Here is a 57,446-nt window from a genome sequence, read left to right as displayed (position 1 = left end):
GATGCACTCGCCAAGGCTCGGACATTTATTGCAATCATGCGACTGGTCAATAAATTCATATAGTTTGTGCATACCTCTGTCAACTATGCCTTTATCAATTTCAGTTGAATGTTCTTCTAAAAACTTTTGAACGCCCGGATGTTCAAGCACTTCTCTTCGCATTTCGCTATAGCGCTCTGAAAAAGCCGGGGCGTTCACCACGCGTTTCATCGTTTCACGGATCGGCTCCATTTACTCACCTTTACCTTTCTTCATCGCGAGTTTCGCGAGAAGTTTTTGTTTTTCTATTTCAAGATTGTCATTTGCGGACTGGGGTTTAGCAGCGGGCACTTCATCTTTCTGATAAAACCATTCTGGAAGCTTTTCTTCACGGACCGGCTTTCTGTTGGATGAAGCAGACGATTTGGCTGATGATGCAGGAGATCCTTCTGATTTCCATTTCATGTACTCAGCATGCTCGATACGCGCCAGTTCCATCGCTTCTTTTGCTGTCGTCACTTTCTTCCGGAGCCAGTGAGAAGCGATTTTTTCCACATACGCTTTGGTCAGTTTCATATCGGTTCGAAGCAAAACATATTGCAGCAGCACATTGACAACCGGTGGTTCCATCCCATGCTGCATAACCAACTGATTCGCCAACTGAACATCCGCCGGAAGCGGTTCTTTGCCATTGGCGATATCGCGCAGCACTTCAACCGGAGATGCCGATTCCAAATAAAGCAGCAATTCCTCTTGCTTCGTTTTTGGAGGCTCTGTCACTTTCGGCTCCGTTTTATGTACTTGCACAAGCTTTGGCGCAGTGGTGGCTACGGTCAACTTATAGTATTCCGATGCAGCCCGCTTCACACTTTCGGCTGTCAGTTTATAATCGTCGTCAATCGCCAACAATATAACCTTTTGCATTTCCAATGGTCCCCAGCCGTACAAAAATGCCAGTTTTGAAATTGTATCTTTTATAGAAGCTGTCAGCACTCGTTTGGGCACCAATTGTTCCGATAACCCTTGCCGGAGCAAATCAAAATCGAATTCTGCATCTGCATCAAATTCTGTCCGTTTGCGTTCATGCAGTTCCGGCTCTTCCGAAGGATATCCCGCTTTTGCATGGACCGGCTGATATATATCCGTAAACGTGCGGGACACTTCTTCGTATCCCGCCATGTCTTCTGCCTGGACGACAAAACGGTCCCGGGCACGGCGATATGCCGCTTCACCGATTTTGCTAAACAAAAACATCGACAGGAGCGGATCTGCAAAAAACGTTTTTGGATCAAGCGGCGGACATAGTTCGTAAACGAAAGACCGGTTTTCTGCGTCCTTGCGGAACGTTTTCAATAAGCCGATAGCTTCAAGCTGAATTCTCGCTTCAAAAATTTTAGCAATCGGCAGGCCCAATAAGTTCATTAGCGTGTAATGGGTAGCTTCTTCTTTTGCCGCTTCGCCTTCCGCCCAAAGCGTCAAGTAAAAAGCGACGGCTTCTGCACCGATCATCGGCTGGTACAAAATCGTCAACAACTGACGGTCATAATTCGAAAAAGGGTATGGCAACCGTATCTTAAACGAATCCGCAGGCTGTAGCTCTTTATAAAGTGCAGTCATAAGTCACCGCCTTACTCGGATTTCTTTTCTTCCGGACTTCTTTTCAATAAATCCTTCAATTCTTCAATAAATACACTGATGTCTTTGAATTGGCGATACACGGAGGCAAAGCGCACATATGCGACTTCATCGATTGCAGCAAGCCCTTCCATCACCATTTCGCCGACTTCCTCTGACTTTACTTCGGCGTTGCCGATCCGGCGAAGGTCTTTCTCAATTGTGAACACCAATTCTTCTAGGACTTCAAGAGGAACCGGACGCTTCTCGCATGCCCGTATCAGCCCCCGCAATACTTTTTCACGACTGAATTCTTCCCGGGAACCGTCTTTCTTGACTACAATTAACGGCATTTCTTCCACTTTTTCAAAAGTGGTATAGCGATAGCCGCACGCCTCGCACTCTCTGCGCCTTCTGATTGATTTGTTCTCATCTACTGGCCGCGAATCCACGACACGCGTTCCATTATGTTGGCAAGCCGGACACTTCATATTGACATCTCCCTAAACAGACTCTCTATTCTCTCTAGTATACCAAAATTTTATAACGATATAAATTGAACTTGAGAATTGTTGTTAACAATCGACAGAGAAATGCTGGTTTGCTGCTGCCACCCGGTTTTTCTATCGAATTCCAAAAATGAATTTTGAGAAATCGGCCTCGAGCCAAAAGTGCGTCTGAAAATCGAATCCATTAGAAAAAGCAGAGGAAAAGTTCCTCTGCTTTAGTGTTTTTTCATGTTAACGGATTATGCTGTTACTGAAACTTTGGTCTTACCAGCACCGACTGGACCCATTCCACGTGGAAGTTCTGTAACTTCGCTGTTTTTAGAGTCAAGTGCTTTAGCGATGTAATCCGCAGCAATTGTCGGATCAAGATCGCCACAAGTGTAAACATCTACACTTGCATAGCCATGCTCTGGAAAACTGTGGATCGTTAAGTGCGATTCAGAAATAATCACTACGCCGCTTACGCCTTGTGGTGCGAACTTGTGAAAAGCCACTTCGCGGACTTCCGCTCCTGATTTGAGTGCTGCATCAACAAAAGTTTTTTCGATATAATCCATATCGTTTAATTTGTCAAAATCACACTGCCAAAGTTCTGCAATAACGTGACGCCCCATTGTTTCCATGGTTCGTTTCCCCCTTTGATATCATTTTGTTTTCGTGCTCAAAATATTCAAAGTTGACTACCACGGGGGAAAGTTAGTCCAAAGAGGTCCTAACCCTTTAAGCAGTCATGTGAATAAAGATTCTTCCCTTGCTTCCGTGAAATACTGCTGAAAACTTAGAAGAAATGTAGTTGTTTTTTAACTACGATTGTTAGTATATGATGTATTGAAGTTAAATGCAACAAATTTATCTTCAATAACTCCTTATTTTCTTAAAAAAACTAAATAAACATTGAAAAAACGCCTCCCGATACGCTTGGGAGGCGTTTTAAACAAAATCTTTTTATACGAGCGATACAAGCGCATTCGCCACTTTTTTAGTCAGATCAATGACGCGGGCTGAATAACCCCATTCATTATCGTACCAAGCAAGAACTTTCACTTTTCGGTTATCAATGACCATAGTAGACAAGCCATCAATGATTGCGGATTTCGAATTTGTATTAAAGTCAACTGATACGAGCGGTTCCATTGTCAATGCAAGAATGCCTTCCATGCCTTCCTCAGAAGCCTTGATAAACGCTTCATTTACTTCCTCAGGGGTGACGTCTCTTTCAAGGTCCACCACAAGGTCAACCAGTGACACATTAGGCGTTGGAACGCGAAGCGCCATGCCATGCAGCTTGCCTTCAAGTTCAGGAAGAACCAATGATAACGCTTTCGCAGCACCTGTCGAAGTTGGGATGATCGACTGTCCAGCCGATCTTGCTCTCCGCAAATCTTTATGAGGATTATCAAGATTTTTTTGGTCATTTGTATAAGAGTGGACGGTAGTCATCAAGCCATTGACGATGCCGAAAGAATCGCTAAGCACTTTTGCAACGGGCGCCAAACAGTTTGTTGTGCAGCTGGCGTTTGAAATAACATGGTGTTTTTCAATGTCTAACTTCTCATCGTTGACACCTACTACAATGGTGACATCCGCATTTTTTCCTGGTGCAGATAAAATGACTTTTTTTGCTCCCGCTTCCAAATGAAGTGCGGCCAAATCACGCGTATTGAATTTGCCAGTCGCTTCAATGACGATATCGATGCCCAATTCTCTCCATGGCAATTCCAGAGGGTCTCGTTCACTGACGATTTGCACCCGTTTGCCATTAACAATTAAAGCATCTTCTTCAAAAGAAACATCACCGGCAAATATTCCGTGATTTGTGTCATACTTAATCAAATGAGCTAAAGTTTCCGGCGGATAGGTTGCATTGACCGCTTTAACTGTAATATCGTCCATTAGAATAGCTTGTCTGAATACCATACGGCCAATACGCCCAAATCCATTAATCGCAATCGAAATAGTCATTTATCCGTCCCCCATCAAATAAGTTATACTTTAATTTCCTAATTGATATATAGTATAACACATTATATGGATTAATGAACATTAATAACTAGAAACTGCATCAATCTTTTCCGCTCTTTAATCCCCAAATCTCTAATACACGCAATAACTGCCGCCTTGTTTCTTCTAATGTTCCATTATTAAAGATGACAGCATCTGCTCCAGCTTCTTTGACTGCCATCGGCAACTGGGATCCAATGCGAGCCAGCGCCTCTTGCTCCGTCAAACCATTTCGTTCCATCAGCCGATTCAATTGATTTTCTTCGGTCACACTCACAACAAGAATTTTTTCGGCAAAATTCAAAAGTTTGCTTTCGAACAGCAATGGAATATCCAAAACAACTGTTTCATGGCCTTCAGCTAAAAAAGCATCCCGTTGCCGCAAAAGTTCTTTGCGGATAGCGGGATGGATAACTGCATTTAATTGTTGGCGGCTTGCTGGATCATTAAAAATCATCTGGCCAAGCTTTGAGCGATGAAGCGTTCCATCCGGCAAAATTACTTGAGTACCGAAAATGGCTTCAATTTCTTTTAATGTCTGTGTCCCCGGTTCAACCACTTGGCGTGCCACGACATCAGCATCAACTATCGGATAGCCCAAATCGGCCAACATTTTCGAGACGGTGCTTTTTCCACTGGCAATACTACCTGTTAATCCAATAATCATGAATGGCCCTCACTTTTCACTTTTGGCATGTTGGACAATAGACCGACGCTCGTCCGCCGATTTTCAGCGTCTTCGTCGCATTGCCGCATTCGGTGCACTGTTTTTTCCCATACATTCCAAAGCGGTTTTGCATGCTTCCCGATTCGCCATTAACGTTTCGGTAATCGGAAATGGTGCTGCCTCCCGCTTCGATGCTTTCGAGCAAGATTGCTACAATGGTCTCAAACAATTCGATTTTCCGTTGCCTGCTGATTCTGCCCGCCGCCCGGTTTGGATGCAGTTTCATTTTATATAGCGCTTCAGTGGCGTAAATGTTTCCACATCCCGAGATAATTTGTCCATCCATTATGACTTCTTTTATCGGTTTTGCCTTGTATTTTGGGCTTTCCGACATTCTCAGGAAATGTGCGAGCGCCCCTTCTTCAAAGGGTTCAGGCGCCATGAGCAGAAGCGGAGGAAAATCCCCCTCTTCCTGTAAGACGCGCATTTCGCCGAACCTCCGGATATCCGAGTACGCCAGCAAATTGCCGTCGCTCAATGTAAGCACCACGTGGACATGCCGGCGAAATTTTTCTTCTGCAATCGACATGAGGTGATCAACATAAAACCAAGCTCCTGACATCCCTAAATGATTGACAAGCAGAAATTCGTTTTCTGGTGTTTTCATGGTGAAATAAATATATTTGCTTCGGCGTTCGACGCTCATAATCTGAGCGCCAATCAAGCTTTCGATAAATCCATCGGCTTCCATTCGTTTGATGATTGCTTCTTTGCCATTCCGTTTGGAAACGCGAATAATGTCTGACACATAAACATCCTGGATTTTTTTGCCGATGGCTGCCGGCCGTATTTGCCGGACAACGCCTTCCACTTCTGGAAGTTCAGGCATTTTAATTGGCTCCTCTCACTTCGTATCGTACCAAGTGTCCCCGAATGCAAAATCGACTTTTAACGGCACATCTAACTCCATTGCCGATTCCATCGCTTCAGGCACCAAGGTTTTCAGTTTTTCAAGTTCATTCGGCGGCGCTTCAAAAATCAATTCATCATGCACTTGCAGCAGCATGCGTGTTTGCATGCCTTCCCGCTCCAGCGCCTCCGCCATATTGATCATCGCTTTCTTAATGACATCTGCAGCACTTCCTTGGATCGGCGTGTTCATCGCGGTCCGTTCCGCAAAGCTGCGCAAATTAAAATTGGAACTGTTGATGTCCGTCAAGTATCTCCTGCGGTTCATCAATGTTGTAACAAAACCATCTTTGCGCGCTTTTGCCACAATGTCGGTCATATACCTTTTGACGCCAGGGAAACTTGCCAAATAACGGTCAATAAATTCCTGAGCCGCTTTACGCGTAATTGACAAGCTTTGAGACAAGCCGTAATCGCTAATGCCGTATACAATGCCAAAGTTGACGGCTTTTGCCGCGCGGCGCATATCTCCTGTCACTTCTTCTAACGGAACATGGAACACATCCGCTGCTGTTGCCGTGTGAATATCCTGATCGTTTCGGAACGCTTCAATCAAGCGCTCATCTCCCGACATATGCGCAAGTACACGCAACTCGATTTGGGAATAGTCAGCAGCGACCATCACCCAATCCGGTTCTGAAGGTACAAACGCTTTACGGATTTTCCGCCCTTCTTCTAGCCGAACAGGAATATTTTGAAGGTTGGGATTGGTCGAACTCAGACGCCCTGTCGTTGTCAGTGCCTGCTGGAATCTTGTATGGATTTTTCCGTCTTCATGAATTTCCTTTAGCAAACCTTCAATATACGTCGACAGCAATTTCCCGAGCTGGCGGTAGATCAAAATCTGGGCAATGATTTCATGCTGCCCCTCGAGTTTCTCCAACACATCTGCAGCAGTCGAATAACCGGTCTTTGTCTTTTTCAGTACCGGCAAGCCAAGCTTCTCAAAAAGGACTACACCCAATTGCTTTGGTGAATTGATATTAAACTTTTCGCCAGCAATCCAGTAAATATTTTTTTCGATTTCGGCAAGCTTTTCCGATAATTCTTTGCCCATGGCCGTCAACTGCTCTTTATCGACTTTTACGCCAAACGATTCCATAGTTCCTAAAATAGCAGCAAGTGGCAATTCCAATTTGTCGTAAAGATCGAATTGGTCGTTTTCCCGTAACTTCCCGACCACTTCCGGACGGACTGCCCAAATGGCTCGCGCTTTTCTTGCCAAGTGTTCATGTAAAACGGAATCGGCTGGAACCGTTTTTTTAGCGCCTTTTCCATAAACTTGCTCATTTGTTGAAACTTCCGTATAGCCATATTCCTGGACTATGCTCGCCAAATCGGTATACGTCAATGAAGGATTGACAATATACGCACCGAGCATCATATCGAAATCAACTCCATTCAATTCAATGCCACAGCGATAAAAGGCAGCTGTCGCCGCTTTCGAATCTGCCATAAATTTCTTTTTCTCCGGATCGCTGAGCCATGTCTTGAATTCATCCGAATTCTGGGCCATCTCCATTGAAATCACATAAGTGGAAGTTTCAGTCGCTAGTGAAACACCAAGCAAATCACATGTATGGTATTGCTCATCATAGAGTTCCAAGTGAACTGCCATTTCATCTTCCAAAATTGACGGATCAAATGCTTCGATCACTTTGAACTCCAATTCTTTCTTCTCGGTCTCTTCCGATGTATACTCCATTTTTTCCAGCAATGATTTAAAGGCCAGTTCGTTCCATATTCTGATTAACTCTTCATTGTCCGGACCGGAATAGGCCAGTTCATCAATCGATATCTCGACAGGCGCATGGCGCTCGATTGTCGCAAGCTTTTTGCTGATGTAAGCAAGCTCTTCGTTTTCGACAAGCTTCTCTTTCATCTTGCCTTTTTGTTCTTCAATCGCCGCATAGACGCCTTCAACAGTCCCATGGGCGGCCAGCAATTTCAATGCCGTTTTCTCGCCGACTCCGGGTACACCTGGGATATTATCTGAAGCGTCGCCCATGAGGCCTTTCATATCGATGATTTGTTCCGGGCTTAATCCGTATTTTTCACGAATATGGTCGACGGTGTATTTTTCAATATCCGTAATGCCTTTCCGCGTAATGTAAACAGTTGTCGACGGTGAAGCAAGCTGCGTCAAATCCTTGTCTCCTGAAATGACAATCACTTCATCGCCCGCATTTTCCGCCTCTAAGCTTAATGTCCCGATAATATCATCCGCTTCGTAATTCGGCAGCTCATAGCTTTTAATCTGATATGCTTCAATCAATTTTCGCAAATAAGGAAATTGCTCCGAAAGCTCCGGCGGCGTCTTTTGCCGGCCGCCTTTATATTCGCTGAATGTCTCGTGGCGGAAAGTAGTTTTCCCCGCATCAAATGCAACGACCATATGCGTCGGCTGTTCTTCCTCCAATATTTTTTGAAGCATCATCGTAAAGCCATAGACGGCATTTGTATGAACACCGCTTTCATTGGTTAGCAATGGCAACGCAAAAAATGCGCGGTACGCTAAACTGTTTCCGTCTAATAATAAAATTTTCTTCGCCACAAAATTACCCCTTTCACTAAAAAAGCCCTCATTCCCTCTATTTTACCATGCAGGCAAAAAGAAAAGAAATGAAGGGCTGTCCGTATTTGAATTATCTCCTGTTTTAAGGCAAAAGAAAAAGCCCATGCCTGGGCTTTTTCTTTTATTGCGGTTGAAGGGGGGTTCTATTACACCTTAACAACCGAATGTGAAGCTAGTATTAATAGAATGTAAAGTTTACCACTGATTGTTTTTATATTTTTTGTAATAATTGACTTGGCGGGCAAACAAATAAAATTTCCGCTTCAAGTGCTTATCTTTTTTATAAAATAGCGGATTGCCGTATCTGCCTTTTTTAATCAGGCGGTTGATATCTCTTTGAACTGCTTTGTTGTCTACGAACTTGCGGAGCACGATTTTCGGCACCACTGTAAATAAGAATTCCTCATTTAAATACGTAACCGGTTTTTCAACATCGTAGATCAAGTCGTCCACAAACAGCGAAGCCATATTGTGGCCAAGGGCAGTTATGTAATAACTTGAACGCCCTTGGCGGATGTTCACTTCAAATACTTTGAATTTGCCGTCTCGAGCATCGTACTTCAAATCGAAATTGGCAAACCCCGTATAGCCGACTGCTTCAAGGAACCGCTGCAATTTTTTCATCACTGCTTCATCATAGCGCGTAATCAGCGCTGTGTAGTTGCCGATGGCCGTCTCGGTATGCTCCTGGAGCACCACTTGCGCAAATGTCACCAATTGCGTTTTTCCTTTGGAGCTTGCATAAATTACGGAATCCCACATATACGTATCATCTCCAGGAATAAAATCCTGGATAATCAATTCGTCGCGGTAGCCGCTCGCCGTGATGGTCTGGATCACTTCTTGCAATTCTTCCTCATTTTCCACTTTATAGACTTTTTTCTGTCCAGCAAATTTATTTTGATTGTATGCGATTCCGTTGCTCGGTTTGATGATGACCGGATACAACATTTTCTCATTGAAAGGAACTTCTGTGCTGCAATCATAGAAAAATGTTGTTGGTGTATCAATGCCATGCTCTTTGCACAGTTTATAAAAATTCGCTTTAACTTGCAGCTGATTCATCAACTCTTCATTTATATAATTGAAAATAAAATGAGCTTTTAAAGTTTCAGTATTCTCAATAATCAAGCGTACATATAAATCATTTGTCCCGATTAAAAGAAGCTTTTTTTCTGGCGCTTTGTATTTCTTTGCAATGTCTGTCAAAATGCCGGCAAATTGATTTGAATCCGCTAACCCTAATCGGTATTCAATGTTCTCTGTTATCGTGCTCAATGTCGTAAAGGACAACGGTTCTTTCCCTACTAAAATGGGTTTGATTCCGTAAGCTTCATGAAATGATATTGCCATATTGTAAGCGTTCATATCGGTGCCTACAATGATTGGCAAAAAGGGTAAGTTTTTCATTTTTCCCTCCTAAATTAACCTGCTAAAGGCAAATAGACTGTAAAAGTAGTGCCAACGCCGACCTCGCTGTCCACTTTCAATTTCCCATGATGTGCTTCCACTAGATGTTTTACAATCGATAAGCCAAGGCCTGTTCCTCCAGAATTGCGGCTTCTAGCCCGGTCCACCCGGTAAAAGCGTTCAAACAATCTGCCGATCTCAGAAGCTTCAATGCCGATTCCTTGATCTTTCACTTGAATGACGGCTTCTTCCTGTTCTTTATAAAGCCTAACTTCAACTGTTGTTTTAGAGGCAGAGTATGTAAGTGCATTAGCCAGTAAATTCATCATTACTTGGATCAAGCGATTCGGGTCTCCAAAAACTTTAACGGGTTCCAGCTCGAGTTGCAAACGAATCGACTTTTCTTCCATTCTAGGTTGAATCATGCCTGCTGCCCGTTCAATTACCGCTTTCATATCAGTCGGCTGTGAATTCACTTGAAATCCGGCATGTTCAATTTTCGACAACTCAAGTAAATCTTTGATCAATAACTCCAGTCGATTGCTTTCTTTTTGGATAATTTCCAAAAAAGACAGCAGTGTTGGTGTGTCTTCATAAGCGCCGTCTAACAACGTTTCAGAGAATCCTTTAATCGAAGTGACAGGTGTTCTTAACTCATGAGAAACATTGGCAACAAAGTCTTTTCTTACTTGTTCCAGCCGCTTGAGATCAGATATGTCATGGGCGACGATCACTACACCGAGCCAGCGTTCGTGTTCTCCCATAATAGGAGCGCCGTATACGTCTAAATGTTTCTGGTGAAGACCGATAAAAAAATCAATCTGATCCCGGTCCGGTGTTTCAGTCATAAAGACGTTTTCAATAAACTGGGCAAGCACTGCAGGAATAGACAATTCTTTATATAATTTCCCTTGGACACTTTCAGTGGTCATATCAAGTTCTTTCAAAAAAGGCGTATTGACAAGCGAGACCCTGCCTTGCCGGTTGATCATCATAAGCGAACTGCCCATGTTTTCAATCAACGTTTTCAAGCGTTCCTGCTCCATTTGCCGGACAGCTGTAATTTCCTGCAAGTTCCTTGCCAGTACGTTTATCGTGGAACTCAACTGAACTGCGCCGACCGTGCCGGATTCTACTGCACGGGCCCGATAATTGCCTTTCACCAGTTCTAAAGCCGTTTCCGTTACGTTTTCAATCGGTTGAGCTTGAATTTTTATAATGCGATGGCTAATGACCGTCGAAATGGCCATTGCTATAGCAAATATCAAGAATAGCAGCAGCCAAATGGTCGAAGGATTCTCTAGATTTGTATAGAGCGGAAACAATTGCGAGACAATGATTAAAAGGCCGGCCAACAACAAGCCGATCCAACCGATAATCATAACCAACAATCGGTGCCGAAACGATTTCATATTGCTCTTGGCTCCTCAAATTTATAGCCTAAACCTCGGATGGTTTTGATGAAGGTGGGCTTTCGGCTATTTTCTTCGATTTTTTCGCGCAAATGGCTAATATGGACGTCAACAATTCGCGTATCTCCCGCAAAATCGTATTTCCATACAGCACTCAGCAATTGATCACGCGTCAAAACCCGGTTTTTGTTTTCCATCAAATACACGAGAAGTTCAAATTCTTTTGGAGTAAACTCAATTTGCTCTTCGCTCATAAACACTTCAAATCGGTCAGGATATACAGTCAACTCCCCGAACGTTAAAGGCACGGATGAGTCTTGTGGATCAACCGGTTTGCTTTCTGTTCTCCTAAGCACCGCTTTGATGCGGGCCACAACTTCACGCGGGCTGAACGGTTTCGTCATATAGTCGTCTGCGCCAAGCTCCAAGCCCAATACTTTGTCAAACTCATCATCTTTCGCCGTCAACATTATGATAGGCGTGCTGACTTTTTGCTGCCGCAATGATTTACAGACTTCCACTCCGTCCATCGAAGGCAGCATAAGGTCAAGCACAATCAATGCTGGATCTTCGCTTAATGCCAAGTCGAAGCCTTGTTTGCCGTCATTTGCGACAACCGTTTCGTAGCCCGCTTGTACAAGGTTATAGGAAAGCAATGTTGCAATCGAGTGTTCATCTTCAATAATCAATATTTTCTTCATCGTGTAACATCCTCCGCATTCAGTCTAGAACCCCCATCCCAAACCATGCGCTAAAAGTTATCCATCGCCTGTGTTGTCAACTGATTTATCATTTGAGGCGGATTGGCGAGTATTGTCCCCTCAACCACAGCCTCTCCTTTTTCATCTGTCGCTACAACACGAACAGTCACTTCATTGTTTTTAAGGTCAACTTCGGTCACTTCCAACAAAAATTCAATAGTGGCATAGTGGAAAACGGGTTTGGTGAATTTCAAGCGTTGCTCTTTTATATAAGTGCCCGGACCTGGCAAATATTTGGAAATGGCAGAAGAAATAATGCCTGCCAACATGATGGTCGGTACTACCGGTTTTTCAAAAACCGTTTGTGATGCGAAATCATGCTGAATGTATAATGGATTGCTGTCATTTGTTAATCCTAAATAAAGCAGCAAGTCTTTATCTTCTATCTTTTCTGTCAACTGCAGTTTTTCACCGGTGTTAATAGCTTCAATTTTCCGGCCTAATTTGCGTTTTTTCCCAAGCAACAAATAAATTCCCTCCCCTAAATTATTAATACCTTAATAGTAACAACTAATGCAAGAAAAGTGCAAGCACCGTTCCGGACTAATGGCGCCTATATTCGGGAATAAAAAAAGACGGACAAGAAACCTTGCCCGCTCCGCTCGATTAAGCTAATACTTCCATGACTGCCTTGACTGACTCGGCGGATTTTTCCAATGCGTCCTTTTCTTCAGCATTCAAATCGATTTCGATAATTTTTTCAATCCCGCCTGCTCCCAATATAGTGGGCACACCGAGATAAATTCCATCCAAGCCATACTCGCCTTCCAGATAAGCGATGGCAGGCAATACACGGCGGTGATCTTTAATGATCGCTTCTGCCATTTCAACAAGTGATGCTGCTGGTGCATAATAGGCGGAGCCAGTACCCAGCAAGTTGACGATTTCAGCTCCGCCTTTGCGTGTTCGTTCCACAATTTCTTCCAGGCGCTCTTTTGAAATCAGTGTCTCGAGCGGAATTCCACCCGCGTATGAATAGCGCACTAAAGGCACCATGTCATCACCGTGTCCGCCCAGAACAAAACCGGTGATGTCTTTGACTGATAAATCTAGTTCTTCCGCTACAAATGTACGGAATCGCGCTGAATCCAGTACGCCTGATTGGCCGATTACCCGCTCTTTCGGAAAACCGGACTCTTTATAAACAGTGTACGTCATTGCATCTACCGGATTCGTCAATACAATAATAATTGTGTCAGGTGAGTTTTTTACGATTTCATCCGTAACGGATTTCATGATTTTCTGGTTTGTCTGGACAAGATCATCACGGCTCATGCCTGGTTTTCGAGCGATGCCTGCTGTAATGATCACTAAATCAGAATCTTTGGTATCCCCGTAATCCGCCGTCCCTTTGATGCGGGCATCAAAACCTTGGACAGGACCTGCTTCTGCCATATCAAGAGCTTTTCCTTTGGCCGGATTTTCCATTTGCGGGATATCTACTAAGATTACATCGCCCAATTCTTTCTGAGCCAAAAGAAAAGCCGTTGTGGCACCAGTAAATCCAGAACCGATGACAGAAATCTTTTTACGTTTGAATGTCATAAAATCTCTCCTTTTAAAATTTAATCTCAACTATAGAATTTATTCCCTAAAATCAGTTCGCAAAACAGCTCATTGCTTTTGCAGGAAATCTGCCGGCAACTTAACGGTGCATGCAATTAAGCACCAGAGCTTCTCGATTGTCCACTTTATTGCTTTTGGCTAATAAAAATATAATAGGCTAAAGATTAATGAGATTTAGCAATATTGCCCATAAAAAAAAGAGGGGTTTCCCCCTCTTTTCTTAAAAGTTTTTGATTAATTCGTCAGCAAACTCTGAGCATTTCACTTCTGTTGCGCCGTCCATTAGACGAGCGAAGTCGTAAGTTACAACTTTAGAAGAGATAGTTTTTTCCATTGAAGCAACGATAAGTTTCGCAGCTTCTGTCCAGCCAAGGTGTTCAAGCATCAATACGCCTGAAAGGATGACAGAAGACGGGTTTACTTTATCAAGACCTGCATATTTCGGAGCAGTTCCGTGAGTTGCTTCGAAGATAGCGTGTCCGCTATCGTAGTTGATGTTTGCGCCCGGTGCAATACCGATTCCGCCTACTTGGGCAGCCAAAGCGTCAGAGATGTAATCTCCGTTCAAGTTCATTGTAGCAACCACATCAAACTCGCTTGGGCGAGTAAGAATTTGTTGAAGGAAGATATCAGCGATTGAGTCTTTGATCAGGATTTTGCCTGAAGCAAGTGCTTCTTCTTGCGCTTTGTTCGCAGCATCAGTGCCTTGCTCGTCTTTAATCGCATCATATTGGTTCCAAGTGAATACTTTGTCAGCAAACTCTTGTTCCGCAACTTCATAGCCCCAGTTTTTGAAAGCTCCTTCAGTGAACTTCATGATGTTCCCTTTGTGGACAAGTGTTACTGACTCGCGGCCTTCAACCAATGCATAGTTGATAGCAGCGCGCACTAAACGCTTTGTTCCTTCTTCGGAGATCGGCTTGATGCCGATACCTGAAGTTTCTGGGAAACGGATTTTGTTTACGCCCATCTCACCTTGAAGGAAAGAAAGCAATTTCGCAACTTCTTCAGAACCGCTAGCGTACTCGATGCCAGCATAGATATCTTCTGTGTTTTCACGGAAAATGACCATATCAGTATCTTCTGGACGCTTAACAGGAGAAGGAACGCCTTCGAAATAACGTACTGGACGCAAGCAAGTGTAAAGGTCAAGTTCTTGGCGAAGCGCTACGTTCAATGAACGGATACCGCCGCCGATTGGCGTTGTAAGAGGACCTTTGATCGCAATCAAGTATTCGCGGATCACTTCAAGTGTTTCTTCAGGAAGCCATTCTCCAGTTTCGTCGAAAGCTTTTTGTCCTGCAAGAACTTCTTTCCAAACAATTGATTTTTCGCCGTTATAGGCTTTGTTTACTGCTTGTTCTAAAACGCGGGAAGCTGCATGCCAAATGTCTGGCCCTGTTCCGTCACCGATGATGAAAGGGATGATTGCGTTATTTGGTACATTTAAAACACCGTTTTCTACTGAAATTTTTTCGCCGTTTGCCATTTATTATTGCCTCCTGTGGTCAAATTCACAGGGCTGCATAAAATACAAGCCCTATGGTGTTTAGTGCTCTGTTTACTTGTCTTATCTTTCTTCTACAGGAACGTATGTCTGCATTCCCGGTCCGATGTATTCTGCACGCGGACGGATCAGGCGATTGTCTGCATATTGCTCAAGAATATGCGCCAACCATCCAGACGTACGTGACACTGCAAAAATCGGAGTAAACAAATCATGTTCGATATTCAAAGAATGGTAAACCGATGCAGAATAGAAATCCACGTTTGGCGGAAGGTTTTTCTGTCCAGTCACAATTTCATCGATCTTGATCGACATTTCATACCATTTTTCTTCTCCGCGGATTTTTGTCAATTTCTGAGACATTTCGCGAAGGTGTTTTGCACGCGGGTCGCCTTTGCGGTATACGCGGTGGCCAAAGCCCATGATTTTCTCTTTGTTGTCTAATTTTCCGTTGATGTAGGAATCAACATTTTCGACAGAATCGATTTCAGTGAGCATTTTCATAACTTGTTCGTTTGCTCCACCGTGCAATGGCCCTTTTAATGCGCCGATTGCCGCAGTGATTCCTGAATATACATCAGAAAGAGTTGCAACCGCTACACGGGCAGTGAATGTTGATGCATTCAACTCATGGTCAGCGTGAAGTACTAGCGCTTTGTTGAAAGCTTCGACTTCGATGTCTTCCGGCATTTCTCCAGAAAGCATATAAAGGAAGTTAGCGGCAAAGCTTAAATCTGTTTTTGGCGCAATCGGTTCTTGCCCATTGCGAATACGGCCAAATGCAGTAACAAGCGTGGAAATCTTCGCTTGGATGCGAATCGCTTTGCGGTAGTTTGCTTCTGTGTTCATTTCTTCTGCTTCTTCATCAAATAATCCCAGCATTGAGACAGCTGTGCGAAGAGCCGCCATCGGGTGAACATTTTTGATGTCATATGTTTTAAAATGATCCAGCACTGCTTGTGGAACTGACATATTATCAGCCAGCTGTTGCTTAAGTTCTGCCAACTCATCCGCTTTTGGCAGGCGCTGATGCCATAATAAGTAAATTACTTCCTCAAAGCTTGCGTTTACTGCTAAATCATCGATATCGTAGCCAACGTATGTAAGTGTGTCATCAATAATTGAGCTGATGGCGGATTGTGTTGCTACTACACCTTCTAATCCTTTTGACGATGTCATTTAAATCGCTCCTTCTTCAGTATAATTCATCATTCCAAAAAAAAAGGCAGAATGATGGCTCATCTGCTTTTATGAACCTATGCTAAATTCCTTACCTAGCCATTATAATCAATTTTAGATGCTTTGTGAATGAAAACGCTTGTTTTTCTCTAACTTTCCAAAAAAGTGATGAGTTTACTCGGATTATCTGACGATAATCCGAGCGTTTCTCATTCTATTCTGAATCAATCGATAAACGAGCGGCTTGTAGATTTTTTGAGTTGGGGCGAACAGCATGCTAAAGCCAACTGCATCTGAAATAAACCCAGGCGTCAAGAGCAAAACACCGCCAACCAGAACAAAAGCGGCATTCAGCAGCTGATCGCCTGGCGCTTGAAAATTGCCCATCGCTTCTTGAATATCACGGAACGCTTTCAACCCCTGTTTTTTTGCTAAAAAAGCGCCAGCTATGCCAGTCGCCAAAATGATGGCTAGTGTCGGGAAAAATCCGATTGCTCCGCCTGCCCATATGAGCAGTGCCAATTCGAGTGTCGGAACTATGAGCAGTGCGATAAAAAACCATTTCATCATAGTATCCTCCCTCCTTCAGTCTTTACAGTACACTTGCGTGCCCATGGTAAATCATTCCGGATTCGGCGTCAATTGTTATATCATAATTATTCTTGATCAAATTCGTTGCGTCCGGTACGCCGACGATGACTGGGATCCCCAAACTCAAGCCGACAACGGCCGCATGGCTGGTCAATCCGCCTTCTTCGGTAATGATTCCAGCACATTTGTTGATGGCAGGCATCATTTCCCGGTCTGTACCGATCGTCACCAAAATTTTTCCTTCTGCATCCAAGGCATTTGCTTCTTCAGCATTTCGGGCTACCAGAGTGGCACCTAACGCAGAAGCTTTTCCAATTCCTTGCCCTTTTGCAATAATGTCTCCGATTACATGGATCTTCATTAGATTGGTGGTGCCCGCTTTCCCTACCGGTACGCCGGCAGTGATGACTACTAAGTCGCCATGCTTTACGTAATGGTGGTGCAAGCTTTCGTCAACCGCTTTTTCCAATAAATCATCCGTGGATTCTACTTTAGAACCGACAATTGGCTGTACGCCCCAAACAAGCGTCAATTTGCGTGATGGAATGTCCGCAGAAGTGACAGCAATTATCGGTGCTTCTGGCCGATATTTCGAAATCATTTTAGCTGTATGTCCGCTTTCAGTTGGTGCAATGATGGCTTTAACTTTCAGATTCAAAGCCGTATAAGCCACCGCTTGCCCAATCGCTTCGGTCATATTCGCCTCTCTTTCTCTTCTTCTTGTAGAGACAATTTGCTTGTAGTTCAATGCCTCTTCCGTCGTTACCGCAATGCGGTGCATAGTTTCTACAGATTCTACTGGGTAAATTCCAGCTGCTGTTTCGCCGGACAGCATAATCGCATCGGTGCCGTCAAAAATAGCATTTGCCACGTCACTCGCTTCCGCACGTGTTGGGCGCGGATTGCGCTGCATCGAATCAAGCATTTGGGTAGCTGTAATAACCGGTTTGCCCGCGCTATTGCATTTTTCAATCAGCGACTTTTGGACAATCGGAACTTCTTCTGCTGGAATTTCAACACCCAAATCTCCTCTTGCAACCATCAAGCCATCAGACACCATGATGATTTCATCGATGTTGTCGACGCCCTCGCCATTTTCAATTTTCGGGATGATTTGAATGTGTTCTCCATTGTTTTTCTCAAGCAAACTGCGGATTTCCATGACATCAGAAGCTCTTCGAACAAACGAAGCCGCTACAAAATCAACATTCTGCTCAATTCCAAACAAAATATCTTGAGCATCTTTTTCAGTAATCCCAGGCAGCTGGACGGAAACTCCAGGAACATTGACGCCTTTTTTGCTTTTCAGCGTTCCGGCATTTTCGACAACCGTATGGATTAATCCCTTTTCTCTATCGATTGATTCTGTGCGCAGTTCAATCAATCCATCATCGAGCAAAATAATCGAGCCTTCTGTGACATCCTCTATCAGCTTTTCATACGTAATGGAAAACATTTGATCCGTTCCAAGCACTTCGGTCATAGAGATTGCTATTTTTTGGCCAGTCTTAAGTTCGATGCCGTTGTTCTCCATTTGATGAGTCCGGATTTCAGGTCCTTTTGTATCAAGAAGAATACCCACTATCTTACCGGTCTTTTCTGCAGCATCACGAATTCGTTGAATGCGCATGCCATGCTCTTCATGGCTGCCATGCGAAAAGTTCAAACGGGCTACGTTCATGCCCGCTTGGATCAATGCTTCCAGAGTTTCGGGCGATTCACTTGCAGGGCCGATCGTACATACGATTTTCGTTTTTCTCAATAGACTCACTCCAATTAAAGTTTTAAATTGATAGTTCTTTCGAAAGCGTGTATAAAGTCATATCTGTGTCATGTTCTTCAGTGAAAGCTTTAGTCATATCATAGTCTACCACTAGGTGATTTTTCATGCCAATGGCTTTTCCGCCTTTTCCTTCTAAAAGAACTTCTACTGCCCGGGCACCGAACAAGCTGCCGAGTACGCGGTCTCTTGCTGTTGGTGAGCCGCCGCGCTGGATATGCCCTAAAACAGAGACACGTGTCTCGATTCCCGCTTTTTCTTCAATTAAAGCAGCCAGCTCATTTCCGCTCATAACGCCTTCTGCAACAATGATGATACTGTGGCGCTTGCCGCGCGCCTTCCCTTTTTTCAAACGGTCGATGATTTCATCGAGATCATGATCTTCTTCCGGAATCAAAATCGTTTCTGCACCGCCTGCAAGTCCTGACCAAAGCGCCAAGTCCCCGGCATCTCTGCCCATTACTTCGATGATGAAGGTCCGCTCGTGGCTTGTTGCCGTATCGCGGATTTTGTCGATCGCCTCGATTACCGTATTCAAAGCTGTATCAAAACCGATTGTATAATCTGTACCCGGGATGTCATTGTCAATAGTCCCCGGCACGCCGACACAAGGGAAGCCTTTTCTCGTCAATGCCATTGCCCCTTGGTATGAGCCGTCGCCGCCAATAACAACCAAGCCTTCAAGCCCGTGTTTTTTCATTTGCTCGATCGCTTTATCTTGTCCCGCTTCTGTTTTAAACTCGGGGCATCGGGCTGAATACAGTTTGGTTCCGCCACGCTGAATTATGTCGCCCACATCGCCGGCTTCCAAGTTCTTGATTTTCCCTTCGATCAATCCTTGATAGCCTTGATATACTCCGGCCACTTCTAAACCGTGGTAGATTCCTTTACGTACAACCGCCCGTACCGCGGCATTCATGCCCGGCGAGTCGCCGCCGCTTGTTAAAACTCCAATTCGTTTCATCTAATACGCCTCCTGCATTTCCTTTTACTCTTTTCACCTTACCACGAAGAGTTCTTTGCTGTCAGTCTTGAATAAACTATCACTTGTTAAGTTTTTGTTAGAACCATTGTTTATCAAATAAAAAAACCGCTAAAGCGGTTTTTTTATTCACTAAATATGCCGATTGATTTGAATTTTGCATAGCGCTGATCAATCAGTTCCTGGCCGGACAGTCCGCCCAGTTCATCAAATGATTGTTTAATAGCATCTCCGATGTAGGCGGCCTGCTTGTTGCAATCATGATGAGCTCCGCCGCGAACTTCTGGAATTACACGTTCGATGATTTTCATTTTCAGCAAATCAGGTGCTGTGATCTTCATCGCTTCTGCAGCTGTTTGGGCAAGCGCAGAATCTTTCCAAAGAATAGAAGCGGCACCCTCTGGAGAAATTACGGAAAACGTCGAGTTTTCAAGCATCAAGATATGATTGCCGACACCAAGAGCCAATGCACCACCGCTTCCGCCTTCCCCAATAACAATAGAGATTACTGGAACTTCAAGTCCAGCCATTTCCACCAGATTGCGCGCAATTGCTTCACTCTGCCCGCGTTCTTCCGCTGCTTTACCAGGATAAGCGCCTTTTGTATCAATCAGGCAAACGATCGGCCGATTGAATTTTTCCGCTTGCTTCATCAAGCGCAAAGCTTTTCGATAGCCTTCCGGGTGGGGCATTCCAAAGTTTCGGCGGATGTTTTCTTTCGTATCTTTTCCGCGCTGATGGCCGATGACAGTGACAGGCTGGCCATGAAATGACGCAATGCCGCCAACGATCGCTTCGTCGTCCCCATACGACCGGTCTCCATGAAGTTCAATAAAATCTTCAAATAAAATTGAAATATAGTCCAACGTTGTAGGGCGGTTCGGGTGGCGAGCCACTTGAACACGGTCCCAAGGCTTCATGTTTTCATAGATATCTGATTCAAGCTTAGCCAGCCGTTCTTCCAAACTTTTGATTTCAGAACTCAAATCCACATCGGCAGTGGCGGTATATTCTTTCAATTCATCTATCTTTTTGCGTAATTCAAATAACGGTTCTTCAAAAGTCATCGCTTTTGGTGCTGTTTTAGCCATGTTGCACCGCCTCCTTTGTGTGCAAGCGCACAATTGAAGTTAAGGTTTCACGCATTTTAGCCCGGTGTACAACGGCATCAAGTTGCCCATGCGCAAGCAGAAATTCAGACGTCTGGAAATCTTCCGGCAATTTTTCGCGGACTGTCTGTTCAATGACACGGCGTCCTGCAAAACCGATCAATGCTTTTGGCTCCGCTATATTGATATCGCCGACAGACGCAAAACTGGCTGACACACCGCCGGTTGTCGGATGGGTCAATACAGATACGAACAATAAGCCTTCATTGCTGTGCCTTTTTAATGCGACGCTGGTTTTAGCCATTTGCATCAACGATAATACACCTTCTTGCATGCGGGCGCCGCCGCTCGCTGTAAAGATGATAAACGGGAGTTTTTTCTCTGTCGCGGCTTCAATTGCGCGAGTGATCTTTTCGCCGACAACCGAACCCATCGAACCCATGCGGAAATGAGAATCCATGACGGCAACAACAACTTCGCGGCCGGATAATTTTCCAGTTCCGGTTAATACGGCTTCATTCAAGCCGGTTTTTTTGCTGTCTTGCTGGATTTTTTCCGTATAGCCCGGAAAACCCAGCGGATTCTCAGACTTTAAATGGTCATCCATCGATGTGAACGAGCCTTCGTCCATCAAACTGGCAATCCGCTCATGAGCAGTCAGTTTGAAATGATAATCGCATTTGGAACAAACTTTGTGGTCCGCTTGCAGATCTTTTGTCAATGAAATATGTTTGCACTCCGGACATTTTGTCATAAGCCCTTCCGGCATGTCTTTTGAGGCTTTAGAGGGAATCGTCGCCTCTTTTTTGTCTTTGTTTCGTTTAAAAATATCACGAATCATCGCGCACTCTCTCCTTTAATAGCCAATTGCTCCAAGTTTTGAATTCATGTGCAGCTTTTTCCGCTTGCTGCTGCTCAATGGCAGCCAATATGCTTAATAACTGTTCTTTTTCGGTGTTTGAGACTATCCCGTTATAGGGATTGCCGCTATATTGGTGAAGTAAAACCCAAATTTTCAAAGATAGGCGGTTACCTGACAACACCATCAGTTCCCGAACAAAATCTTCCCGCTGAAATCCATTTTCTTCATCAGATAATCGCATGCGAAAACCGTCCCAGACTCCCATTCCGCTGATGGATTCACTATTACAAATCGTTTCGATCGCTGCCAATTCGTGTATTTGCCTTGTTTCGCGCACATCTTTGCGGGACTGGTTGTCTTGCAGGATGAAGGTGGACAACACTTCCACTAACATATTATTGCGGTGATCAGCGAGAAATGTGCCTTCGCCTCTCCGCGTTTCGATTAAACCTAACAACTCTAAACTTCTCAAAGCTTCCCTGATCGTCGAACGCCCTACTTGCAGCGTTTCGGCCAATTCTCTCTCTGATGGAATGCGGTCGCCCGGCCGGATATTTTCCTGCCTAATCATGTCACGTAAATCACGGACTATATCTAAATAGCGTTTAGACTGATTCATGGTCGCTCCTTATCTTCCATTTTTTAGAAAGTGGTCTGACCACTCATATTGACTAGGATACAAAACTTTTCGGTTTCCGTAAAGAAAAAACTGCTTTTCTTTTCAGAAAAGCAGTCAAGTAGAAATTGATTTACATATTATGGCGATTTGCTGGTTGCGGTTTTCGATAATGCCCCGCACTTCCAGCATGGCGTGCGGTTCCAGCAATGCATTGTATTTCGCGTATTCTACTGGAAAAAGAGTGAGGGAAGCCGGTCCCGTTTCGTCCTGCAATGTTACGAAAGCCATAGCATCGCCTTTTTTCGTCCGGATTCGTTTGATATCCTCAACCACGCCAAGTACAGTGACCAATTCTTTATCCCGCCGTTTTTTCAACCCATTCAAATCAGCGTAAGGCTTGTCGCGTTTTTCCTTCTCGCTTTCAATAGGATGAGGAGACAAATAAAATCCGAGAACGTCTTTTTCAAAATCCAATTTCAAGTTTTCCGGGATTGGGGAAGCCTGGGCGTATTTCGGTTTCATGAAGCTCGTTCCCATGTCATCAAAAAGCCCTGGCTCTTCGTCCGGTTTCACCAATTCCGCATGTTTGACTGCGCTGTCAAGCGAAGCTAACAGGACCCCGCGGTCTAGCTCAAAATCGTCAAGCGCCCCTGCTTTGATCAATGGTTCAAACGCTTTCCGCGTAAAGTGGATGGCGGAAATCCGTTCGGCAATATGGAACATGCTGCTGAATGGCCCTTCTTTTCGCGCTGCCAAAAGCGCTTTTATGACAGTGGCAGAGACTCCTTTCACCGAACTTAAGCCGATGCGGATTTTACCATTTTCGACTGTAAAAGAGCCATTGCTCTTTTGGACTGACGGAGGCAGAATCGGGATCTTTTTTTCTTTTATTTCATGCAACAATTGTTTTGTCTTTTCCGCATTGCCGGCATTTGTCGACAAAAGGGCTGCGTAAAAGTAAACGGCGTAATGGGTTTTCATATACGCCAATTGATAAGAAATCATGCTGTAGGCAACGGCATGGCTTTTCGGAAAGCCGTAATCAGCAAAGCGGACAATCAAATCATAGACCGCTGTCGCAGCTGCTTCCGAAAAGCCTTTCGCTAAAGCTCCACGGACAAAATGAAGCCGTTCTTCGTCCAGGATTTCCCGTTTCTTTTTGCTGACCGCCCGCCGCAGCAAATCCGCTTCTCCATATGAAAAACCCGCCATGGCAGCCGCAATCTGCATGATTTGCTCCTGATAGACAATGACGCCATGCGTTTCTTTTAGGATCGGCTCCAGTATGGGATGGACATAAACAACCTTTTCTTTCTTATGCTTGCGTTTAGCATACAAATGGATAAACTCCATTGGACCAGGGCGGAACAATGCATTGACAGCGACAATGTCGCCAAATGCAGTCGGCCGGATGTCTTTCAGCGCCCGCCGCATGCCATCGGATTCTAATTGGAAAACGCCGGTTGTATCTCCACGGGCCAAGGAAGAGAAGGTTTCTGGATCGGTCAACGGCAGTTTCCGATAATCGATCCGCTCTTTCTTATCGAACTGCACCAAGCGCCGTATTTGTTCGAGAATCGTTAAATTCCGAAGACCGAGAAAATCCATTTTCAACAAACCGATTGCTTCTAGTTCCTGCATCGGCCACTGGGTGATAAAAATCCCTTCATGCCCTTTTTCTATCGGCACCTGATCAACTAGCGGAGTCGGGCTTAAAATGACTCCCGCCGCATGCGTCGAAGCATGGCGCGGCAAACCTTCCAGCCTTAATGCGGTTTTGAACCACGTTTTCCGTTCTTCTTTTTCAACAATCCAATTGTTCAATTGAGTGGATTCTTTCAAAGCCGATTTCAATGTCGTGCCCGGGCGGTTCGGAATCATTTTTGAAATGGCTTCAAGCTCTTCTGCCTCAAAACCGAATACACGCGCTGTATCACGTGCGACTGCTTTTGCCGATAACGTGCCAAAGGTAATAATTTGCGCCGTGCGTGCTTCTCCGTATTTCCGTGCTACATATTCCACCACTTCGTGGCGCCGGTAATCCGCAAAGTCAATATCGATATCCGGCAGCGTAACCCGTTCCGGATTTAAAAAGCGTTCAAACAACAAACCGTGCTCGAGCGGGTCAACGTCGGTAATGCGCAGCGAAAAAGCGACGAGCGAACTTGCCGACGATCCCCGTCCGGGACCGGTTAAAATGTCATTGTCCCGGGCAAATTTCATGAAATCTGAAACGATCAGAAAATAATCGATATAGCCCATTTTGCTGATGACCGATAGTTCATAGTTCAAGCGTTCTGTATAAGCACTTGAATAATTGGAAATGCGTTCAGCCAGGCCTTTTTTGCAGAGTCCAGCTATATAATCGGCACGGTCGATGTTTTTTTCTAACGGAAAGACCGGCAGCAATTGCCGGTTCATCGGAATTGTGACTTGGCAGCTTTCGAGCAAGCGAGCAGTTTGCTCCAGCCATTCCGGCTGGTCTGAAAACCAAGCGCGGAATTCTTCGGCAGCCGGGACATACGCTTTTGTATGTGCGGGGCGTTCACGCTGTGGATCGTTCAGCTTTAATCCTTGGCCGATGGCAGAAGCTACTTCAAACGCAAAAGCATCCTGCTCCTTCAAATAGCGGCTTTCTTGTGTCGCTATAATGGCCATTCCCGCTTCTTGGCATGATTGTAAAAATGCAGCTTCTTCAGGAGACCTTTCTCCGCCCGGACGTTCTACGCTGCCAAAACAATCGCTGCCAAAAATGGATTTAATATAATGAAAAGCCGGAGCCCGATCAGTAAGCACCCAATCTACCTTGTTTGGCACAACGCAAACCAAGCCATTCTTATATGCTTTCAGCCATTGTTCAGGAACGGCTTTTTTATCACGCGTCGCCAGGGCACTTGAAATTTTCAGCAAGTTGCTGTAGCCTTCATTCGTTTTGGCATAAAGCACAACGGGAAACGCCTGCTCTTCAAATTCAATGAATGTCGAAAAGCCGATAACCCCATGGATGCCGGCACGGTGGCACGCTTCCCAAAATGGAAGAATCCCGTACAATTTCGTATTGACGATCGCAATCGAAGCCGCGCCTTGTTCCACAATAAAAGGGAAAAGTTCGTCTAGGCGCACCGTGCTTTTCAGCAAATCAGCCGACGTGCTTATATGCGGATAAACCATGGACAACTGGATCCCTCCTTTTTCATGATGAACAAATTTCAATCAGTCTCTCGACAACGCGGTCAGCTTCTTCCCATGAATAAGCTGTAGCACCAGAAGCCATCGGATGCCCGCCGCCGCCAAATTCTTTTGCTAATCCGTTGATGATCGGCCCTTTTGAACGAAGGCGCACACGAATCTCCGTTTCTTCTTCTATAAAGATGACCCACGCCTTCAAGCCTTTAACATTGCCCAGAGAGCCGACCAGCAAAGAGGTTTCAGTCGCGGTCACGCCAAATTCCTGTAAAATGTCCAAAGTGATTTTGACGTAAGCCGCTCCGCTTTTATCCATTTTAAAGTTTTGGTAGATATAGCCTTGCAAATGAAGCAAATTGCGCTCCATTTCATACATGCCATTGTACAATGCCGTACGGTCAAACTCGTATTTGATGAGTTCGCCAGCAATTTCGAATGTTTTTTGTGTCGCGCTCGGGAATAGGAAACGTCCCGTATCCCCTACTATCCCCGCATATAAAAGCCGTGCCGCAGCGTTAGAAAGCTGCCAATTTTCATGGTCACGCCCATATGTAAACAGTTCATATACCAACTCTGAAGCTGAACTTGCCGTTATGTCCACCCAGACAATATCTCCGTAAACATCGTCATTTGGATGGTGGTCAATTTTGATTACTTTTGCGCCTTTCTCATAACGCTGGTCATCTACCCGTTCGGTGTTTGCGGTGTCTGTGACAATCACCAAAGCGTTTTCGAAATCCGCGTCTTCCACTTTATCCGGAAAATCAAGAAAGTCCAATGTGAAATCATGTTCTCCAGCGGCCAATATCCGCTTGTTCGGGTAATTATGCTGCAGCAGGTACTTCAAGCCCATTTGGGAACCGTATGCATCCGGGTCCGGACGCACATGCCGGTGGATGATGATGGTATCGAATTGTTTAATTGTGTCGATGATTTGACTGTTCACGTGTATGCTCCTCTGCATCTTGGGAAATCCATTCGCAATTTCATCTATTTCTAGTACAATAAGAATGAGTTTTGGAATACAGGAGGTTCCCTATGAATATATTTGTGTTTTTGAGTGTGCTTTTGATTACTTTTTCGTTTGTGTTTTATTTCTATTATAAAACAAAGCAGTTCCGTACGTCTTTGCCAATCCGTAAAAATTGGTATGCTGCTATGGCATCCATGGCTCTCGGCAGCTTCATCGTGTTTTTCGGCATCAATCAGCTGTTGCTTTTCCATACAGTTGTAACCTATATCGTCGCTGGTATTTTCATCATTCTCGGGATAGGTTTGATCGTCTATAACTTCAAAGCAGCCAAGCATTACCGTTCGTTCCTAGATGAAGAAACGCGGCTGAACAAATAAACTGCTCTCCTAGCCAGGAGGGTTTTTTTATTGGCTTTAACGATCTAAAAGCTGGAACGTCAGCAGCGCTTTGCCGACAATTTCGTTTTCAAACGACACTTCAATATCCACTTTTGCCGACTTTCTGGTGATGTCTAAAATAACCGGACGCACCAGCATGACGGAATCATGCTGGACGGGTTTTAAAAAGTAGACCGCCAAGTTCTCCAAGACGCTGTCTTTGCGGTTTTTCGTCTTCAGTGCAGTAGCTCCAGCTTCCGCTAAAATGGTGGTATATGCTCCGTAAGACATTGATCCGTATGCATTGGTCATTTGCGGCGTTACACGGAACTCCAATGTCAGCTTGTCCGACGGCTGCAGGCGAAGCTGGCTTTTGATGATATCATCGATCGTCTCGCCTTGCTGCGGCTGGCGCTGGGCGGTTTGGATGGCTTTTAGGACATCTTGGCGGCTGATGACGCCTTTTAAATAGCCGTGGTCATCGGTGACCGGCAGCAAATCGATGCCTTCCCAGATCATGCGGTGGCCGGCTGCCGCAACGCTTGTCTGCAGCGATACCGTGATGGGGTCTTTTGTCATCACTTTTTCGATTGTTTCCTTTGGTTCATGGCCAAGCACGTCCCGGGAGGTAATGATGCCGATCAATTTCTGGTTTTCGTCGACCACTGGAAATCCTCCATGAGTAGTTTCTGCATTCAGCTCATTATAGCGGCTGATCGTTTCTTTAAAATGCAGGACAGCGGTGTTTTCCAACGGGATTAGAATATCTTCAATGAGCAAGATCTCTTTTTTGATCAACTGGTCGTAAATGGCCCGGTTGATCATTGTCGCGACTGTAAAGGTGTCGTAGCTTGTCGAGATGACCGGCAGCTCAAATTGGTCTGCCAAATCTTTGACCGTGTCGGTCGGGTCGAACCCGCCTGTCACAAGCACTGCCGCTCCTGCCCGGAGGGCGTATTCCTGCGCTTTCAGCCGATTGCCGACAATCAGCAAGTTGCCCGCTTCAGTATAGCGCATCATATCATCAAGCTGCATGGCGCCGATGACAAATTTCGTCAGTGATTTATGAAGTCCGGCCCGGCCTCCCAGCACTTGGCCGTCCACGATATTGACAATCTCTGCATAAGTCAGCCGCTCGATGTTTTCTTTCTTTTTCCGTTCAATTCGGATGGTCCCCACCCGTTCTATCGTAGAAACAAGCCTCTTGGTCTCCGCTTCTTTGATCGCCCTGTAAGCCGTCCCTTCGCTGACATGCAATTCCTTCGCTATGCGCCGGACCGAGATTTTCTCGCCGACCGCCAGCTTCTCGATATAGCCGAGTATTTGCTCGTGTTTTGTTGCCATAACTTCACCCATTCCCTCTGCTTTCCTGTCCTATAAGTGTACCATATCCGCAATAAAAGCGAAGTCGCCGATTTTGGAGGGTCATTGAAAGTGTGCAACGCAAATCAAAAAACCGAAAAGGGAACCCTCTTCGGTTTTTTCGTTTAAATATCAATTACCCCTCCGACTTGCAGGACGTTGACTTCCGCTTGTTCGACCAGCTTCTTGAACTGTTCGGGATCTTGATTGATTGGCGGGAAGGTGTTGTAGTGGATCGGCACTACCGTTTTCGGGTTTAACAGGCTGACGGCATAAGCTGCGTCTTCCGGCCCCATTGTAAAAAAGTCGCCGATCGGCACAAATGCCAAATCAATGGCGTTCATCTTGCCGATGATTTCCATATCACCGAACACTTCGGTGTCTCCTGCATGGTAAATCGTTTTCCCTTCCGCTTTGAACAAAATACCCGCAGGCATTCCGCCGTAAATGACGCCGTCTTCTTCCGACGTATACGATGAACTATGGAAAGCTTTTGTAAATTTCACAGTGCCGAATTCAAATTCTTTTGCACCGCCGAGGTTCATGCCGACCGTGTTCAGCCCTTTGCTTCCCAGATAGTTAGCAAGTTCTACCGGCGCCACTACGGTGGCGCCGCTATTGGATGCCAGTTCAAGCGTGTCTCCGACGTGGTCGTTATGTGCGTGCGTCAACAGAATGGCATCTGGTTTTTCATTTTCCACTTGCAGATCCGTCAGTCCGTTCCCTGTAATGAACGGATCGATCAAGATGGTATAGTTTCCGGTTTTGATTTTTACAATAGAATGTCCGTGGTATGAAACTTGCATAAAATCCCTCCAGTTTTGGTTTGTCTAAACCATTTCTAGCTGTCATATACCCTGAACTTTGATAAGCTACACATATAAGGGAGGTAATACATATGAAGAAAATCCAGCAATTGCAAAGTTATTTGAAAGAACAATCAATTGATGCGGCGTTTATTACGAATCCGGACAATGTCTTTTATCTCAGCGGATTCAAAAGCAATCCGCATGAACGCCTGCTTGGCGTCATGGTGTTTCAAGAAGCTGAACCGTTTCTTATTTGTCCGCAAATGGAGATTCCGGACGCTAAAAACGCCGGATGGAGCAGTGATATAGTCGGACATGTTGATACGGAAAATGCGATGGAAGTTCTCCACCGCACCGCATCGAACCGTGGTGTATCTCTTAGCAAGCTAGCGATAGAAAAATCGCATATGACGGTTGATCGCTATGAAACCTTGATCGCTTTGTTCGGCGGTTTGGAGTTTGTCCAATTGGATGAACAAATCAATGCATTCCGCGTCATAAAAGACGAAACGGAACTTCAGATTTTGCGTGAAGCGGCAGCGCTTGCTGATTACGCCATCGAAATCGGCACGAAAGCCATTAAAGAAGGCATCACGGAAATCGAAGTGATGACAGAAATCGAACTAGCCCTCAAGAAACGTGGCGTAACGCATATGTCGTTCGACACTACCGTTCTAAGTGGACCAAAAGCGGCATCGCCGCACGGCAAGACTGGCGACCGCAAAATCCAAAAAGGCGATCTGGTGTTATTTGACCTTGGCGTTGTCCATAAAGGCTACTGCTCTGACATCACCCGCACAGTGGCATTCGGTGAGCCTAACGAAGAACAAAAAGCGGTTTATGATGTGGTGCTGCAAGCTGAACTGGCAGCGGTCAATGCCGTTAAACCGGGCATCACGGCTGCCGAACTGGACCGGACGGCGCGTCAAGTTATTGAAGACGCTGGTTATGGCGAGTTCTTTACGCATCGCCTCGGCCATGGGCTGGGCATTTCCGTGCATGAATTCCCGTCGTTGCATGGATCGAACAGCATGATGATGGAAGCTGGCATGGTCTTCACGATTGAACCCGGTGTTTATGTTCCAGGCAAAGTCGGCGTGCGCATCGAAGATGATGTCGCAGTGACTGCAGACGGCGTTGAAGTGTTGACGAAATTCCCGAAAGAGCTGCAAATTTTATAGCATAAAAAGGCGGTTCCGGAAAATCCGGAACCGCCTTTTTAATTATGCCAACAATTCGTCAACTGATTTATAGTCCAAACCTTGATCGTCCGCCACAGCTTTATATGTTACATAGCCTTCATACGTGTTCACGCCTTTTTTCAGCGCTTCGTTTTGAAGAATGGCTTCTTTAAAGCCTTTGTTAGCAATTTGCACAGCATATGGAACCGTTACATTCGTCAAACCGATTGTTGACGTGCGCGGAACCGCTCCTGGCATATTTGCTACGGCATAGTGGACAACCTCGTGTTTCAGATAAGTCGGGTTATCATGAGTGGTGATGCGGTCACTCGTTTCAAAAATTCCGCCTTGGTCGATGGCGATGTCAACGACCACTGACCCCGGTTTCATCGACTTGATCATTTCTTCCGTCACTAATTTAGGCGCTTTCGCTCCTGGAATCAATACAGCCCCTACCACTAAATCCGATTCTTTTACTGAATCCGCGATATTGAACGGATTTGAAATAAGCGTCTGTACATCTTGCCCGAACAAGTCGTCCAATTGGCGAAGGCGATCTGGATTCAAGTCCAGAATCGTCACATTCGCGCCCATGCCGACTGCAACTTTTGCTGCGTGCGTACCAGCGACACCGCCGCCGATTACTGTTACTTTGCCGCGGGAAACACCTGGAATGCCCCCAAGCAAAATTCCGCCGCCGCCGTGGATTTTCTCCAGGAATTGCGCGCCGATCTGCGTTGACATTTTGCCGGCTACTTCGCTCATTGGCGTCAAGAGCGGCAACGTGTTGTTCGGAAGCTGAACCGTTTCGTAAGCAATGCCGATCACTTTTGCATCAAGCAGCGCTTTTGTTAATTCCGGTTCTGGAGCTAGATGAAGATAAGTGAACAAAATCATCCCTTCCCGGAAATAGCCATATTCAGAAGAAACCGGCTCTTTCACTTTCATAATCATTTCCTGAGCCCAAGCTTCTTCTGCAGCTGGCACAATATGCGCCCCTGCCTCTTTATAATCTTCATCTGTAAAGCCTGAGCCTAGACCTGCTCCTGCTTGGATAAACACTTCATGGCCGTAAAGCGCTAAGTTGACAACTCCAGCTGGTGTCATCGCTACGCGATTTTCGTTGTTTTTCACTTCTGTCGGTACACCAATTCGCATTCCAAAACCCTCCAATTACATTAATTTAAAATAATATGTACATGTAAACGCTTAATATCACAGAGCAAATCCATTTTATCAGATATTCCATAATTTCGCTTTAATTATTTTAAAACAAAGCAAGTTTGTCTTTATGCTAACTTTATACACCAAAGAACACAGAAAGCTTTTGTATGACATTCTGCGAATTCAGTTATATCGATATAGTAAATACGTTTCTTTTTACAAAAAGCTCCTTAAAAAGTGGCAAAAAAGAAGGAACAGGTCAAACATCTAGCGAATTTTATATACAAGAAAAAGGGAGGAATGTGCTATGACTTTAAAGTATTCGCAAATCTTAGTGGCGGTAGACGGGTCAAAAGAAGCTGAATGGGCTTTCAAGAAATCGGTCGGCATCGCAAAAAGAAACAATGCAACTTTAAATTTGGCAAACATCATTGACACCCGGTCCTTCGCGGCCATCGAAGCTTATGACCGCTCGATTGCTGATCGCGCTCAACGGTTTGCAGAAGATTTGCTGGATAATTACAAGAAAGAAGCGATGGACGCGGGAGTCCGAAGCGTCAATACATTAGTCGACTATGGTTCTCCCAAAACCCTTATTTCCAGAGATATTGCTGGGCGCGTTAATGCGGACTTGATTGTTTGTGGGGCTACCGGATTAAATGCAGTAGAACGGTTTTTGATCGGCAGTGTCTCAGAACATATCGTCCGGTCGGCCAAGTGTGATGTGCTCGTCGTCCGCACAGAAGAACCATACGATGAAATTCCGGCAGATTACGAAACCAGCAGCATTGATCAAAATCCCGAGGATAGCAACCGCCGCAGCAGCGACTATAAAGTTGGCGAAGATATCGGCCGGCGCTGACCCCAAAAAAGCAAGCAGCGAGTCACCGCTGCTTGCTTTTTTATCGTTGCTTATTTAATCTGAATCACTAACTTCCCTTGAGCATGATTGGTTTCGCTTATTTTATGGGCATTTTTCAAACCTTTCTCGGTAAATTCAAATGTCTCGCCGATGACTGCTTTCAATTGGCCCGATTCATATAAATCCGCGAGTTTTTGCAGCTTTTCCCCGTCCGGTTCAAGAAAGAAATAGCGGATTTCCACTTCATACTTTTCCGCTTCCCCTTCTGTTGCCGGTTCAACAATCGATACCAGCATTCCTTTCTTTTTCAATACGCCAAAGCTTTTCGTTCGAGTCTCCCCGCCGATTGTATCCAGCACAATATCAAACTCGCTGAGAACTTCGCTGAAATCTTCGTTTTTATAGTCGATGACCCGGTCAGCTCCCAGCGACTGGAGCAATTCCGCGTTTTTGGAGCTGGCAGTTGTCGCGACATATGCGCCAAAACTTTTGGCGATTTGTATTGCGAATGTCCCGACGCCTCCAGCTCCCGCATGAATAAGAACCTTGTCGCCTTCCTTTACCCCGGCAATTTCAACAAGCCCTTCCCATGCAGTCAATCCCGTTAACGGAATCGCTGCTCCTTCTTCAAAACTCATGGTGTCCGGCATCTTCGCAAGCAAATGCTCTTCTACCGGCACATATTCTGCATATGTGCCTTGGCGTGTTGTCAACGGCCTCGTAATAACCCGGTCGCCTTCCCTGAACTTAGTGACATTGTCTCCGGTTTCCACAACAACACCAGCAGCATCCCAACCAAGGATAATCGGAAACTCGAATGGCAGCATCTCTTTTAGATACCCTTCCCGCAATTTCCAATCAATCGGATTTATGGAAGTCGCATGAATTTCAAGCAGAACTTGATCGTTATTGATTGCCGGACGCGCCACTTCGCGTTCTTTCAACTCTTCAATTCCACCATACTGTTCGATTACTATTGCTTTCATGGACGATTCCCCTTTCTTTACCGTATGCATATACCCGGCAATTTGTGATTGTATGCAGCATATAGCGGTAGCATCAAAATTCGTTGGTCGTTATAGTGAACCCTTCTTCTTGCACTTTATGTGGGGAAAATCTGCCGGATATTGTCCCAGGCATACACCAATTCATTCAGATTGGTTCCAGCTATTTTTATCGATATATTATCAATTTCCTTTGCTCCAAGCGCTTCATAAAAAGAGCGTGAACTATTGTCTTCCAGCCCCAGAACGACCATGCCGTCAATATTCTGTTGCTGCAACTGCTCGATGACTGGCTGGACCAATGCTTTTCCTAAGCCTCGGCGCTGGTATTCTTCTAAAATGTAAATAGCATAAAGTTCACCGATATGCTTTGGGTAATTTCCGCTTCTCTCCGGCCCGCCAGTGGAAAATCCGACAATCTCTCCATCTTTTCCCTCTGCTACAAAAACTTCGCTGCTTTCCATATTATTCAACCAAAGTAGTTCGCGTTGCTCGTATGACAGACTAGTTAAATAGCTGGCAGGAAGAATTTGCGCATAAGTGGTTTTCCAGCTGTCTACATGAACTTTTGCTATTCCTTTGGCGTCAGATATAACAGCTCTTCTAATTTTCATCCCATCGCCTCATTTTCTTAAGTTTAAAACCCAAAACTTTTCGCACGAATTTTCTGTCCTTGATTTCCATACAAGTTTTCTATTAGTTTAGGTCCTTTTAACTACTCCCTATGCTAAGCTTATCAAAGGAGGAGCAATTATGAAAATTAAACCTATTTATGTAGAGATTGATATTCAATCTGATATGGAAAGTTTATGGAAGGCTACACAGACGCCAAAACTTCATGAACAATGGGATCTCCGTTTTTCATCCATCACATATTTGCCGAAAGAAGAAAACGAGACCCAGCATTTTTTATATCAAACAGTGATAGGCCTGGGTTTAGCCATCGCCGGCTGGGGGAAAAGCATCGGTTCATTTGACGGCAAAGACGGATCGAGAACTTCGTCCCTGCACTTTGGCACTGAACAGCCTATGTCTATCATCCGTGAAGGGAAAGGCTATTGGAAATACCGGACACATGCAAATTCAGTCAACTTTCTAACACAATATGATTACAACGTGAATTGGGGGAAAATCGGCCGATTTGTTGATTTTTTCTTTTTTCGCCCTGCCATAGGATGGGCTACTGCATTGAGCTTTGATGTTTTGAAAAGATGGCTGGAAAAGGGTGAAACTCCCGCTCCCCAATACATACGTTTTTTCAGTTCTTGGCTGATCGCTTTTCTATTCTCTTTTGTTTGGATTTACCAAGGTCTCGTCCCAAAACTGCTAGGGCTGCATCCTCAGGAAGTATCGATGGCACAAAGTTTGCTTGGAACTTCCGCCAGCCAGGCGGAATCAGCCGTCTTATTGATCGGGGTAGCCGAAATATTGTTCGGTTGCATTTGGTTCTTATATAAAGACAAACGGAAGTTATTCGGGCTTCAATTGGTGCTTTTTCCAGCCTTGACCGTTTCGGCATTTCTAGCAGAATCTGCGTCTTTTGTCCATCCATTCAATCCATTGACATTCAATTTAGCGCTTTTCGTACTTTCAATCATCGGATTTGGGCTAAGCAAAAATTTGCCTACTGCCCGGAGCTGCAAACGTAAACGATAAGGAGAATTCGGGATGTCCATATACAAAGAAGTATTAGGAAGCCAATTTAACGAACTCCACCCCATGCTCCAAAAAAGATACGAATTGCCTGACACGTCGCCTTTCAAAGCAAATGGCGTCATGAAAAATATCACCCGCGGATCAAGTTGGCTGTTGCCTCTTTTTTTAATCGGTGCAAAACGGAAGTTTTTATTTCCGGAATCGGGAACTGATATTCCGTTTACGATCATCAACACAAGACAAAAAGGCGCAAACGGCGAAGAACAAGTATTCTGGGAGCGGACGTTCTTTTTTCCAAACAAAACGAGGAGCTTCAATGCACTGATGAGCCGCAATTCCAAAAGCAAAATAGTGAAAGACTATTTGGGGGAGCCACCCCTGTTTTATTCGGAGTTGGCGTTTTTTGTATCGCCGGAAGGCCATATGCGAATTCAATCCCTTAAGCAGCGGATCGTTCTTGGCCCTATTGAAATTCCACTGCCGAAGTTGCTTCAAGGCGCCACAAAGGTGACAGAAGGATATTCAGAAGAAAAAGGCGTCTTCACGATTGATGTCCAGATTACGAATCCGTTTTTGGGCCTCTTATTTTCATACGAAGGAGAATTCAAAGCGCATGAACTTTAAACTGCTCCTGCTCCTACATGCCGCCTTATTTTTTATAAGTGTATTATTCATCTCTGGACCTTGGTATTTTTTGATGCTGACAGCTGCCCAGTTACTTTTTGTTCCACTTTTACTGCTGATTGTGACAAACAAAGAAGATTTCATATACAGGCATTATTTTTTCATCGCAGCTCCAGCCCTTCTTGCCGTCTGCTTGCTGCAAATCACCGGGTCAACCAAGTGGGACGGAGTTTTAGCTTTTCTTTATTTAATCTATACTTTGCTGGTTGCTTGGACCGGACTTCAACGTTTTCTCCATAGGGGCTTTAGCGATTTGGAGGAATTCGCACTTGATGCCGCCATGATTTTTTTGGCGATTGGCGGTGCTTGGTTTTTCGCTTATGAAGCGGGACTCGAAACAGGCTTTTCTCCGATTATCACCTGGCTGACCGGCATTCATTTTCACTATTCCGCTTTCTTGCTGCCGGTTTTCGCCGGATTTCTTGGACGTTCAACAAAGACACGCTTGTATAAGATTGCGTGTACGCTTATCTTAATCAATCCCATTGTTCTTGCTTTTGGCATTACCTTCTCACGGTGGGTTGAGTTTTTTTCAGTTCTGCTTTATATCTTTGCAATTTACAGCCTTATCTATCTATCGTTCAAAGCCCCCTTTTTTAGCTCTTGGCAAAAATGGCTCGTCCGTTTATCATTCGGGTCTTTAGGAATCGCGATTCTTTTTTCTTTGTTATACGCCTATGGAAATTCTTTTGGCCCCAATTCTGTCAGTATCGGCTTTATGCTCCAATTCCATGGTTTCTTTAATGCAGTGGGGTTTGCTTTATGCGGGTTTATCGGCTGGGCTGTTCACCCTCCGGCACCTAAGGCGATAAAAAAAGGATTTCCAGTCAGTAAAATCAGAGGAAGACAGACGGTAGGCCAACAACTGGTGAAGGATTATACGGATCCAACGAAAACATTTGCCTGTTTGGTGGATGATATGGCGGCTTATGGACCGGCCGTCAACTCAAAAACACTGCCTTATGTCATCCGTGATTTTTATGAGAACACAGGCCGTTACCGCTTGTTTGCGGAAGTGCAGTGGCATGCTTGGTTCAAACCTTTTGCCCGCATATATCGGCTGATGAGCCGCAGCATGCAGCAATTGAATTTGCCGCTCTCCAACAATCAAATCGAAATGACAGGCTCTATTACAGCGCTGGATCAAGCGTCAGACGGCCGAAAGCTCCCCAGGGCATGGCTTCGCAAAATAGACGAAGAAGTGATTTTTGTCGCTCTGTATTCTATCCACCAGACAAAGGGCCGGGCCTATATGAATGTAGCGCTGCCTCTTCCGGGGGCGTCCATGATCGGCATTCTGGAATTAGAGCAGCAAGGTGAAAAGCTGCTGCTGACAAGCTGCGGGGATGCAGCTTCCGATGCTGGAATTTATTTGGCGGCATCACAGTATCTCTTTAAACTTCCATTAAGAGAGCGGTTTTTGCTAGAGGAAACACACTCTGGCTGCCTAAGAGCCATTCATAAAATGAAGATTTTTTCATTGCCGTTTCTTACGATAGATTATGTGATCGAACCTAAAGATGAATGAAAAGGAGAAGGACTATGGAAATCATTTTAGCAAGCGCTTTTTCAGCATTACTCATTTTTATGACGGTTTTTTTATCTTATTAAGGCTTTTACTATCTTCTTTCAGCGAAAAGAAATTTCACGCAGGAAATTCTTTGGTTTTTCTGCCGCTTCCATCTTCATTGGGTTAGCGGCTGCTTCCCTATTGCCTTTTGGCTATGCGAAAATTTTGGCGGATATTTACTAGTACTTCAATAAGAAAGGGCCGGTTCTAAAAATATAGAACCGGCCCTTTTCAAATTCGTTATTTCCACTTCGCCAAAACTATTATATCCCCGTCTCCTTCGTTACAGCCTTCAAGCACATAGTCAATTTGTTCTGCTGATTCGGCTTCTTTGATTGTCTTGCACATTATTTCTGTAACTTTTCCAGAGCCGAATTGGTCTTTCGTGGAATCGACAACTAACTTTATCATCGAGCCGTCAAAAATAAGTTCATTGCCAATTGGATCGCCTTCTGTAGTAAAAGATATAATGTTAATCCGATCTTTTTTCTCTAATGTCACATTTTTTAAAAAAGCGGTAAAGCGCTCTTCGTTCGTCAGTTCTCCGTGCCGGTCCAACACGGTGTCTTCGGGGCTGTTATCTTTTTCGCTTCTGCATTTCCTTTTTCAACTACCGCATTTCCTTTTCCATCTTCTACTGCCCCGTTAGCTTGGCAAGCTGAAAAAATCACCAAAGCCACTATCCATCCGAACAACAAACCTCTTTTCAAGCCAGTCACCTTCTTTTTTCAATTAAACGAAGCGGAAAAATTAAGATTACAGATTCTCCAGATTTATTGCAGCCAATCCTCGAAAAACCCACTATGGTCTTCTCCAAAATACTCATTAAAGAACCTTTTAAAAGTTTCAGTGTCTACATTCTGGAATTGATATTCTTTGTAGTAGGCCGCTAAAAACCCGAATGCTTCTTCTCGGCCCTGACCGTCAAAAAAATCCCTTAGAATAAGCGGGGTTTTCCCATAAATCGTGGCGTAATATTCCGTTTCCCCATATTCGTCTAATGGGAGGTTGCTGAACTTATTGGTGTCGTAGTATTCCGCCATGAACACAGCTGATTCGAAGCCGTATTCCCCGCTATCATATCGGTCCTCTAAAAATAGGGCCGTTGCATATTCAGTAATGCTTTCGTCGACCCATGCATGCTCAAAAGGGTCGTTTGCCACGAGGAAATAAAACCATTGATGGCCAATTTCATGGACAAGCACGCTTTCTAAATTTTCCTTGTCAGATGCGACTTCTATGGCATTCGGGTATTCCATATAGCCGTCATTTGCGATAATGTCCAGCTCCTGAAACGGATTGTCCCCTATTTTTTCTTCAAAATAACTGTATGCATCGACCGCAAGCTCTGCAGTTTCCTCGGTTATATCCGACCCAACCGGCAAAAACATCCGCAATGTTGTATCGTTCGCTTGTCTCGTTTCAGTCGTCCATTCTTCCGGATCCATGAGCGCCATATAAAAATCTTTGATGTTTTCGCCTTGAACTGTTCCACTAGAACTTGGACTAATTTTTCCGTCGTCTGCTGAAGTTGCCACATAAAACTCCCCGGGCAGTTCATATTCCACTGTAAAGTCGCTGTAAGATGTGTGGTAAGATTCACCTTTTGGATCAAAATCCTCAATGGTCCAGCCGTCTTGATAAAAAGCGAGCATTGGATACCATTGCGCCAGATAATAATTGTTTCCGTTCCGGGACAGGCGTATTCCGTCTTCCGACAGTGACATCGTATAAACTATCTTGAGCAGCTGTTTTTCACCCGGTTGCATTTCTTCGTCCAGTTGGACCAGTAATTTGTTGTTCGTCAACTCATACTGCAGTGCTCCTGCTTCATTCGTTATTGAGGAAATATTCGAGTCTGCCGGGTCTTGTATGAGCTCTGGCAGCACTTCCTCGTCATTCGCATTCGGAATAAAATAAAAACCGATCGTTTCCCACACGTCTTCCGAATGATTCACTATGTCGATTTCCGCAGTAATTTGGAATTGCCCTTCTTCATCCAATACCACTTTGAGCCCGTAGGAAGCACTGGCTTCCGGATCCAGTTCACCTTCTTCCGGCCCAGTTTTCATTTGCGGCAAAACAAAAGTCAGCAGGCCAATAGAAACAATTACGGTAACCACGATTCCAATTAGCCAACTTTTCTTTCTGCTCATTTCCATCCCTCCTGTTGTTGCTTTTCTTTTACAGTGTTGTGCTTTCTCACTTATCCAAATATTACCTGGAACCCTTATTGTTCACAATGGACCGCGGTTGATATTAATTGTATTCTTAAAGTTCTTTTTAACACCAACAACGAGCCTGTGGTATTATTGACAGTGTTCGAAAAAGAGGTTCGCAAACTCCCTCTCAAAAAAACTAAGGAGTCAGATAAAATGAAAAATGAAAAAGCGGTTGTCGTCTTCAGCGGCGGCCAAGACAGCACAACATGCCTTTTTTGGGCATTGAAAAATTTTAGCGAAGTTGCGACAGTAACATTTGATTACGGCCAACGCCATTCCGCTGAGATCGAAGTAGCGCGTAATATTGCAAAAGAACTCGGCGTGACTTTCAAAGTATTGGATATGACATTGATCAACCAATTGTCAGCCAATGCACTGACACGTGATGATATTGACATCACGGCTGAAGAAGGTGAATTGCCATCCACTTTCGTTCCAGGGAGAAACTTACTGTTTCTGTCCTTTGCGGCGGTTTATGCTGATGCCATCGGATCGCGCCATTTGATCACAGGTGTAAGCGAGACCGATTTCAGCGGTTATCCGGATTGCCGGGATACATTTATTCGTTCATTGAACGTATCATTAAACTTGGCAATGGATAAGCAATTCATCATTCATACTCCGTTAATGTGGCTCGATAAAGCTGGCGTTTGGGAATTGTCCGACCAGCTCAGCGCCTTGGAATTTGTCCAGGAAAAAACGTTGACGTGCTATGAAGGCATCCCGAGCACCGGCTGCGGCGAATGCCCTTCTTGTAAACTGCGGAACGAAGGCTTGAAAACATATTTAGAGCAAAAAGCGGCAGGTGCCATGAAATGATGCAGCAATTTTACCCATCTATTCCCCATCCTTACCGTTTTGAACTGAATAAAGATATGAATTTTTCCGCTGCACATTTCATCCCAAGCGAGGAAGCAGGGAAATGCCAGGCGGTCCACGGGCATACGTACCATGTCAACGTCACGATCGGCGGCAATGAACTCGATCCGATCGGGTTTTTGATCGATTTTAAACTGCTAAAAGATATTGTCCATAAAAAATATGACCATTCGGTTTTGAATGATCATCCGGAATTCAAAGACAAGTTTCCGACCACAGAACTTTTGGCGGAACAGATCTGGATTTCAATCCAGGATGTACTCAATACCCGTGGCAACAAACCGAAATGCCTCCAGGTGATTGTCCGAGAAACGCCGACGAGCTATGTTGTCTACCGTCCGAGACAGGAGGACTTAGCATGAAGATTCCGGTAATGGAAGTGTTCGGTCCGACAATCCAAGGCGAAGGCATGGTTATGGGGCAAAAAACGATGTTCGTCCGCACGGCCGGCTGTGATTATTCGTGCGCTTGGTGCGACTCCAGTTTTACATGGGACGGCACCGGCAAAAGCGTTTCCAAACAGCCGCAAGAAATTATAGAAGAACTGCGGCAAATCGGCGGAGATGCCTTCTCCCATGTGACAATTTCCGGCGGCAATCCAGCCCTTCATAAAGGAATTGGCGAACTGGTCGATTTATGCCACCAGAACGGCTGGAAAGTTGCAGTTGAAACGCAAGGCTCTATGTGGCAAGATTGGCTTCGCAACATTGATGACATCACGCTGTCGCCGAAACCGCCAAGTTCTGGCATGAAAACCGATTTCGGCAAATTAGATTTCTTCATGGAGAACTTGATTGGTGCGAATGCCAGTTTAAAAGTGGTAATTTTTGATGAAGATGATTTCAAGTACGCGGAAAAGGTTCATATGCGTTATCCGGAGGTTCCGTTCTTTCTGCAGACCGGCAATAGCGATACAATCACAACCGACGATGCCCGGCTTGTAAAAGATTTATTGGAACGCTACGAATGGTTGATCGACCATTCCGTCCGTTCCCCGATCATGAACGATGCCAAAGTTTTGCCGCAGCTTCATACGCTTGTATGGGGAAATAAACGCGGTGTATAAAAAGGATGAAAGGCAAAGCTGCCTTTCATCCTTTTTAATTTTTATTTTCCTTTAAGCCATCTATGGCTGCCATAAAACTTTCATATGTCGAGGAACCATATTGATTCCGGTTGTTCTTGAAAAATGTTTTTAACATGTAAGTTTCTGCTTGTTTTAAAGTGCAGCTTCTGGAATTCATGACCAGCGACAAATAAGAGCGGAAATAATCCGGTTTTAAATTCCCTCCATGATTGACGGTCATTGCTTCGTCTCCCCTTTAGCAGCAAAGTGCCGGCGAACTTCCGGCTTTGGCTTTCGTGTTTATGCTGCAGACCCCGGTTTCAGGCAGTTCCAAGCGAACTTCCCTTGCCCCTGCTGCATCCCCTGTCAAATAGGCTACAATTGATCGAACCTGCTCATAGCCTGTCGCCATTAAAAATGTCGGCGCCCGTCCATAGCTTTTCATGCCGACGATATAAAAATCTTTCTCCGGCTGCCTTAATTCTGCTTCACCATGCGGCCGGACCGTGCCGCAGCTATGGATGTTCGGATCAATAAGCGGAGCAATCGCTTTGACGCTTTCCGTCACTGGGTCGATAGCCAAACGGATTTCCGATAAGAATGAAAAATCCGGCCGGCTGCCGGCATTGACGATCAGCTGATTCAATCCTTCGATGGAATGAGGCATTCCATTCCATTCACCGGACAGTGTAAGGGAGCCAGCTTTCTTTTCAACAGCGTGAATGCGGTAAGGAGCCATCGCTCTTACGGCACTTGAATCGACTAATTGATGAATCTGGGAACCAAGTTGCCCTCTCGCTTCAAGTGCGTCCTTTTCTTCCCCGCCATACGCATCTTCCACTCTTTCTTTCCGGAGGATCCAGGTTATTTCGGCCGTCGTCTTTGCAAGATCCAGAATTGTATTGATCGCTGAATGACCGCCTCCGATGACCCCTACTCGCTTTCCATCGAAAATCCCCCGATCTTTTCCGGCAATGTCCGGGATTCCATAGTAAATGTGGTCCACGGAAGCTGTTTCCTCAGGTGTCCAGACTCCGGCAGCATGGGCAGGATTCGGCTGTCCCCAAGTACCGGTTGCATCGATGACGGCTCTCGCTTCAATTTGTCTGACAGCGCCTTCACAGTTTTCAACATGGAGCACGAAAGACGTTTCCTCGCGGCGTTCCGTCTTCATCTTATCCAGCCCTTTTTTATGAACAGCTAATACCTTCGTATTCAGCTGGATATGGGGTTTGATTTCCGGAAGCGCAGCCAACTTGTCCAAATACCTTTCGACCAGCTCCTTGCCAGTCGGCAATTCTTCATCACAAGGTGCATCCCATTCAGCTCTTTCCAATAAACTTCTCGCCGCTTGGTCTATATTGTATTTCCACGGGGAGAACAACCGGACATGGCCCCATTGCAGCACATGCTCCCCTGCTTGTCCACCTGCTTCCAGCACAACAAAACGTTCGCCTGCTTTCGCCAAATGGGCGGCAGCAGCCAATCCGACCGGACCCGCTCCAATAACGGCTACAGGCAACTCCACGGGTTTTTTTGAGGGTAAATTCCATTGGACAGGAATAGGTTTAGCCGAACAACATGATGATTGAATGGTCATTTCACTTCCCCTCCTCTAAATAGTTGATTTTTGCAAGTATTTTATTTAAAAATCGGTTTACAGCAGACCAATGATTTTGCCATTGCTTCGTTCAACACCTTCATTGAATGCAAAACCGTTTCTTGTTCGAATGGGCTTAGATGGGAGAAAATTTCATCCAGATGCTGTTCCATGCTTTCATTGACTGCCCCCGCGACAAACTTCCCTTCTGTTGTCAGCGTCAATAGAAAGATCCGCTTATCAGTGGACGACGGCTTTTTTTGGACCATATTCATTTTGGCCAGCGTCTGGATTTGACGGCTGAATGTTGAAATATCGATGCCTAAAGTTTCAGCCACTTCTTGCATTGAAGGGGCTGGACGTTTGTCGATTTCATATAAGATATGGCTTTGGACAAGCGTAATTTCCTGCCCGCCTACCATGCAGCTGTTTTTGTTGAGCAAGCCAAACCGTTTCACCATGGTTTGAAAAACTTCTCTTTTTGATTCCATGTGTATCACCTCGACATTAGAATAAAACTATTATTTGCATTTTGCAACTATTTTATTTAAAATACTTTTAACAATCTTTATGGGGAGGTTTTGCAATGGCCTACACTATTCGAATTCTGGAAGAAAAAGATTGGCCTGCAGTGAAACGGATTTACGAACACGGCATGGAAACAAAAAACGCTACATTTGAAACCGAAGCTCCTCTTTACGAGCAGTGGATCAGCCAGTCCCCTTCTGCTTGCCGGCTTGTTTTTGAAAAAGACGGGAAAATTCACGGCTGGTGCAAGATCAGCCGGGTCTCCACTCGGAAAGTCTATTGCGGTGTAGGTGAAATAAGCGTTTATATTGACCCTGCCCAAAAAGGAAAAGGGCTTGGAACCTTGTTGCTGCAGGAACTGATCCGCCAATCCGAGAAGGAAGGATTCTGGACACTGCAGGCAGCTATTTTTCCGGAAAACGAGGCAAGCATTCAACTGCATCTGAAAAATGGCTTCCGGGTTGTTGGCATACGCGAGCGAATTGGCAAGCGTGACGGCGTTTGGCGGGATAATGTCTTTATGGAAAGGCGCAGCAAAATTGTCGGAGTGGATTGAAATAGCTGGCAGTGAAATGTGGATTTTCATGGCCGCTTTTATTTCACTATAAAAAGCCCATTGTTTCCGAAGAAACAATGGGCTTCTAAATTTGAATTACACTCCATCAGTTGGCGGCTTTTTGTTTTCTGCTTGCGATTTTGCTTCAAAACGTTCCAATTGGCGTTTGGCAAAATCCCGGCCGCCGATACCGAACGCTACTGCGAATGCTACAGACAATCCGGCAATGATGAATAGGAATGCTGTGTTGACGATGCTTGTCGCAAAGTTCAACTGGTCTAGCGTCATGAATACCGCAATAATCATAATTGCATATTTCACAATGGCCCCCATGACGCGGTTGCCTGATGCCTGGACGATATAATTGCCCAATAAGTTACCGCCAACTAAACCAAGGCCAAGAATAATCAATGCGCTTAGAATGTTTGGCAAGTAGCTGATAACTGAAGATCCGATATTATTCAATACATCCAATTGAAGCACATTCAATGCTTCAACTGTAAAGAAAATGATGATCAATGTCTGGACGACTTTTCCAATAATGTTCGCCAAATCAAATGATGGGGTATTGGCGCGGCTTCCTGTATTCAAGTACTTGGAAACATTGTCAATCCCCGTGCCTTTCAACAGGTTCGCTAAGAGGTCTCCGATAAATTTACCGATTGCAACCCCTACAAGGATCAAAATGATGGCTACGAAAATATTCGGAATCATGTTCAATACTTGGTTCAGCATTGCTGTGATCGGCTGTGCAATCGTGTCAATGTTCAGCGTTTCCAATGCAATTGTCACAATGGGAATCAAGACAAGAATGAATACCACATTGCCTAACACGTTAGCCAATGTATTTTTGTCGCTGCCTGACATACTTTGTGCACTTCCGCTTTTGTTCGTCAGCTTGTTGAACCATTTGTCGATGTTGATTGTGGACAAAATAGTAACCACAAGATTTTTAACGAACTTGGCAACAAAGTAGCCGATAGCAAGAATGAAAATTGCTGTCAGCAAGTTCGGCAGGAACCCTAAAAATTTGTTCATCATGTTCGTGATCGGCGCAGCAACGGTTTCCATGCGTAATTGGTCAAGAACGCTCGGGAGGAAAAGAATAAAGACCAGGTAATAGAAAATTTTCCCGATCGACTTCAGCTTGCTATCTGCGTCTCGTTCATCAGCAGCCATATGGCCTCTGACCATGGCGCGTCTAGCCCCTAACTTTCTTAATCCTTTTGTGAAAATGGCTCTGACGATGCTTGCAACAATCCAGGCCACAATTAGCAGCAGGATCGCTCCAATGACATTCGGCAGAAAGTTCACGATTGTCGTGAACATGTCGCGAAACGCTCCAGACACTTGATTCATATTCATCTTTTAATCTCCCTTCTATTTATGAGTTTAGTTTGCGGTACTACTTCAATATTCCCATATGGTCTTTTAACAAACCAAAAATATTTTATTCTTTTCAAAATTCTGACTTTTATATACAAATTACCTATAAATTTATACAACCCTTCAACTCGTACATTTTACTGTTAATCTACTTTACAAGTTTAATGCGCAGTTTGCTGAAGCTAAAAGTGCATCACCAGTGTTTTATCCCTGTTTCAATCCAAATAAAAAACCGGCACTTTGGCCGGTTTTTCTTACACGCCCATTTTGCGGCGTGTGTTGCTCACTTTTTTCGTTTGCTGGCTTTTCATTTTTTTGGTTTCCTTCGAGCTGTTGTTTCCGCCTTGGTTATTGGAAGCTTGGTTTTTCTTAGCTTCCAACTGGCGTTTTACCGCTTCCTGCAAACTCATTTTTTTAGGAGCCTCATTTGATTCAGTCATCTGCCATCCCTCTTTTCTGTTAAAAATTCCATTTTCAGATTGCTCTATACTTTTAGTATACCACAATTGCCTGATTCTATTCTTTATTTTCTTTGAACCAGCCGCCGACTTGCGAGAAGAACTTAGCCATTGAATCTGGCTTGGACATGTTTGGAACGCGCGCAAGCAGAACTTCCTTCGGCGCTTTTACGCCATCTTTTTTCTTCTGCAAGATCAAAATGCCTTTTGCGTGTGCCGAATTTTTAAATAGCGTATCCGGCAATTCCATGACCGCTTGGATATGTGCGTGCTTTTTCAAGTATTTATGCAGTTGCGGAGCTTGCGGTGATTCGAATAACGCTTTTGGAATCACAAAAAATAAATACCCGCCTTCGACTGTATGCTTTAAAGATTGTTCGATAAACAAATGGTGCGCATACGACATGCCTTCTTCTGCTTTCAGTTCGAACAAACCGGCATTGTCATCGTCTGGATAATAGCCGACCGGCAAGTCGGAGACCACGGCATCAACCGGATCGATCAACAGCGGCTGCAATGCGTCTTGCAGATACAATGTGATGGGCTGCTCGACAAGATTGCCGGCATTTGAAGCCAAACGGATCAGCAAATCATCAAGCTCTACGCCTGCTCCTGTTATTCGGCCGTCCAAATAATTCATCACCGTCAACAACAGATTGCCGGTACCGACAGCCGGGTCCAAAATGGTCAGCTGCTTTTCTTTTAAAAACAATTCCACCAAATACCCCATCAACAAGCCCAGCGCATCAGGTGTCATTTGGTGGTGCGGTTGGACATGTTCTTTCATGCCCTTCAACACGGCCAATTGGATCGCCTTTCGTATATCTTCTTTGCCGGCTTGCCCGTCTGGCTGTATATGCCCATCAAGCCAGTTTTCGGTCACAGCCAACAAGCTTTCCAAATAAGGAAGGTCTTGTTCTTTTTGGATTGCCGTCGCATTTGCATCAATAAAATTAAAAACCTTTTCCATAGTTGAATTCATAACTCTTTTCTCCGTCCTCAATAAGGAAACCCACTCGGGAAGAGTGGGTTTCTTGTATTAGTTTGTTAGTGCTTTGACTGCTTCAATCGCTTTATCGTAATTAGGATGGTCCGTTCCTTCAGGCACATATTCCACATAAGCTACACGGCCATCTTCATCGATGACGAAAATAGAGCGGGCCAACAGCCGCAGTTCTTGCATTGTTACGCCGTATGCTTCACCGAATGACAAATCCCGGTGGTCTGATACGGTTGTGATGCCTTCCGTCCCATTTTCCTCTACCCATCGTCTTTGGGCAAAAGGCAAGTCGGCGGATACCGTCAGCACTTCTACATTATCGCCGAAAGAAGCTGCTGCTTTTTCAAAGCGCTTTGTCTGAAGCGAGCAAACGCCCGTATCGAGTGAAGGAACCACACTGATCAACCGGACTTTTCCGGCGCTGTCCTCCAATGTCACAGGGCTTAGATCGTTCGCAAGAACAGTAAAACTTGGTGCTTGGTCGCCTACCTTCACTTCTCGGCCCGGCAACGTTACCGGATTTTGCTTGAATGTGATTTGTACCAAATCATAACGCCTCCCTAATTCTTCTCTTCACTTTACAATCTTACTAAAACGCTTCTGTCTTATGCAACTCAGAGCTTTCATGCTTCCGCTTTTGCATCACCGTCTGCTTTCGGTATGACTCTTCATGGACAACCGTCGTATCGGCGATAAAATCGTGAACGCCTTGTTTTAGTGGGGTAAAGCCGACAATCCAGTACAGCGGCCAAATTGTTGCTGAAAGAAAACGGCCGATCCATTCACGGAACAAAAGAGTGCCCCATGACAATTCATCATTTTTCAACGAGACGACGCGGATGCCCATAATCATCTTGCCGACTGTCTGTTTGAAAAACTTCGTCATCAAGACAAAGTAGCTATAAAAGACGATGGCTGAAAGAATCGTATAAGGCGCGTACCATGCTGCAGCATTGGTATCAAGTCCAAAGAGCGCAAATATCGGCTTGATTAAGATAGACGTCACCGCAAACACAACAAGGAGGTCGACGACATATGCCCAGAATCGGACCCAAAAGCCAGCTGGCTTTCTTTCATAAAACAAAACTTCTTCGTAGCTTGGTGCCTGTGGTTGCAATGGCGCAGGTTGCATGTCAGCGCGCATTTCTTCATTGCTTTGTTCTGCCATAACTCGATCCTCCTTATTTTTCGCCGTATAAGTACATCATCCGCGGAGAATTATACTCAGAGAATAATTTCCCCAACAATTTGGATTCCACATCATTGCCGAAGAAAGAATTGATTTTCATCGAAAGCAATGAACCCCATCCTTCCGAAACGCCATACTCAAACACTTCCGCATCACCTAAGTCAAAATCGCTTTTAATGCTGGCAATTACATCTTCTTCAAAACCGAAATCATCGGCCAGTCCGATTTCCACCGCTTGGCGGCCGCTCATAATGCGCCCATCCGCGAATTCTTTAACTTCACTCTCGGACATATTGCGCCCTTCTTCAATAATGTCTACAAACGATTCATACGATTCATTCAGCATTTCCTGCAGAAGTTCGCGTTCTTCATCAGTCATATCGCGTGTTGGGCTCATGATGTCTTTGAACGGTCCGGATTTGATTGTTACAAAATCGACGCCGTAACGCTCAGCGAGGTCGGCGTAATTGACGCTTTCCATGATGACACCGATCGATCCAGTCAAAGTTTCTTCGTTCACGAAAATCTTCTCAGCCGGAGCTGAAATGTAGTAGCCGCCCGACGCTGCAGTGGCTCCCATCGATACGTAGATCGGCTTTTGCGCTTCATCCTGGATTTCTTTGATTTTGTCGTAAATCTCAGCCGATTCTACAACACCGCCGCCTGGCGAGTTGACTTTAAGCATGATGGCCTTTACTGTATCATCTTGTTTTACCTGTGCTAATTGCTCCATAAAAAAGCTATGGTTATAGCCGGATGAACCAAATAGCGGCGAAGCTTCACCGGTATCTTGGATAACTCCATCTACATTTAAAACGGCAATCCGCGAATCCATGTTTCCTTCTTCAATCACGTATTCCATATAGCCTGAATCAGTCGGGGCCATTAACTCAGCCAACCCAGCGTCCATATCCGTTTGGAATAACGCAAAGGCCGAATTGATGACAAGCGACACTCCTAACAATACTGCTGCTGCAACAAGTGCAATCCATCTTTTGGTGTTCATTTACACATTCCCTCCTCTATCTCTTCTCTATTACTATACGGCAATAACCGCAGAATGTTTCATTTGATTTTATGATCATGCTGCAGCTTTGACTTTATTTTTCTTCGATCCTCTTACTTGGATGATTTTAGAAGCCGTGAATAGGACCAACGCGCACCAAATTAATGAGAAGGAAATCAATTCGATCAACCCGAACGATTCACCATAAATCAAGACACCGATGAGGAGCATCAGCGACGGTGCGATGTATTGCAAAAAGCCGATCATATACAGCGGGATAAGCTGGGCTCCTGTAGCAAATAGCACCAGCGGCAAAGCCGTAGCTGCACCACTCAAGATGAGCAGCAGATCCGTCGAGCCGCTTCCGTGCAAGAAGGCTGCCTGGTTCGTATAAAAGAGATATACATAGTAGCCGATCGCTACAGGCAGCACGAACAATGTCTCAAGTGCCAACCCTCGCAGTGCATTGAGCTTGATCGTCTTTTTAAGCAAGCCGTAGAAAGCGAACGAAAAGGCCATGCCAAATGCCAGCCACGGAAAAGTGCCGTAAGAAACCGTCATGATGACCACTCCGACAGCAGCCAAAACGAATGCCGCTTTGGTGGCTGGGGTCAGCTTTTCTTTCAAGAAGAAAACTCCAAGCAACACCGAAACGAGCGGATTCACATAATAGCCGAGGCTAGTCTCGACAATGCGGTCATTGGTTACCGCGAAAATATATAAGAACCAGTTTATTGTGATCAAGTATGAAGCAGCCATTAACGAGAAAAACATCTTCTTTGATTGCCACAGCGTTTTTATATCAGCAAGCAACGGCTTGCCGCCTTTCACCAAAAAAATAAATGCCAAGGTCAACCAAAAAGCCCAGAAGATGCGCGCCGTTAAGATCTCATCGCTTCCCACATTTCCTACTTGCTTCCAGTAAATCGGCAAGAAGCCCCAAATCATATAAGTTAAAATTGTATAAATCATGCCTTTTCTTTCCTCTGCCACGCTTTTTGCACCACTCTTTTTTTTATTTTGCCTTTCGAAATAACAAAGATAATTATATGCCCGCGCATAGCGAAAGTAAACCTTGCGGAACCGTATTTGGACAGTATTGCAGTTCACATGAAAGCAACGTCCAGAGCAGACAGAATAATAAAAAGGATTCCGGAAAATGAATTCCGGAATCCTGAAATCGCTTATTTTTTATTTTGCTCCAGCTGGCGCAATTCCACCCGCCGTATTTTACCTGAAGCTGTCTTCGGCAATTCCTGCAAGAATTCGACAGCCCTCGGATATTTGTAAGGAGCTGTCAGATTCTTTACATGTTCCTGCAATTCCTTGACCAGTTCTTCTGATGGCTCAGTACCTGCAACAGGAACGACGAACGCTTTGACGATTGTCCCCCGGATTTCATCCGGTGAGGCGACTACTGCACATTCCTGGACAGCTGGATGTTTGACGAGCGCATCTTCCACTTCGAATGGCCCAATGGTGTAGCCCGAGGAAATAATGATGTCATCGCTGCGCCCTTCAAACCAAAAGTAGCCGTCCTCATCTTTTGATGCTTTGTCTCCTGTTACGTAATAATCGCCGCGGAACTGCATTTTCGTCCGCTCATCGTCCTTGAAGTATCCTTTGAACAATGCCGGTGTTTCAACATGGACTGCAATGTCGCCCACTTCTCCTGCCGCTGCGGGCTCACCATATTCGTTGATGATTTCCACCCGGTTTCCTGGCGTCGGTTTTCCCATTGAACCGATGCGGATTTCCATGCCTTTCATTACGCCAACCAGCAATGTATTTTCGGTTTGGCCATAGCCATCACGAACTTCAAGGCCAAAATGTTCCTTAAAAACATTGATGACTTCCGCGTTCAGCGGTTCGCCTGCAGACACAGCACTATGCAGTGCTGACAAATCAAACGATGACAAGTTCTTCTGCTTCGCCATCAGACGGTATTCAGTCGGGGTACAGCATAGTACATTGATTTTGCGCCGCTCCAAAATTTGCAAATAGGTCTCCGGGTCAAATTTTCCGTTATAGACAAAACCGGTCGCGCCGCTTCCAAGCGTCGCAACAAACGGGCTCCAGATCCACTTTTGCCAGCCAGGGCTAGCGGTGGCCCATACCAAGTCGCCTTCCTTTGCCCCAAGCCAGTGCTCAGCGGAGGTACGAAGATGCGCATAGGCCCAACCATGGCTGTGGACAGCACCTTTCGGATTTCCGGTCGTACCTGATGTATAAGATAAAAATGCCATATCGCTATTCTTTGTGTCAGCTGTTTCGAATTGATCGGATGCGTTTTGCATCTCTGCTGTCAAAGAGATCCATGAACTGTCGGACTGTCCGATAACGAATTTTGTAACGCTGCTCATTTCCTTCACATCGGCAAACTGGTCCATGAACGGCTCGTAGGCAATGACGGCTTTCGCTTCACTATGGTTCAAGCGATAAGAGATATCTTTTGTGCGCAGCATTTCGGAACTCGGGATAACGACCAGCCCTGCTTTTAACGCACCAATATATGCTTCATAAGCTTCAATCAGCCTAGGGACCATAACCAATACAACGTCCCCTTTTGTCAATCCTGCTTTGCGGAAACTGTTTGCCGCCTGATTCGCACGCTTGATTAATTCATCATATGTAATTTGCTTTTCCTCACCTTTATCGTTTTCCCAGACAATCGCTGGTTTGCCGTCTCCGGTCGTAAACTTTTCAATTTCTTGAACCAAATTATAAGATTCAGGCGCCAACAATTCTTCTCTTTTTATCATAGTTCTCCCCCTCGATACGTCTTTTAGAATCCATGTTATTTATTATACCGGAAGAGTTTTATTATTCAAAATAATTTAACAACTAAATAGCGTTTTTGCTTTGCTAAACCAAATGAAAAAGCCGCCGGAAAGGCGGCTTTAAAGCAAATCATCGAACACAGGCTCAGGTTTCTTAACTTGCGGGAATTTCACAGTTTCACGCTGGTCCACTGCTTCTTGAATCAGTTCGTCGAAAGAGACGAAGTTCTCGTAATACTCAACTTTGTCGAGCTTCGGCTTGGTTTTCGGATTGGCAGGCGTAAAAATGGTGCAGCAATCCTCAAAGGGGCGTATAGATATTTCATAAGTCCCTATTTTCTGGGCCGTTTCAATGATGTCCAACTTGTCCAGAGCAATTAATGGCCGGAGCACCGGTGTGTGGGTCACTGCGTTGATGGCGTTCAAACTTTCCAAGGTTTGGCTGGCCACTTGCCCGAGGCTTTCTCCAGTTATAATCGCCTTGCAATTCGTTTCTTCCAGCACTTTATCCGCCACACGCATCATCATGCGCCGCGTTGATGTCATCGTGATATTGTCCGGAACTTGCTTATGCACTTCTTGCTGCAGCTTGGTGAATGGAATGATGTGCAAATTGACAGACGAACCAAACTGGCTCAGTTTCTCTGCCAGATCAAACACTTTTTCTTTCGCCCGGTCATTGGTGAATGGTGGACTGAAAAAGTGGATCAGCTCCAGGCGAACTCCCCGTTTTAGCATATGGTAGCCGGCAACTGGGCTGTCGATCCCGCCTGACAACATAAGCAGTCCTTTTCCGCCGGCTCCGACCGGCAAACCGCCCGCTCCTAAAATGACTTCCGCCATCATATAGGCTGCTTCTTCGCGAATTTCCACTTTCAGTTCGATGTCGGGTTTCTGCATCTGGACGGACAGCTCTGGAAAGCTGCGCAGCACATGCGAACCAATTTCATGCATGATTTCTAATTTTTCAAACGGAAACGCTTTATTAGGGCGTTTAACCGTCACTTTAAACGTTTTGCCTGCGCGATCAAGTTTTTCAACAACGCGGAACGCTGTTTGTTTCATCGCCTCTAAATCCAGTTCAACTTCAGTTACTGGACTGAATGACTGGATGCCAAACACGTTGGGCAGCCGGCGGATTGCTTGTTCGATCTCCGCTTCGTTGTCTGAAGCGATATACATTCGGTCTCTTTCTGCCTTGATGCGAATGCCGCTCAAGTCTGCAAATGTTTGCCGTACATTATCACGCAAACGCCCAATAAAAGAATTACGGTTTTTTCCTTTGGTTGATAACTCCCCGTACCGGACGAGGATTTGGTTTGTCTTCATGCTGGTCATACTCCTTTGATCAAACGGTTGACCCGTTCAAATGCTTTCTTGAAATGACGGATATCCTGTTGTGTCGTAAAAGCTCCAAAACTAATCCGGATCACACCATCTTTATAATCTCGAGGCACCCCGATCGCTTCGATCACGTGGCTAGCTTCACGGCTTTTCGATGAGCACGCACTTGAAGTCGAAACGATGATGCCTTCTTTTTGCATACCGGAAACAAGAATTTCTCCTTTTATCCCTTTTGCCGCTACTGACAAAATATGCGGTGCGCCATCTTCAGGACTGACCACCATTATATTAGGATAACTCCAAAAAAATTCCCGCAGGTCATTGTTCCACTTTTTATGAGCTGGATTTGCCTCAGCCAAGCGCAGAGCTTTTGCTAACGCGGCAGCATGCGGTACAGAGACGGTTCCGCTTCTCAATCCCGCTTCTTGCCCTCCGCCGGCCAGTATGGCTTTTAATTCCACATCGTTAAACGCCAACACGCCGCTCCCTTTTAACCCATGGATTTTATGGGCTGACATTGTCAATAAATCCGGCATCGCGGTTTGGTCAAATGACAGCTTCCCGATGCTTTGAACTCCATCCACGTGGAAAAATGTCCGGGTATTTTTCAATAGACGGGCGATATCGGCAATGGGGTGGGTTGTGCCGATTTCGTTGTTGACGTGCATGAGGCTCACCAGAATCGTATCGCTTCTTAAGGCATTCTTCAACTCATTAAGACTCAGGCGCCCGAAACGGTCGACAGGCAAGCGTGTGATTTCAAAGCCCTGTTCTTCAAGAACTTTCAAGCTGTTCAATACCGAAGGATGTTCGGTTTCCGCTGTAATGATATGCTTGCCGCGTGACTGGTAGGCATGCGCTGTCCCAAAAATCGCTAAATTATTCGATTCTGTCCCACCAGATGTAAAGACTACATGCTTCATGTTCAAAAGGCCGGCAATTTGTGCACGGGCTTTTTCAAGCAGATCTTCCGCGGCATTCCCCATTTGGTGCAATGAAGCTGGATTGGCATAAAATTGTTCGTTTGCTTTAACAAATGCATCCAGTATTTCTTTTTTTGGTTTTGTAGTTGCGCTATTATCTAGATAAATCATTGTGCCACCTCCGAAAAGAAAACCACCAGCTTGGGGGCTGGTGGTTTCTTTTAATGTTTTACGTATGCCAAGCCTCATCTTTTGCCAGCACTTCAATGCGCTTCATCGAACCAGGCTCAAAATCCTCAACTGCAGTAGCCGCTTCTTCCAGCGCTTTTGAATAACGCAGCTGCCGGAAAGATTCTTCGGCTTCCATTAATTTCGCATTCATTTGTGGATTGGTTTTGCGGAAGCGATTTCCGTATTGGATAATACGTTCAATCAGTCTTACATTTTCCACCATTTCATTCGCTTTTTCTTCCACTTCGTCTACGCATTTTTCAGCTTTCACCAAATAATTGTCGACAAGCTTCATATTCAGCGGCACTTCTTGCAACCCTTGCATAGTTACAAACAAATGCTCTTCCGCTTCTTCCAAACGGACATCCATTTCTTCGGGAATGCCCGGCATATTCGCTTTGTGGAGCATTCTGTCAGTTTCTTGCAGCGTCCGCTTGAGTTTCTCTAATTTGGCGCGCGCTTCATGTTCATCAATTCTCAAGCTCTTTAGTGAATCCGTAAGATTGCTTTGAGTCTGATCGACTTTCACCAATTCCTCACGAATCTCTATTAATTCTTCAGCCAAGTGGGAATATGCAGATTGATCTTCATTCAAACGGGATTCAAGCAAGTCGAACCGTTTGTGCAATTCCTCTATCTTCTGTTGGCAGGCTTTCGGAATGGCCGCATCGCTTTCGGAGATCTTATAGCTTAACTGGACAACAGCACATTCATCTGCCATATCGCGGGTGTCTCTAGAAACAACTTCCAGCTGGTTGGCTATCCCGAGCTTATGCTGATCGACATAGTGTTTCGCTTCAACTTCCCGTTCCAGAAGTTCGTAGAAAGAATCGATTTTCTCTTTCATTTCTTCCACTTTCACTTTTGTCTCTTCAATAGTCAATTCAGCAATATCCTGTTTTAAGACAACAAGTTCTTCTTCCATTCTATCAAGTTGCGGCGTCAATTCCAGGTGATTTAAATAGTAGGACTGGCTTTCCATTTCACGTTGGCCACTTCGCAGTTCATGGATAGAGGATGGAATCCGTGATTGCACTTCCGATAACAACGGCGGAATATCATCAATCAGCGAGAAGACACGCTTGCTTTCTTCAACGAGGCCCATGACGATTTCCCGGGCTTTCAAGTAATTTCCTTCTGCAGTCAGCTTGTCGTATTCATTGAACAATGGCGTAAACGATTCCAGCTTTTTCTCAAGAGGAACAGCAGCCGCACCGAAGGAATGTTGATGCGCAAGCAAACTCTTGCGCGCTTGGCGGTACTGGTCTTTCATCAATTCCATCTCGCTGCGGTTTTTCTCTTCGCTGCCAATTAAATCTTCCAGTTCAACCAAGATTTCAGTCATTTGCTGATCGACTTTTTCTATTTTGGTTTCTATGTCGTGTTCAATTGCAGTCGCTTTTCCGAATTTGAAATGTTCGATGGCGTCTTCAGCATCAAACATCGCAGCGTCGATCTTCGGAATATGTACATCCATAACTTCAGTCCATATGTTACGCCAACGTTCGAACATTTCTTCCGTTTGGCCGTTCATGTTCAACTGTTTCACTTTTGTCAATTCTTCAAGTATCGGTTTGTTTTGTATTTGCAGTTTTAACTGTTCCAAGCGTTCAATTTCCGCGTAATGCTTTTTGCGAAACAAAAAGCCGAGGATAATCAGCGCTAATAGAATGATGACCGCAATGATGATATACTTCATCATAAGTCATATAGCCTCCTGTTCAAAATCCATTTCCAGCTTAAAGTAAATGCATTTCATGATTCTTTCATTTTAACATGTATTTTATCTTTTTGTTTGCCAATTTAAGAGAAATGGATAAATATTTTTTAAGTAAAAGAAAGCAGGTGTTTTTATGAAACGGGATGGACACATTCATACACCCTTTTGTCCCCATGGAACGAAAGATCCACTTGAACTTTACATAGAAAAAGCGATTGTGTCTGGCTTCACAGACATTTCGTTTACCGAACACGCTCCCCTCCCCTCTTCTTTCACTGATCCGACACCTTTGAAAGACAGTGGAATGAGCCTAAAAGAATTATACCCGTATATTGACGCTATAGCCAAAGCAAAAGATGCATACCAAAAAGACCTGCGGATCCGAATCGGGCTTGAAGTGGATTTCATCGAAGGATTTGAACAAGAAACGCGATCGTTTTTAGATGAAGTCGGCCCCCTATTGGATGACGCTATTTTATCAGTGCACTTTTTGAAAATGGGCGGTCACTACCATTGCCTGGATTACAGCAAAGAAGTTTTCGCAGAAATCTGTGCTGATGCTGGATCGGTTCAAAGTGTCTATGATTTGTATTATAAAACAGTCGAAGCTTCCATTTCCGCTGATCTCGGCGCTTACAAGCCGGTGCGGATCGGCCATCCAACACTCGTCCATAAATTCCAGCTGGCACACGGCGAAAAGATTGATGACAGTGCTGAAATTGAACGGGTCCTTCAAACCATCGCTGCAGCCGGATATGAAATCGACTTGAACAGCGCCGGCTTTTCCAAACCGGAGTGCCTGGAATCTTATCCTCCGGAACGCTATATAACAAGAGCGAAAGAGCTCGGCATCCCGCTTGTTTTCGGTTCCGATGCCCACAGCGCCAAAGGCTTGCATAACCATTACAGCAAGCTTTATAATAATGAAATCTTAAAATGAAATGAGGTTGCTTATGTTTACCCAAACAAGTTACAGCGGCACAAGCACAGACCAATACAACCTGCTTGGCAAACAATTAGACGCATTATTGACTGGCGAATCGAATCAGACTGCAAATTTGAGCAACGCTTCCGCTTTGTTGAACCAGTTTCTTGAACGGATCAACTGGGTCGGTTTTTATTTGATGGAAAACGGTGAATTGGTTCTTGGGCCATTCCAAGGGCTGCCTGCCTGCGTCCGCATTAAAATCGGCAAAGGTGTATGCGGCACAGCGGTTGCCGAAAAGAAAACCATGCTGATTGACAATGTCCATGAATTTCCTGGGCACATCGCATGCGACGCCGCTTCCCAATCGGAAATCGTTATTCCACTCATCAAGGACGGAGAAGTGATCGGTGTTCTCGATATCGACAGCCCGGAACTTAGCCGCTTCTCAAAAGAAGACCAAGAAGGTTTGGAACATTTTACAGAAGTCTTGCTGAAGCATCTATAAACAAAAGGCCTGGAACTTAAAAGTTCCAGGCCTTTTCAGGCTGTCGAGAAACTCTCGGCAGCTTTTTTCATTTCGCTTCAGGCGGACGCTTTCTTATCAGTAGTCAAGCCTTTTTCTTTTACAGAAGAGGGGAATGAGGGAAGCGTAGGCAGCGGGCTTTCCGTTCCGGCGCTCGCTTTCCGCGGGCACGGCCTTAGCCGCTTCA

At 45.0% G+C, this 57,446-nt stretch carries 57 protein-coding genes and 1 riboswitch (1 of these 58 running past the window's edge); of the genes, 12 read left to right on the top strand and 45 right to left on the bottom strand.

The features are described 5' to 3' along the window. The 23 genes from dnaI to FQV28_RS04625 form a co-directional block, all read right to left on the bottom strand. Positions 1-231, bottom strand: the beginning of a protein-coding gene (gene dnaI / locus FQV28_RS04735) for a primosomal protein DnaI (RefSeq protein WP_146494428.1). 705 nt of this gene lie to the left of the window's left edge; the window shows 231 of its 936 coding nt (coding positions 1-231); the start codon lies at positions 229-231; the stop codon falls past the left edge of the window. Beyond that, complete coding sequence (locus FQV28_RS04730; RefSeq protein ID WP_146494427.1) at positions 232-1,596, bottom strand: replication initiation and membrane attachment family protein; 1,365 nt, start codon at positions 1,594-1,596, stop codon at positions 232-234. 11 nt (positions 1,597-1,607) lie between these two features. After that, positions 1,608-2,084, bottom strand: a complete 477-nt coding sequence (gene nrdR, locus FQV28_RS04725; protein ID WP_146494426.1) for a transcriptional regulator NrdR — start codon at positions 2,082-2,084, stop codon at positions 1,608-1,610. Between the two features lie 257 nt (positions 2,085-2,341). Then, a complete protein-coding gene (speD, locus tag FQV28_RS04720) occupies positions 2,342-2,725 on the bottom strand; it encodes an adenosylmethionine decarboxylase (protein WP_146494425.1) in 384 nt (127 codons plus the stop codon). A 322-nt stretch (positions 2,726-3,047) separates the two neighbouring features. Then, the gene (locus FQV28_RS04715; protein WP_146494424.1) at positions 3,048-4,064 is read right to left on the bottom strand and encodes a glyceraldehyde-3-phosphate dehydrogenase; all 1,017 of its coding nucleotides are present in this window, start codon (positions 4,062-4,064) and stop codon (positions 3,048-3,050) included. A gap of 100 nt (positions 4,065-4,164) precedes the next feature. Then, positions 4,165-4,770 carry a dephospho-CoA kinase gene (gene coaE / locus FQV28_RS04710; protein ID WP_146494423.1) on the bottom strand — a complete coding sequence of 202 codons (606 nt, stop codon included), beginning with the start codon at positions 4,768-4,770 and terminating at the stop codon, positions 4,165-4,167. 16 nt (positions 4,771-4,786) lie between these two features. After that, positions 4,787-5,659: a bifunctional DNA-formamidopyrimidine glycosylase/DNA-(apurinic or apyrimidinic site) lyase gene (gene mutM / locus FQV28_RS04705; RefSeq protein WP_146494422.1), complete on the bottom strand. Its 873-nt coding sequence runs from the start codon at positions 5,657-5,659 to the stop codon at positions 4,787-4,789. A gap of 15 nt (positions 5,660-5,674) precedes the next feature. Then, entirely contained in the window at positions 5,675-8,293 is a 2,619-nt protein-coding gene (polA, locus tag FQV28_RS04700) for a DNA polymerase I (RefSeq protein WP_146494421.1), read from the bottom strand. 216 nt (positions 8,294-8,509) lie between these two features. Next, positions 8,510-9,724: a carboxylate--amine ligase gene (locus tag FQV28_RS04695; RefSeq protein WP_146494420.1), complete on the bottom strand. Its 1,215-nt coding sequence runs from the start codon at positions 9,722-9,724 to the stop codon at positions 8,510-8,512. Between the two features lie 14 nt (positions 9,725-9,738). Then, entirely contained in the window at positions 9,739-11,136 is a 1,398-nt protein-coding gene (pnpS, locus tag FQV28_RS04690) for a two-component system histidine kinase PnpS (protein WP_146494419.1), read from the bottom strand. After that, positions 11,133-11,837, bottom strand: coding sequence for a response regulator transcription factor (locus FQV28_RS04685; RefSeq protein ID WP_146494418.1), 705 nt, complete (start codon positions 11,835-11,837; stop codon positions 11,133-11,135). Before FQV28_RS04685 ends, pnpS begins: the two co-directional genes overlap by 4 nt. Before the next feature lie 50 nt (positions 11,838-11,887). Continuing rightward, complete coding sequence (locus FQV28_RS04680; protein WP_146494417.1) at positions 11,888-12,364, bottom strand: MaoC/PaaZ C-terminal domain-containing protein; 477 nt, start codon at positions 12,362-12,364, stop codon at positions 11,888-11,890. Positions 12,365-12,503: 139 nt separating this feature from the next. Beyond that, the gene (gene mdh, locus FQV28_RS04675) at positions 12,504-13,442 is read right to left on the bottom strand and encodes a malate dehydrogenase (protein WP_146494416.1); all 939 of its coding nucleotides are present in this window, start codon (positions 13,440-13,442) and stop codon (positions 12,504-12,506) included. Positions 13,443-13,683: 241 nt separating this feature from the next. Then, positions 13,684-14,952: an NADP-dependent isocitrate dehydrogenase gene (gene icd, locus FQV28_RS04670; protein ID WP_146494415.1), complete on the bottom strand. Its 1,269-nt coding sequence runs from the start codon at positions 14,950-14,952 to the stop codon at positions 13,684-13,686. A gap of 81 nt (positions 14,953-15,033) precedes the next feature. Beyond that, on the bottom strand, positions 15,034-16,149 hold the full coding sequence (gene citZ / locus FQV28_RS04665; protein WP_146494414.1) for a citrate synthase: 1,116 nt from the start codon (positions 16,147-16,149) through the stop codon (positions 15,034-15,036). Positions 16,150-16,332: 183 nt separating this feature from the next. After that, positions 16,333-16,719, bottom strand: coding sequence for an FxsA family protein (locus FQV28_RS04660; protein ID WP_146494413.1), 387 nt, complete (start codon positions 16,717-16,719; stop codon positions 16,333-16,335). Positions 16,720-16,741: 22 nt separating this feature from the next. Further along, positions 16,742-18,502 carry a pyruvate kinase gene (pyk, locus tag FQV28_RS04655; RefSeq protein ID WP_146494412.1) on the bottom strand — a complete coding sequence of 587 codons (1,761 nt, stop codon included), beginning with the start codon at positions 18,500-18,502 and terminating at the stop codon, positions 16,742-16,744. 22 nt (positions 18,503-18,524) lie between these two features. Beyond that, positions 18,525-19,484, bottom strand: coding sequence for a 6-phosphofructokinase (pfkA, locus tag FQV28_RS04650; protein ID WP_146494411.1), 960 nt, complete (start codon positions 19,482-19,484; stop codon positions 18,525-18,527). Between the two features lie 143 nt (positions 19,485-19,627). Next, a complete protein-coding gene (accA, locus tag FQV28_RS04645) occupies positions 19,628-20,593 on the bottom strand; it encodes an acetyl-CoA carboxylase carboxyl transferase subunit alpha (protein WP_146494410.1) in 966 nt (321 codons plus the stop codon). After that, a complete protein-coding gene (accD, locus tag FQV28_RS04640; protein ID WP_146494409.1) occupies positions 20,586-21,452 on the bottom strand; it encodes an acetyl-CoA carboxylase, carboxyltransferase subunit beta in 867 nt (288 codons plus the stop codon). The genes accA and accD overlap by 8 nt, the downstream gene beginning before the upstream one ends. After that, the gene (locus FQV28_RS04635) at positions 21,442-22,092 is read right to left on the bottom strand and encodes a FadR/GntR family transcriptional regulator (RefSeq protein WP_146494408.1); all 651 of its coding nucleotides are present in this window, start codon (positions 22,090-22,092) and stop codon (positions 21,442-21,444) included. The genes accD and FQV28_RS04635 overlap by 11 nt, the downstream gene beginning before the upstream one ends. A gap of 114 nt (positions 22,093-22,206) precedes the next feature. After that, complete coding sequence (gene dnaE / locus FQV28_RS04630; protein WP_255472833.1) at positions 22,207-25,263, bottom strand: DNA polymerase III subunit alpha; 3,057 nt, start codon at positions 25,261-25,263, stop codon at positions 22,207-22,209. Between the two features lie 22 nt (positions 25,264-25,285). After that, on the bottom strand, positions 25,286-26,224 hold the full coding sequence (locus FQV28_RS04625; protein ID WP_146494406.1) for a DHH family phosphoesterase: 939 nt from the start codon (positions 26,222-26,224) through the stop codon (positions 25,286-25,288). 92 nt (positions 26,225-26,316) lie between these two features. Here FQV28_RS04625 and FQV28_RS04620 point away from each other — a divergent pair, with 92 nt between their 5' ends. Continuing rightward, on the top strand, positions 26,317-26,628 hold the full coding sequence (locus FQV28_RS04620; protein ID WP_255472806.1) for a YtpI family protein: 312 nt from the start codon (positions 26,317-26,319) through the stop codon (positions 26,626-26,628). A gap of 36 nt (positions 26,629-26,664) precedes the next feature. Here FQV28_RS04620 and FQV28_RS04615 read toward each other — a convergent pair whose 3' ends face one another. Both FQV28_RS04615 and FQV28_RS04610 read right to left on the bottom strand, forming a co-directional pair. Continuing rightward, on the bottom strand, positions 26,665-27,972 hold the full coding sequence (locus tag FQV28_RS04615; RefSeq protein WP_146494949.1) for a DRTGG domain-containing protein: 1,308 nt from the start codon (positions 27,970-27,972) through the stop codon (positions 26,665-26,667). A gap of 143 nt (positions 27,973-28,115) precedes the next feature. Then, positions 28,116-28,796 (bottom strand): metal-dependent hydrolase, encoded by a 681-nt coding sequence (locus FQV28_RS04610; protein WP_146494405.1) that lies wholly within the window; start codon positions 28,794-28,796, stop codon positions 28,116-28,118. Positions 28,797-28,888: 92 nt separating this feature from the next. Here FQV28_RS04610 and FQV28_RS04605 point away from each other — a divergent pair, with 92 nt between their 5' ends. Beyond that, the gene (locus tag FQV28_RS04605; protein WP_146494404.1) at positions 28,889-29,980 is read left to right on the top strand and encodes a M24 family metallopeptidase; all 1,092 of its coding nucleotides are present in this window, start codon (positions 28,889-28,891) and stop codon (positions 29,978-29,980) included. Positions 29,981-30,022: 42 nt separating this feature from the next. Here the strand turns inward: FQV28_RS04605 and ald are convergent, their stop codons facing one another. After that, positions 30,023-31,138: an alanine dehydrogenase gene (ald, locus tag FQV28_RS04600; RefSeq protein ID WP_146494403.1), complete on the bottom strand. Its 1,116-nt coding sequence runs from the start codon at positions 31,136-31,138 to the stop codon at positions 30,023-30,025. A gap of 313 nt (positions 31,139-31,451) precedes the next feature. On the opposite strand from ald, the gene FQV28_RS04595 reads away from it, so the two are divergent. Next, positions 31,452-32,006 carry a universal stress protein gene (locus FQV28_RS04595; protein WP_146494402.1) on the top strand — a complete coding sequence of 185 codons (555 nt, stop codon included), beginning with the start codon at positions 31,452-31,454 and terminating at the stop codon, positions 32,004-32,006. Positions 32,007-32,056: 50 nt separating this feature from the next. Here FQV28_RS04595 and FQV28_RS04590 read toward each other — a convergent pair whose 3' ends face one another. Continuing rightward, positions 32,057-32,992 carry an NADP-dependent oxidoreductase gene (locus tag FQV28_RS04590; RefSeq protein WP_146494401.1) on the bottom strand — a complete coding sequence of 312 codons (936 nt, stop codon included), beginning with the start codon at positions 32,990-32,992 and terminating at the stop codon, positions 32,057-32,059. A gap of 116 nt (positions 32,993-33,108) precedes the next feature. Then, a complete protein-coding gene (locus FQV28_RS04585) occupies positions 33,109-33,624 on the bottom strand; it encodes a GNAT family N-acetyltransferase (protein WP_146494400.1) in 516 nt (171 codons plus the stop codon). A gap of 139 nt (positions 33,625-33,763) precedes the next feature. Here FQV28_RS04585 and FQV28_RS04580 point away from each other — a divergent pair, with 139 nt between their 5' ends. From FQV28_RS04580 to FQV28_RS04570, 3 genes are read left to right on the top strand one after another with little or no spacing between them, the layout of a single operon-like run. After that, the gene (locus FQV28_RS04580; protein ID WP_146494399.1) at positions 33,764-34,666 is read left to right on the top strand and encodes a DoxX-like family protein; all 903 of its coding nucleotides are present in this window, start codon (positions 33,764-33,766) and stop codon (positions 34,664-34,666) included. A 12-nt stretch (positions 34,667-34,678) separates the two neighbouring features. Beyond that, positions 34,679-35,290: a DUF4166 domain-containing protein gene (locus tag FQV28_RS04575; protein WP_146494398.1), complete on the top strand. Its 612-nt coding sequence runs from the start codon at positions 34,679-34,681 to the stop codon at positions 35,288-35,290. After that, positions 35,280-36,878, top strand: a complete 1,599-nt coding sequence (locus tag FQV28_RS04570; RefSeq protein ID WP_146494397.1) for a YndJ family protein — start codon at positions 35,280-35,282, stop codon at positions 36,876-36,878. Before FQV28_RS04575 ends, FQV28_RS04570 begins: the two co-directional genes overlap by 11 nt. Before the next feature lie 282 nt (positions 36,879-37,160). Here FQV28_RS04570 and FQV28_RS04560 read toward each other — a convergent pair whose 3' ends face one another. The 3 genes from FQV28_RS04560 to FQV28_RS04555 form a co-directional block, all read right to left on the bottom strand. Beyond that, complete coding sequence (locus FQV28_RS04560; protein ID WP_186763782.1) at positions 37,161-37,478, bottom strand: DUF4362 domain-containing protein; 318 nt, start codon at positions 37,476-37,478, stop codon at positions 37,161-37,163. Next, positions 37,457-37,630, bottom strand: a complete 174-nt coding sequence (locus FQV28_RS19125; RefSeq protein ID WP_186763781.1) for a hypothetical protein — start codon at positions 37,628-37,630, stop codon at positions 37,457-37,459. Before FQV28_RS19125 ends, FQV28_RS04560 begins: the two co-directional genes overlap by 22 nt. 63 nt (positions 37,631-37,693) lie before the next feature. After that, positions 37,694-39,076: a M1 family metallopeptidase gene (locus tag FQV28_RS04555; RefSeq protein WP_146494395.1), complete on the bottom strand. Its 1,383-nt coding sequence runs from the start codon at positions 39,074-39,076 to the stop codon at positions 37,694-37,696. 168 nt (positions 39,077-39,244) lie between these two features. Further along, positions 39,245-39,288, top strand: a riboswitch (PreQ1 riboswitch). 7 nt (positions 39,289-39,295) lie between these two features. Between FQV28_RS04555 and queC the strand changes: the two genes are divergently transcribed. Genes queC through queE form a run of 3 tightly spaced genes read left to right on the top strand, consistent with a single transcriptional unit; the run spans position 39,296 to position 41,087 of the window. After that, entirely contained in the window at positions 39,296-39,961 is a 666-nt protein-coding gene (gene queC / locus FQV28_RS04550; protein ID WP_146494394.1) for a 7-cyano-7-deazaguanine synthase QueC, read from the top strand. Then, positions 39,958-40,383 carry a 6-carboxytetrahydropterin synthase QueD gene (queD, locus tag FQV28_RS04545; protein ID WP_146494393.1) on the top strand — a complete coding sequence of 142 codons (426 nt, stop codon included), beginning with the start codon at positions 39,958-39,960 and terminating at the stop codon, positions 40,381-40,383. The genes queC and queD overlap by 4 nt, the downstream gene beginning before the upstream one ends. Then, entirely contained in the window at positions 40,380-41,087 is a 708-nt protein-coding gene (queE, locus tag FQV28_RS04540; RefSeq protein ID WP_146494392.1) for a 7-carboxy-7-deazaguanine synthase QueE, read from the top strand. The genes queD and queE overlap by 4 nt, the downstream gene beginning before the upstream one ends. Positions 41,088-41,121: 34 nt before the next feature. Here the strand turns inward: queE and FQV28_RS04535 are convergent, their stop codons facing one another. Genes FQV28_RS04535 through FQV28_RS04525 form a run of 3 tightly spaced genes read right to left on the bottom strand, consistent with a single transcriptional unit; the run spans position 41,122 to position 43,178 of the window. Further along, positions 41,122-41,328: a hypothetical protein gene (locus tag FQV28_RS04535; RefSeq protein ID WP_146494391.1), complete on the bottom strand. Its 207-nt coding sequence runs from the start codon at positions 41,326-41,328 to the stop codon at positions 41,122-41,124. A 15-nt stretch (positions 41,329-41,343) separates the two neighbouring features. After that, on the bottom strand, positions 41,344-42,687 hold the full coding sequence (locus tag FQV28_RS04530) for an FAD-dependent oxidoreductase (protein WP_146494390.1): 1,344 nt from the start codon (positions 42,685-42,687) through the stop codon (positions 41,344-41,346). A gap of 41 nt (positions 42,688-42,728) precedes the next feature. Beyond that, positions 42,729-43,178: a MarR family winged helix-turn-helix transcriptional regulator gene (locus FQV28_RS04525; protein WP_146494389.1), complete on the bottom strand. Its 450-nt coding sequence runs from the start codon at positions 43,176-43,178 to the stop codon at positions 42,729-42,731. 95 nt (positions 43,179-43,273) lie between these two features. Between FQV28_RS04525 and FQV28_RS04520 the strand changes: the two genes are divergently transcribed. Next, positions 43,274-43,771 carry a GNAT family N-acetyltransferase gene (locus FQV28_RS04520; protein WP_146494388.1) on the top strand — a complete coding sequence of 166 codons (498 nt, stop codon included), beginning with the start codon at positions 43,274-43,276 and terminating at the stop codon, positions 43,769-43,771. A gap of 96 nt (positions 43,772-43,867) precedes the next feature. Here the strand turns inward: FQV28_RS04520 and FQV28_RS04515 are convergent, their stop codons facing one another. The 11 genes from FQV28_RS04515 to ezrA all read right to left on the bottom strand — a co-directional run bounded on the left by FQV28_RS04515 (position 43,868) and on the right by ezrA (position 55,790). Next, positions 43,868-45,136, bottom strand: a complete 1,269-nt coding sequence (locus FQV28_RS04515) for a mechanosensitive ion channel (protein WP_255472805.1) — start codon at positions 45,134-45,136, stop codon at positions 43,868-43,870. Positions 45,137-45,411: 275 nt separating this feature from the next. Beyond that, a complete protein-coding gene (locus tag FQV28_RS04510; RefSeq protein WP_146494387.1) occupies positions 45,412-45,597 on the bottom strand; it encodes a hypothetical protein in 186 nt (61 codons plus the stop codon). 76 nt (positions 45,598-45,673) lie between these two features. Further along, positions 45,674-46,597, bottom strand: a complete 924-nt coding sequence (locus FQV28_RS04505) for a class I SAM-dependent methyltransferase (protein WP_146494386.1) — start codon at positions 46,595-46,597, stop codon at positions 45,674-45,676. Between the two features lie 57 nt (positions 46,598-46,654). Beyond that, on the bottom strand, positions 46,655-47,161 hold the full coding sequence (gene tpx / locus FQV28_RS04500) for a thiol peroxidase (RefSeq protein ID WP_146494385.1): 507 nt from the start codon (positions 47,159-47,161) through the stop codon (positions 46,655-46,657). A gap of 43 nt (positions 47,162-47,204) precedes the next feature. Then, complete coding sequence (locus tag FQV28_RS04495; RefSeq protein ID WP_255472804.1) at positions 47,205-47,783, bottom strand: RDD family protein; 579 nt, start codon at positions 47,781-47,783, stop codon at positions 47,205-47,207. A gap of 13 nt (positions 47,784-47,796) precedes the next feature. Then, positions 47,797-48,810: a signal peptide peptidase SppA gene (gene sppA / locus FQV28_RS04490; RefSeq protein ID WP_146494384.1), complete on the bottom strand. Its 1,014-nt coding sequence runs from the start codon at positions 48,808-48,810 to the stop codon at positions 47,797-47,799. 75 nt (positions 48,811-48,885) lie between these two features. Then, a complete protein-coding gene (gene rarD, locus FQV28_RS04485) occupies positions 48,886-49,782 on the bottom strand; it encodes an EamA family transporter RarD (RefSeq protein ID WP_186763780.1) in 897 nt (298 codons plus the stop codon). A 212-nt stretch (positions 49,783-49,994) separates the two neighbouring features. After that, positions 49,995-51,569 (bottom strand): acyl-CoA synthetase MbcS, encoded by a 1,575-nt coding sequence (gene mbcS, locus FQV28_RS04480; RefSeq protein ID WP_146494942.1) that lies wholly within the window; start codon positions 51,567-51,569, stop codon positions 49,995-49,997. Positions 51,570-51,710: 141 nt separating this feature from the next. Continuing rightward, positions 51,711-52,919 (bottom strand): tRNA uracil 4-sulfurtransferase ThiI, encoded by a 1,209-nt coding sequence (gene thiI / locus FQV28_RS04475; RefSeq protein WP_146494382.1) that lies wholly within the window; start codon positions 52,917-52,919, stop codon positions 51,711-51,713. A gap of 5 nt (positions 52,920-52,924) precedes the next feature. After that, positions 52,925-54,028 (bottom strand): cysteine desulfurase family protein, encoded by a 1,104-nt coding sequence (locus tag FQV28_RS04470; RefSeq protein ID WP_146494381.1) that lies wholly within the window; start codon positions 54,026-54,028, stop codon positions 52,925-52,927. Between the two features lie 58 nt (positions 54,029-54,086). Next, positions 54,087-55,790 (bottom strand): septation ring formation regulator EzrA, encoded by a 1,704-nt coding sequence (gene ezrA, locus FQV28_RS04465; protein WP_146494380.1) that lies wholly within the window; start codon positions 55,788-55,790, stop codon positions 54,087-54,089. A 151-nt stretch (positions 55,791-55,941) separates the two neighbouring features. Here ezrA and hisJ point away from each other — a divergent pair, with 151 nt between their 5' ends. Continuing rightward, the gene (hisJ, locus tag FQV28_RS04460; RefSeq protein ID WP_146494379.1) at positions 55,942-56,748 is read left to right on the top strand and encodes a histidinol-phosphatase HisJ; all 807 of its coding nucleotides are present in this window, start codon (positions 55,942-55,944) and stop codon (positions 56,746-56,748) included. Positions 56,749-56,761: 13 nt separating this feature from the next. Then, entirely contained in the window at positions 56,762-57,241 is a 480-nt protein-coding gene (locus tag FQV28_RS04455) for a GAF domain-containing protein (RefSeq protein WP_146494378.1), read from the top strand. Positions 57,242-57,446 lie beyond the last annotated feature (205 nt).

Source organism: Planomicrobium sp. CPCC 101079 (assembly GCF_007859275.1).
Taxonomy (GTDB): domain Bacteria; phylum Bacillota; class Bacilli; order Bacillales_A; family Planococcaceae; genus Planococcus.
Note: the sequence above shows the minus strand (reverse complement) of the source record. Positions and strands in the feature narration are given on the sequence as shown.

What these genes read in the sequence shown, in the direction of transcription:
- FQV28_RS04730 (WP_146494427.1), bottom strand. Translation starts at nt 1,596, where the DNA reads ATGACTGCACTTTATAAAGAGCTACAGCCTGCGGATTCGTTTAAGATA.
- nrdR (WP_146494426.1), bottom strand. Translation starts at nt 2,084, where the DNA reads ATGAAGTGTCCGGCTTGCCAACATAATGGAACGCGTGTCGTGGATTCG.
- speD (WP_146494425.1), bottom strand. Translation starts at nt 2,725, where the DNA reads ATGGAAACAATGGGGCGTCACGTTATTGCAGAACTTTGGCAGTGTGAT.
- FQV28_RS04715 (WP_146494424.1), bottom strand. Translation starts at nt 4,064, where the DNA reads ATGACTATTTCGATTGCGATTAATGGATTTGGGCGTATTGGCCGTATG.
- coaE (WP_146494423.1), bottom strand. Translation starts at nt 4,770, where the DNA reads ATGATTATTGGATTAACAGGTAGTATTGCCAGTGGAAAAAGCACCGTC.
- mutM (WP_146494422.1), bottom strand. Translation starts at nt 5,659, where the DNA reads ATGCCTGAACTTCCAGAAGTGGAAGGCGTTGTCCGGCAAATACGGCCG.
- FQV28_RS04695 (WP_146494420.1), bottom strand. Translation starts at nt 9,724, where the DNA reads ATGAAAAACTTACCCTTTTTGCCAATCATTGTAGGCACCGATATGAAC.
- pnpS (WP_146494419.1), bottom strand. Translation starts at nt 11,136, where the DNA reads ATGAAATCGTTTCGGCACCGATTGTTGGTTATGATTATCGGTTGGATC.
- FQV28_RS04685 (WP_146494418.1), bottom strand. Translation starts at nt 11,837, where the DNA reads ATGAAGAAAATATTGATTATTGAAGATGAACACTCGATTGCAACATTG.
- mdh (WP_146494416.1), bottom strand. Translation starts at nt 13,442, where the DNA reads ATGACATTCAAACGTAAAAAGATTTCTGTCATCGGTTCTGGATTTACT.
- icd (WP_146494415.1), bottom strand. Translation starts at nt 14,952, where the DNA reads ATGGCAAACGGCGAAAAAATTTCAGTAGAAAACGGTGTTTTAAATGTA.
- citZ (WP_146494414.1), bottom strand. Translation starts at nt 16,149, where the DNA reads ATGACATCGTCAAAAGGATTAGAAGGTGTAGTAGCAACACAATCCGCC.
- FQV28_RS04660 (WP_146494413.1), bottom strand. Translation starts at nt 16,719, where the DNA reads ATGATGAAATGGTTTTTTATCGCACTGCTCATAGTTCCGACACTCGAA.
- pfkA (WP_146494411.1), bottom strand. Translation starts at nt 19,484, where the DNA reads ATGAAACGAATTGGAGTTTTAACAAGCGGCGGCGACTCGCCGGGCATG.
- accA (WP_146494410.1), bottom strand. Translation starts at nt 20,593, where the DNA reads ATGGCTAAAACAGCACCAAAAGCGATGACTTTTGAAGAACCGTTATTT.
- accD (WP_146494409.1), bottom strand. Translation starts at nt 21,452, where the DNA reads ATGATTCGTGATATTTTTAAACGAAACAAAGACAAAAAAGAGGCGACG.
- FQV28_RS04635 (WP_146494408.1), bottom strand. Translation starts at nt 22,092, where the DNA reads ATGAATCAGTCTAAACGCTATTTAGATATAGTCCGTGATTTACGTGAC.
- dnaE (WP_255472833.1), bottom strand. Translation starts at nt 25,263, where the DNA reads ATGGTTTATCCGCATATAAGCACGTCGGCTGATTTGCTGAAAAGCACG.
- FQV28_RS04620 (WP_255472806.1), top strand. Translation starts at nt 26,317, where the DNA reads ATGAATATATTTGTGTTTTTGAGTGTGCTTTTGATTACTTTTTCGTTT.
- FQV28_RS04615 (WP_146494949.1), bottom strand. Translation starts at nt 27,972, where the DNA reads ATGGCAACAAAACACGAGCAAATACTCGGCTATATCGAGAAGCTGGCG.
- FQV28_RS04610 (WP_146494405.1), bottom strand. Translation starts at nt 28,796, where the DNA reads ATGCAAGTTTCATACCACGGACATTCTATTGTAAAAATCAAAACCGGA.
- FQV28_RS04605 (WP_146494404.1), top strand. Translation starts at nt 28,889, where the DNA reads ATGAAGAAAATCCAGCAATTGCAAAGTTATTTGAAAGAACAATCAATT.
- ald (WP_146494403.1), bottom strand. Translation starts at nt 31,138, where the DNA reads ATGCGAATTGGTGTACCGACAGAAGTGAAAAACAACGAAAATCGCGTA.
- FQV28_RS04595 (WP_146494402.1), top strand. Translation starts at nt 31,452, where the DNA reads ATGACTTTAAAGTATTCGCAAATCTTAGTGGCGGTAGACGGGTCAAAA.
- FQV28_RS04590 (WP_146494401.1), bottom strand. Translation starts at nt 32,992, where the DNA reads ATGAAAGCAATAGTAATCGAACAGTATGGTGGAATTGAAGAGTTGAAA.
- FQV28_RS04585 (WP_146494400.1), bottom strand. Translation starts at nt 33,624, where the DNA reads ATGAAAATTAGAAGAGCTGTTATATCTGACGCCAAAGGAATAGCAAAA.
- FQV28_RS04580 (WP_146494399.1), top strand. Translation starts at nt 33,764, where the DNA reads ATGAAAATTAAACCTATTTATGTAGAGATTGATATTCAATCTGATATG.
- FQV28_RS04575 (WP_146494398.1), top strand. Translation starts at nt 34,679, where the DNA reads ATGTCCATATACAAAGAAGTATTAGGAAGCCAATTTAACGAACTCCAC.
- FQV28_RS04570 (WP_146494397.1), top strand. Translation starts at nt 35,280, where the DNA reads ATGAACTTTAAACTGCTCCTGCTCCTACATGCCGCCTTATTTTTTATA.
- FQV28_RS04555 (WP_146494395.1), bottom strand. Translation starts at nt 39,076, where the DNA reads ATGAGCAGAAAGAAAAGTTGGCTAATTGGAATCGTGGTTACCGTAATT.
- queC (WP_146494394.1), top strand. Translation starts at nt 39,296, where the DNA reads ATGAAAAATGAAAAAGCGGTTGTCGTCTTCAGCGGCGGCCAAGACAGC.
- queD (WP_146494393.1), top strand. Translation starts at nt 39,958, where the DNA reads ATGATGCAGCAATTTTACCCATCTATTCCCCATCCTTACCGTTTTGAA.
- queE (WP_146494392.1), top strand. Translation starts at nt 40,380, where the DNA reads ATGAAGATTCCGGTAATGGAAGTGTTCGGTCCGACAATCCAAGGCGAA.
- FQV28_RS04535 (WP_146494391.1), bottom strand. Translation starts at nt 41,328, where the DNA reads ATGACCGTCAATCATGGAGGGAATTTAAAACCGGATTATTTCCGCTCT.
- FQV28_RS04530 (WP_146494390.1), bottom strand. Translation starts at nt 42,687, where the DNA reads ATGACCATTCAATCATCATGTTGTTCGGCTAAACCTATTCCTGTCCAA.
- FQV28_RS04525 (WP_146494389.1), bottom strand. Translation starts at nt 43,178, where the DNA reads ATGGAATCAAAAAGAGAAGTTTTTCAAACCATGGTGAAACGGTTTGGC.
- FQV28_RS04520 (WP_146494388.1), top strand. Translation starts at nt 43,274, where the DNA reads ATGGCCTACACTATTCGAATTCTGGAAGAAAAAGATTGGCCTGCAGTG.
- FQV28_RS04515 (WP_255472805.1), bottom strand. Translation starts at nt 45,136, where the DNA reads ATGAATATGAATCAAGTGTCTGGAGCGTTTCGCGACATGTTCACGACA.
- FQV28_RS04510 (WP_146494387.1), bottom strand. Translation starts at nt 45,597, where the DNA reads ATGACTGAATCAAATGAGGCTCCTAAAAAAATGAGTTTGCAGGAAGCG.
- FQV28_RS04505 (WP_146494386.1), bottom strand. Translation starts at nt 46,597, where the DNA reads ATGAATTCAACTATGGAAAAGGTTTTTAATTTTATTGATGCAAATGCG.
- FQV28_RS04495 (WP_255472804.1), bottom strand. Translation starts at nt 47,783, where the DNA reads ATGGCAGAACAAAGCAATGAAGAAATGCGCGCTGACATGCAACCTGCG.
- sppA (WP_146494384.1), bottom strand. Translation starts at nt 48,810, where the DNA reads ATGAACACCAAAAGATGGATTGCACTTGTTGCAGCAGCAGTATTGTTA.
- rarD (WP_186763780.1), bottom strand. Translation starts at nt 49,782, where the DNA reads ATGATTTATACAATTTTAACTTATATGATTTGGGGCTTCTTGCCGATT.
- thiI (WP_146494382.1), bottom strand. Translation starts at nt 52,919, where the DNA reads ATGAAGACAAACCAAATCCTCGTCCGGTACGGGGAGTTATCAACCAAA.
- FQV28_RS04470 (WP_146494381.1), bottom strand. Translation starts at nt 54,028, where the DNA reads ATGATTTATCTAGATAATAGCGCAACTACAAAACCAAAAAAAGAAATA.
- ezrA (WP_146494380.1), bottom strand. Translation starts at nt 55,790, where the DNA reads ATGATGAAGTATATCATCATTGCGGTCATCATTCTATTAGCGCTGATT.
- hisJ (WP_146494379.1), top strand. Translation starts at nt 55,942, where the DNA reads ATGAAACGGGATGGACACATTCATACACCCTTTTGTCCCCATGGAACG.
- FQV28_RS04455 (WP_146494378.1), top strand. Translation starts at nt 56,762, where the DNA reads ATGTTTACCCAAACAAGTTACAGCGGCACAAGCACAGACCAATACAAC.